General features: G+C 69.9%; 57 protein-coding genes (1 of these 57 only partly in view). 32 read left to right on the forward strand and 25 right to left on the reverse strand.

Annotated features, from left to right (window positions below):
- Positions 1-150: 150 nt before the first annotated feature.
- From ACIO3S_RS24020 to ACIO3S_RS24040, 5 genes are all read right to left on the reverse strand, one after another.
- A complete protein-coding gene (locus tag ACIO3S_RS24020) occupies positions 151-1,158 on the reverse strand; it encodes an ABC transporter substrate-binding protein (protein WP_400468180.1) in 1,008 nt (335 codons plus the stop codon).
- 35 nt (positions 1,159-1,193) lie between these two features.
- Entirely contained in the window at positions 1,194-2,051 is an 858-nt protein-coding gene (locus tag ACIO3S_RS24025) for an ABC transporter permease (protein WP_400468181.1), read from the reverse strand.
- The gene (locus ACIO3S_RS24030; RefSeq protein WP_400468466.1) at positions 2,048-2,824 is read right to left on the reverse strand and encodes an ABC transporter ATP-binding protein; all 777 of its coding nucleotides are present in this window, start codon (positions 2,822-2,824) and stop codon (positions 2,048-2,050) included. Before ACIO3S_RS24030 ends, ACIO3S_RS24025 begins: the two co-directional genes overlap by 4 nt.
- A gap of 196 nt (positions 2,825-3,020) precedes the next feature.
- The gene (locus ACIO3S_RS24035) at positions 3,021-3,509 is read right to left on the reverse strand and encodes a DUF456 domain-containing protein (RefSeq protein WP_350844340.1); all 489 of its coding nucleotides are present in this window, start codon (positions 3,507-3,509) and stop codon (positions 3,021-3,023) included.
- An 87-nt stretch (positions 3,510-3,596) separates the two neighbouring features.
- A complete protein-coding gene (locus ACIO3S_RS24040) occupies positions 3,597-3,803 on the reverse strand; it encodes a hypothetical protein (RefSeq protein WP_040756289.1) in 207 nt (68 codons plus the stop codon).
- Between the two features lie 391 nt (positions 3,804-4,194).
- Between ACIO3S_RS24040 and ACIO3S_RS24045 the strand changes: the two genes are divergently transcribed.
- Both ACIO3S_RS24045 and ACIO3S_RS24050 read left to right on the forward strand, forming a co-directional pair.
- Positions 4,195-6,258 (forward strand): type IIA DNA topoisomerase subunit B, encoded by a 2,064-nt coding sequence (locus ACIO3S_RS24045; RefSeq protein ID WP_400468468.1) that lies wholly within the window; start codon positions 4,195-4,197, stop codon positions 6,256-6,258.
- Between the two features lie 4 nt (positions 6,259-6,262).
- Positions 6,263-6,685, forward strand: a complete 423-nt coding sequence (locus ACIO3S_RS24050) for a hypothetical protein (protein ID WP_160024247.1) — start codon at positions 6,263-6,265, stop codon at positions 6,683-6,685.
- 23 nt (positions 6,686-6,708) lie between these two features.
- On the opposite strand, the gene ACIO3S_RS24055 is transcribed toward ACIO3S_RS24050, so the two are convergent.
- A complete protein-coding gene (locus tag ACIO3S_RS24055; protein WP_400468183.1) occupies positions 6,709-7,605 on the reverse strand; it encodes an RNA polymerase sigma-70 factor in 897 nt (298 codons plus the stop codon).
- An 82-nt stretch (positions 7,606-7,687) separates the two neighbouring features.
- Here ACIO3S_RS24055 and ACIO3S_RS24060 point away from each other — a divergent pair, with 82 nt between their 5' ends.
- Both ACIO3S_RS24060 and ACIO3S_RS24065 read left to right on the forward strand, forming a co-directional pair.
- The gene (locus ACIO3S_RS24060; protein ID WP_400468185.1) at positions 7,688-8,635 is read left to right on the forward strand and encodes an NAD-dependent epimerase/dehydratase family protein; all 948 of its coding nucleotides are present in this window, start codon (positions 7,688-7,690) and stop codon (positions 8,633-8,635) included.
- A gap of 39 nt (positions 8,636-8,674) precedes the next feature.
- Positions 8,675-9,127: a PaaI family thioesterase gene (locus ACIO3S_RS24065; protein ID WP_350844346.1), complete on the forward strand. Its 453-nt coding sequence runs from the start codon at positions 8,675-8,677 to the stop codon at positions 9,125-9,127.
- 56 nt (positions 9,128-9,183) lie between these two features.
- Here ACIO3S_RS24065 and tuf read toward each other — a convergent pair whose 3' ends face one another.
- The 5 genes from tuf to ACIO3S_RS24090 all read right to left on the reverse strand — a co-directional run bounded on the left by tuf (position 9,184) and on the right by ACIO3S_RS24090 (position 17,093).
- Entirely contained in the window at positions 9,184-10,371 is a 1,188-nt protein-coding gene (gene tuf / locus ACIO3S_RS24070; RefSeq protein WP_400468187.1) for an elongation factor Tu, read from the reverse strand.
- A gap of 369 nt (positions 10,372-10,740) precedes the next feature.
- The gene (locus ACIO3S_RS24075) at positions 10,741-13,020 is read right to left on the reverse strand and encodes an FdhF/YdeP family oxidoreductase (RefSeq protein WP_400468189.1); all 2,280 of its coding nucleotides are present in this window, start codon (positions 13,018-13,020) and stop codon (positions 10,741-10,743) included.
- A gap of 10 nt (positions 13,021-13,030) precedes the next feature.
- The gene (locus ACIO3S_RS24080; protein ID WP_400468190.1) at positions 13,031-15,640 is read right to left on the reverse strand and encodes an ABC transporter permease; all 2,610 of its coding nucleotides are present in this window, start codon (positions 15,638-15,640) and stop codon (positions 13,031-13,033) included.
- 85 nt (positions 15,641-15,725) lie between these two features.
- Complete coding sequence (locus ACIO3S_RS24085) at positions 15,726-16,511, reverse strand: ABC transporter ATP-binding protein (protein ID WP_400468191.1); 786 nt, start codon at positions 16,509-16,511, stop codon at positions 15,726-15,728.
- 87 nt (positions 16,512-16,598) lie between these two features.
- The gene (locus tag ACIO3S_RS24090) at positions 16,599-17,093 is read right to left on the reverse strand and encodes a beta-class carbonic anhydrase (protein WP_378833742.1); all 495 of its coding nucleotides are present in this window, start codon (positions 17,091-17,093) and stop codon (positions 16,599-16,601) included.
- A 141-nt stretch (positions 17,094-17,234) separates the two neighbouring features.
- On the opposite strand from ACIO3S_RS24090, the gene ACIO3S_RS24095 reads away from it, so the two are divergent.
- Positions 17,235-19,256 (forward strand): M3 family metallopeptidase, encoded by a 2,022-nt coding sequence (locus ACIO3S_RS24095; protein WP_400468193.1) that lies wholly within the window; start codon positions 17,235-17,237, stop codon positions 19,254-19,256.
- A 3-nt stretch (positions 19,257-19,259) separates the two neighbouring features.
- Here the strand turns inward: ACIO3S_RS24095 and ACIO3S_RS24100 are convergent, their stop codons facing one another.
- Both ACIO3S_RS24100 and ACIO3S_RS24105 read right to left on the reverse strand, forming a co-directional pair.
- Positions 19,260-19,457, reverse strand: a complete 198-nt coding sequence (locus tag ACIO3S_RS24100) for a hypothetical protein (RefSeq protein ID WP_160024237.1) — start codon at positions 19,455-19,457, stop codon at positions 19,260-19,262.
- A gap of 72 nt (positions 19,458-19,529) precedes the next feature.
- Positions 19,530-20,105, reverse strand: coding sequence for a hemerythrin domain-containing protein (locus ACIO3S_RS24105; protein WP_400468194.1), 576 nt, complete (start codon positions 20,103-20,105; stop codon positions 19,530-19,532).
- Between the two features lie 106 nt (positions 20,106-20,211).
- Here ACIO3S_RS24105 and ACIO3S_RS24110 point away from each other — a divergent pair, with 106 nt between their 5' ends.
- The 4 genes from ACIO3S_RS24110 (at position 20,212) to ACIO3S_RS24125 (ending at position 22,093) form a co-directional block, all read left to right on the forward strand.
- The gene (locus tag ACIO3S_RS24110) at positions 20,212-20,883 is read left to right on the forward strand and encodes a DNA-binding response regulator (protein ID WP_400468196.1); all 672 of its coding nucleotides are present in this window, start codon (positions 20,212-20,214) and stop codon (positions 20,881-20,883) included.
- 185 nt (positions 20,884-21,068) lie between these two features.
- On the forward strand, positions 21,069-21,590 hold the full coding sequence (locus tag ACIO3S_RS24115; RefSeq protein WP_400468198.1) for a sigma-70 family RNA polymerase sigma factor: 522 nt from the start codon (positions 21,069-21,071) through the stop codon (positions 21,588-21,590).
- A gap of 28 nt (positions 21,591-21,618) precedes the next feature.
- Positions 21,619-21,765 (forward strand): hypothetical protein, encoded by a 147-nt coding sequence (locus ACIO3S_RS24120; protein WP_160024233.1) that lies wholly within the window; start codon positions 21,619-21,621, stop codon positions 21,763-21,765.
- A gap of 1 nt (position 21,766) precedes the next feature.
- Positions 21,767-22,093, forward strand: coding sequence for a plasmid stabilization protein (locus ACIO3S_RS24125; protein WP_400468200.1), 327 nt, complete (start codon positions 21,767-21,769; stop codon positions 22,091-22,093).
- An 80-nt stretch (positions 22,094-22,173) separates the two neighbouring features.
- Here the strand turns inward: ACIO3S_RS24125 and ACIO3S_RS24130 are convergent, their stop codons facing one another.
- The 3 genes from ACIO3S_RS24130 to ACIO3S_RS24140 are packed head-to-tail and all read right to left on the reverse strand — an operon-like array spanning position 22,174 to position 23,517.
- Complete coding sequence (locus ACIO3S_RS24130) at positions 22,174-22,443, reverse strand: hypothetical protein (RefSeq protein WP_400468202.1); 270 nt, start codon at positions 22,441-22,443, stop codon at positions 22,174-22,176.
- Positions 22,440-22,664, reverse strand: coding sequence for a hypothetical protein (locus ACIO3S_RS24135; RefSeq protein WP_400468204.1), 225 nt, complete (start codon positions 22,662-22,664; stop codon positions 22,440-22,442). The genes ACIO3S_RS24130 and ACIO3S_RS24135 overlap by 4 nt, the downstream gene beginning before the upstream one ends.
- Before the next feature lie 58 nt (positions 22,665-22,722).
- The gene (locus ACIO3S_RS24140) at positions 22,723-23,517 is read right to left on the reverse strand and encodes a sigma-70 family RNA polymerase sigma factor (protein WP_350718097.1); all 795 of its coding nucleotides are present in this window, start codon (positions 23,515-23,517) and stop codon (positions 22,723-22,725) included.
- A gap of 182 nt (positions 23,518-23,699) precedes the next feature.
- Here ACIO3S_RS24140 and ACIO3S_RS24145 point away from each other — a divergent pair, with 182 nt between their 5' ends.
- The 6 genes from ACIO3S_RS24145 to ACIO3S_RS24170 all read left to right on the forward strand — a co-directional run bounded on the left by ACIO3S_RS24145 (position 23,700) and on the right by ACIO3S_RS24170 (position 27,800).
- Positions 23,700-24,692 (forward strand): NAD-dependent epimerase/dehydratase family protein, encoded by a 993-nt coding sequence (locus ACIO3S_RS24145; RefSeq protein ID WP_400468206.1) that lies wholly within the window; start codon positions 23,700-23,702, stop codon positions 24,690-24,692.
- A 59-nt stretch (positions 24,693-24,751) separates the two neighbouring features.
- Positions 24,752-25,714 carry a glycosyltransferase gene (locus ACIO3S_RS24150; protein ID WP_400468208.1) on the forward strand — a complete coding sequence of 321 codons (963 nt, stop codon included), beginning with the start codon at positions 24,752-24,754 and terminating at the stop codon, positions 25,712-25,714.
- Positions 25,715-25,838: 124 nt separating this feature from the next.
- On the forward strand, positions 25,839-26,081 hold the full coding sequence (locus ACIO3S_RS24155; protein WP_400468210.1) for a hypothetical protein: 243 nt from the start codon (positions 25,839-25,841) through the stop codon (positions 26,079-26,081).
- A gap of 39 nt (positions 26,082-26,120) precedes the next feature.
- A complete protein-coding gene (locus ACIO3S_RS24160; protein WP_168381108.1) occupies positions 26,121-26,264 on the forward strand; it encodes a GPGG-motif small membrane protein in 144 nt (47 codons plus the stop codon).
- A gap of 85 nt (positions 26,265-26,349) precedes the next feature.
- Positions 26,350-26,598, forward strand: a complete 249-nt coding sequence (locus ACIO3S_RS24165; protein ID WP_400468212.1) for a hypothetical protein — start codon at positions 26,350-26,352, stop codon at positions 26,596-26,598.
- 14 nt (positions 26,599-26,612) lie between these two features.
- Positions 26,613-27,800: a cytochrome P450 gene (locus ACIO3S_RS24170; protein ID WP_400468215.1), complete on the forward strand. Its 1,188-nt coding sequence runs from the start codon at positions 26,613-26,615 to the stop codon at positions 27,798-27,800.
- A gap of 9 nt (positions 27,801-27,809) precedes the next feature.
- Here ACIO3S_RS24170 and ACIO3S_RS24175 read toward each other — a convergent pair whose 3' ends face one another.
- The 4 genes from ACIO3S_RS24175 to ACIO3S_RS24190 form a co-directional block, all read right to left on the reverse strand.
- On the reverse strand, positions 27,810-29,528 hold the full coding sequence (locus ACIO3S_RS24175) for an MFS transporter (RefSeq protein ID WP_400468218.1): 1,719 nt from the start codon (positions 29,526-29,528) through the stop codon (positions 27,810-27,812).
- A complete protein-coding gene (locus tag ACIO3S_RS24180) occupies positions 29,525-30,232 on the reverse strand; it encodes an LppX_LprAFG lipoprotein (protein WP_400468221.1) in 708 nt (235 codons plus the stop codon). Before ACIO3S_RS24180 ends, ACIO3S_RS24175 begins: the two co-directional genes overlap by 4 nt.
- Positions 30,233-30,261: 29 nt before the next feature.
- Entirely contained in the window at positions 30,262-31,482 is a 1,221-nt protein-coding gene (locus tag ACIO3S_RS24185) for an MFS transporter (RefSeq protein ID WP_400468223.1), read from the reverse strand.
- Between the two features lie 122 nt (positions 31,483-31,604).
- The gene (locus ACIO3S_RS24190) at positions 31,605-32,531 is read right to left on the reverse strand and encodes a LysR family transcriptional regulator (protein ID WP_400468226.1); all 927 of its coding nucleotides are present in this window, start codon (positions 32,529-32,531) and stop codon (positions 31,605-31,607) included.
- A 118-nt stretch (positions 32,532-32,649) separates the two neighbouring features.
- Between ACIO3S_RS24190 and ACIO3S_RS24195 the strand changes: the two genes are divergently transcribed.
- From ACIO3S_RS24195 to ACIO3S_RS24220, 6 genes are read left to right on the forward strand one after another with little or no spacing between them, the layout of a single operon-like run.
- Positions 32,650-33,777, forward strand: a complete 1,128-nt coding sequence (locus ACIO3S_RS24195; RefSeq protein ID WP_400468229.1) for an FAD-dependent monooxygenase — start codon at positions 32,650-32,652, stop codon at positions 33,775-33,777.
- Positions 33,778-33,803: 26 nt separating this feature from the next.
- Entirely contained in the window at positions 33,804-34,769 is a 966-nt protein-coding gene (locus ACIO3S_RS24200) for a VOC family protein (protein WP_400468231.1), read from the forward strand.
- A 10-nt stretch (positions 34,770-34,779) separates the two neighbouring features.
- Positions 34,780-35,769, forward strand: coding sequence for a fumarylacetoacetate hydrolase family protein (locus ACIO3S_RS24205; protein WP_400468234.1), 990 nt, complete (start codon positions 34,780-34,782; stop codon positions 35,767-35,769).
- A complete protein-coding gene (locus ACIO3S_RS24210; RefSeq protein ID WP_400468236.1) occupies positions 35,766-36,482 on the forward strand; it encodes an SDR family NAD(P)-dependent oxidoreductase in 717 nt (238 codons plus the stop codon). The genes ACIO3S_RS24205 and ACIO3S_RS24210 overlap by 4 nt, the downstream gene beginning before the upstream one ends.
- Before the next feature lie 27 nt (positions 36,483-36,509).
- Complete coding sequence (locus tag ACIO3S_RS24215; RefSeq protein WP_400468238.1) at positions 36,510-37,682, forward strand: alpha/beta hydrolase family protein; 1,173 nt, start codon at positions 36,510-36,512, stop codon at positions 37,680-37,682.
- On the forward strand, positions 37,679-38,665 hold the full coding sequence (locus ACIO3S_RS24220) for a cyclase family protein (protein WP_400468241.1): 987 nt from the start codon (positions 37,679-37,681) through the stop codon (positions 38,663-38,665). Before ACIO3S_RS24215 ends, ACIO3S_RS24220 begins: the two co-directional genes overlap by 4 nt.
- A 130-nt stretch (positions 38,666-38,795) precedes the next feature.
- On the opposite strand, the gene ACIO3S_RS24225 is transcribed toward ACIO3S_RS24220, so the two are convergent.
- The gene (locus tag ACIO3S_RS24225) at positions 38,796-41,258 is read right to left on the reverse strand and encodes a DNA topoisomerase (ATP-hydrolyzing) subunit A (RefSeq protein ID WP_400468243.1); all 2,463 of its coding nucleotides are present in this window, start codon (positions 41,256-41,258) and stop codon (positions 38,796-38,798) included.
- A gap of 60 nt (positions 41,259-41,318) precedes the next feature.
- The gene (locus ACIO3S_RS24230) at positions 41,319-41,642 is read right to left on the reverse strand and encodes a winged helix-turn-helix transcriptional regulator (RefSeq protein ID WP_400468246.1); all 324 of its coding nucleotides are present in this window, start codon (positions 41,640-41,642) and stop codon (positions 41,319-41,321) included.
- A gap of 41 nt (positions 41,643-41,683) precedes the next feature.
- On the opposite strand from ACIO3S_RS24230, the gene ACIO3S_RS24235 reads away from it, so the two are divergent.
- The 4 genes from ACIO3S_RS24235 to ACIO3S_RS24250 all read left to right on the forward strand — a co-directional run bounded on the left by ACIO3S_RS24235 (position 41,684) and on the right by ACIO3S_RS24250 (position 44,523).
- Complete coding sequence (locus ACIO3S_RS24235) at positions 41,684-42,259, forward strand: carboxymuconolactone decarboxylase family protein (RefSeq protein WP_400468248.1); 576 nt, start codon at positions 41,684-41,686, stop codon at positions 42,257-42,259.
- On the forward strand, positions 42,256-42,549 hold the full coding sequence (locus ACIO3S_RS24240) for an antibiotic biosynthesis monooxygenase family protein (RefSeq protein WP_400468250.1): 294 nt from the start codon (positions 42,256-42,258) through the stop codon (positions 42,547-42,549). The genes ACIO3S_RS24235 and ACIO3S_RS24240 overlap by 4 nt, the downstream gene beginning before the upstream one ends.
- Before the next feature lie 113 nt (positions 42,550-42,662).
- The gene (locus ACIO3S_RS24245) at positions 42,663-42,890 is read left to right on the forward strand and encodes a type II toxin-antitoxin system VapB family antitoxin (protein WP_400468253.1); all 228 of its coding nucleotides are present in this window, start codon (positions 42,663-42,665) and stop codon (positions 42,888-42,890) included.
- A gap of 301 nt (positions 42,891-43,191) precedes the next feature.
- The gene (locus ACIO3S_RS24250) at positions 43,192-44,523 is read left to right on the forward strand and encodes a hypothetical protein (RefSeq protein ID WP_400468256.1); all 1,332 of its coding nucleotides are present in this window, start codon (positions 43,192-43,194) and stop codon (positions 44,521-44,523) included.
- A 32-nt stretch (positions 44,524-44,555) separates the two neighbouring features.
- Here ACIO3S_RS24250 and ACIO3S_RS24255 read toward each other — a convergent pair whose 3' ends face one another.
- On the reverse strand, positions 44,556-44,870 hold the full coding sequence (locus ACIO3S_RS24255) for an ArsR/SmtB family transcription factor (RefSeq protein ID WP_400468258.1): 315 nt from the start codon (positions 44,868-44,870) through the stop codon (positions 44,556-44,558).
- A gap of 71 nt (positions 44,871-44,941) precedes the next feature.
- On the opposite strand from ACIO3S_RS24255, the gene ACIO3S_RS24260 reads away from it, so the two are divergent.
- The 7 genes from ACIO3S_RS24260 (at position 44,942) to ACIO3S_RS24290 (ending at position 52,407) form a co-directional block, all read left to right on the forward strand.
- Positions 44,942-45,844 (forward strand): TIGR03620 family F420-dependent LLM class oxidoreductase, encoded by a 903-nt coding sequence (locus tag ACIO3S_RS24260; protein WP_400468260.1) that lies wholly within the window; start codon positions 44,942-44,944, stop codon positions 45,842-45,844.
- A gap of 26 nt (positions 45,845-45,870) precedes the next feature.
- Positions 45,871-48,573, forward strand: a complete 2,703-nt coding sequence (locus tag ACIO3S_RS24265) for a GNAT family N-acetyltransferase (protein ID WP_400468262.1) — start codon at positions 45,871-45,873, stop codon at positions 48,571-48,573.
- Positions 48,574-48,606: 33 nt separating this feature from the next.
- A complete protein-coding gene (locus tag ACIO3S_RS24270) occupies positions 48,607-49,191 on the forward strand; it encodes a DUF5998 family protein (protein ID WP_400468264.1) in 585 nt (194 codons plus the stop codon).
- Between the two features lie 7 nt (positions 49,192-49,198).
- Positions 49,199-50,323, forward strand: coding sequence for a nucleotide pyrophosphatase/phosphodiesterase family protein (locus ACIO3S_RS24275; RefSeq protein WP_160024206.1), 1,125 nt, complete (start codon positions 49,199-49,201; stop codon positions 50,321-50,323).
- A 150-nt stretch (positions 50,324-50,473) separates the two neighbouring features.
- Positions 50,474-51,100 (forward strand): pyridoxamine 5'-phosphate oxidase family protein, encoded by a 627-nt coding sequence (locus tag ACIO3S_RS24280; RefSeq protein ID WP_400468266.1) that lies wholly within the window; start codon positions 50,474-50,476, stop codon positions 51,098-51,100.
- A gap of 16 nt (positions 51,101-51,116) precedes the next feature.
- The gene (locus ACIO3S_RS24285; protein ID WP_400468268.1) at positions 51,117-51,752 is read left to right on the forward strand and encodes a CGNR zinc finger domain-containing protein; all 636 of its coding nucleotides are present in this window, start codon (positions 51,117-51,119) and stop codon (positions 51,750-51,752) included.
- A 10-nt stretch (positions 51,753-51,762) separates the two neighbouring features.
- Positions 51,763-52,407, forward strand: coding sequence for a thymidine kinase (locus ACIO3S_RS24290; protein WP_141794014.1), 645 nt, complete (start codon positions 51,763-51,765; stop codon positions 52,405-52,407).
- Here the strand turns inward: ACIO3S_RS24290 and ACIO3S_RS24295 are convergent.
- Together ACIO3S_RS24295 and sepH are read right to left on the reverse strand one after the other, a co-directional pair.
- Positions 52,404-54,092: an alkaline phosphatase D family protein gene (locus ACIO3S_RS24295; RefSeq protein ID WP_400468270.1), complete on the reverse strand. Its 1,689-nt coding sequence runs from the start codon at positions 54,090-54,092 to the stop codon at positions 52,404-52,406. The two genes, ACIO3S_RS24290 and ACIO3S_RS24295, sit on opposite strands and share 4 nt — an antisense overlap.
- A 158-nt stretch (positions 54,093-54,250) precedes the next feature.
- Positions 54,251-54,921, reverse strand: partial view of a septation protein SepH gene (gene sepH, locus ACIO3S_RS24300; protein ID WP_400468272.1) — the 3' portion only. 490 nt of this gene lie beyond the right edge of the window; 671 of the gene's 1,161 nt are visible here — the last part of the coding sequence; the start codon falls outside the window, past its right edge — the gene reads right to left on this strand; its stop codon occupies positions 54,251-54,253.

The raw sequence follows: 54,921 nt of genomic DNA on the forward strand, positions 1-54,921 counted from the left end.
ACCCTCCCCGGCCCGCCGTGGGCGCCGACCCCCCCCCCCGCCGCCCCGCCCCCCCCCCCCAGGGGGGGCGGGGGCCCCCCCCCCCCCCCCCCCCCCCCCCCCACAACTGCATTCTCGGCGCGCCAGAACTACCGATTCGGCGGGGAGCGGTCAGCTGGCGTCGGCGTTGAACTCGTTGTCGACGTAGATGTCCTCGGCGGCCGGGGCCTTCTTGATCATCTCGACCGACTCCATGAAGTCGGCGAACTCGCCGAAGCCGGTGGGGGTCAGGGACCAGGTGACGTCGGGATCGGTGATCTGAGTCTTGACCTCGGCTGCGGTGAGCTCGCCCTCGGACTCGGCGGAGAGGAGCTCGGCGGCTCGGGCCGGGTCGTCGCTCAGCAGGGCGTTGGACTCCTTCAGGGCCGCGTAGAAGGCCTTGGTGAAGTCGGGGTTGGCGTCGAGGAAGTCGGGCTTGGCGTAGATCGCGTTGAAGGTGGTGCGACCGAAGAGGTCGTAGCTCTTCAGGATCGGGTGGGCGCCGGCCTCGGCTTCCTGGGCGACGAACGGCGGGGCGGTGAGGTGGCCGGCGATCTGGCCGGAGACGAGCGCCTGGAGGCCGTCGGGGTGGCCCATGCCGACGATGTTCTTGTCCAGGGCGTGCGGGTCGCCGAGCTGCTCGCCGGCGGCCTTGCGCAGCGGCAGCGACTGGATCGAGTCGGGCGCCGGCATGGCGATCTTGGCGTCCTTCGGCAGGTCCTTCAGCGACTTGATCGCGGGGTCGGTGACCATGAGCTGGAGGTTCATCTGGTTCATCGCGGCGACCGTCTTCCAGCCGACGCCGGCGTCGACCCCGACCAGGAACGGCGAGGCGCCCATCGAGGCGACCTGGACGTCGCCGGCGATGACCGCGTCGCGCAGCGCACCGCCGGAGTCGAGCTCCTGCCACGTGATCTCGGTGTCGGGCAGCGCCTTCTCGAGAGTCTTCTGCTCCTTGATGATCAGCAGGGTCGCGTACCCCAGGCCGGGCTGGTAGCCGATCGTGATCGTGTCGGCCGGTCCGTCGTCCGCGCCGGCGCCGCAGGCGGCGAGTACGCCGGTGAGCAGGGTGGCGGCGAAGACCGCGGCCAGGCTGCGGATGCCGTGACGCGATCCTCGGCGGGAACCTCGATAGGACATGGTGGAGCTCCTTGACGTGGGGTTGGCGGAGAGTGTTAGGCGGTCTTCATGCCCCAGCGCACGACGGTGCGGCGCTCGAGCCAGCTGAAGACGAGGTCGAAGAGGATCCCGATCAGCGCGATCGTGACCAGGCCGGCGAAGGCGTCGGCGATGTGCAGGTAGGTCTTGGCGTTGTTGATGAAGTAGCCCAGGCCGCCGCCCTCGCCCGCGACGCCGAAGACCAGCTCGGCGGCGATGATGGTGCGCCAACCGAACGCCCAGGCGCTCTTCAGACCGGAGACGGCGTGCGGGAGGGCGGCGGGGACGAGGACGTACCAGACCAGGCGTACGCCGCGTAGCCCGATGTTGCGCCCGACCGCGGCCACCGTGGGGTTGGCGGTGCGGAAGCCCTGGCTGACGTTGATCGCGATCGGCCAGATCACCGCGTTGGCGATCACCACGATCAGAGCCGTGGTGTTGATGCCGAACCACAGCATCGCCAGCGGCAGGATCGCGACGGCCGGGAGCGGGTTGAGCATCGAGGTGAGCAGGACCAGAAGGTCCTCGCCGATCGTCGTCCAGGTGGCGAGCGTGGTCAGCACGGCGGCGGCCACGATCCCGATGGCGAGCGCTTGGCCGAGGATGCGCAGGGTCAGCACGGTCGAGTCGACCAGCGCTCCGCTGCGTACGCCCTCGACCATCGCCTGGGCGACGTCGAGCGGCCCGACGAGCACGAGCGGGCTGACCCCGCCGAACCGGACACCGAGGTCCCAGGCGAGCAGCAGGACGAGGAGCAGCAGCCCGCGACGTACGGCGGTGGGGATGTCGCCCCAGCGGGGCAGCCTCCGCTGCAGGACCTCGGGCAGGTCGCCAGCGGTCCGAGAGGCGGTGGGTGGGGGAGCGGTCTGGGTCATGCTGCCGCCTCGCTCTCGCCGGACCCGTCGACTCCGTCGCCGGCGAGCAGGGACCGCAGGCGCGTCTGGGCGGCGACGAAGGCCGGATCGGTGGGGTCGTCGAGGCCGCGTACGTCGAGCGTGTCCACGACGTGTGACGGGGGTGTCGAGAGGACGACGACCTGGTCGCCGACGTAGACCGCCTCGGCGATGCTGTGGGTGACGAAGAGGACGGTGATGCCGGTCTCGGCGGCCACCTGCTTGAGCTCGCGCTGCAGGCGATCACGGGTCTGGGCGTCGAGGGCGCCGAACGGCTCGTCCATGAGGAGTACGTCGGGCTCGAGCGCCAGCGCGCGGGCGATCGCGACCCGCTGCTTCATCCCGCCCGAGAGCTGGTGCGGATAACGCGCCGCCGCCTGGTCGAGCCCCATCGTCGTCAGCCAGCGGTCGGCCCGCTCCCTCGCCTGCTCGCGGGTGCGTCCGTTGGCGCGCAGCGGGAACTCCAGGTTGCCTCGTACGGTCCGCCACGGGAAGAGCTGGTCGAACTCCTGGAAGACGACCGCTCGGTCCGGGCCGGGCGTGGCGACCGAGGTGCGGCCGGAGACGGTGATCGTGCCCGACCAGGGACGTAGGAACCCGGCCGCGGCCTTCAGGATGGTCGACTTCCCGCAGCCCGACGGACCGAGCAGCATCGTCGTCGATCCGCGTGGCACGGAGAACGAGACCCCGCCGACGGCGAGGTGCGGCTCGCCGTCGACGAGATAGCCGAGGCGTACATCGCTGACCTCGAGCATGGACACGGAAGGCCTCCAGGGATGTGGTCGTCAGAGTCGACTTAGAAAACTAAGTAACTCGACTATAGCGACCTGGAGAAGTGCCCGCCGGAGTGGCCCAGGGGTCGGACTTCTCGGGTGTTTCCTGCACTTCTCGGGCATTGCAACACCTGAGAAGTGCAGGGATACCCGGTTAACCGGGTATCCCGACCGGGGCCTACGGCGTGATGACGACCCCCACGACCCAGGTGATGGTGGCGAAGGTGGCGGCGGTGGCGTCGATCAGGATGAACAGGCCCATCGCCTTCAGGGCGGTCCAGGTGGAGGTCCAGGCGGCACCTGGGTCACCGCCGTGACGACGGAGCTCGGCGAGGAAGACGCCGACGGGGAAGCCGACGAAGATGCCGACGACGGGGATCACGAAGAAGCCGATGATGGCCAGGACCGCGCCGACGATCTGGGTGGACAGCGGCATCCCGGAGTCCTTGAGGCGCTTGCCGGGGATGGCGTACTTGGTGATCAGCCCGATGGCGATGAAGGCGGCCGAGATGCCGAAGATCACCCACCCGGTGGACTCTCCCAGCCAGATGGCCCAGCCGAGGATCGCGGCGGCGACGAGCAGCGCTCCGCCGGGGAGGACAGGGACGATGATGCCGGCAATGCCGAAGGCGATGACCAGCGCGACGAGAACTTCGACGAGACTCACGGAGCGAACCCTAGCCCCGTGGCGCCCCGCAGACGCCGAAGGCCCGGACCGTCGTGGTCCGGGCCTTCGGGGAGTCGGTGGGTGGGGTCAGTTCTTCTCGGTGAGCTTGTGGGTCTCGTCGGTGATCGAGCTCGCGATCTCCTTGAGCTTCTCACCGTGCTCGCGGGCGTGGTGGGCGCAGAACAGCAGTTCGCCGCCGGAGTGGAGCTCCGCGCGTACGTAGGCCTGCGCTCCGCACCGGTCGCAACGGTCCTCGGACGTGAGCGGCGAGCTGGTGGCAACGGCAGTGGTCACATCGGCCTCATTTCTGAATCATGATTGCGCCGGGATAACGTACGTGAGTCCTGGAAGATTCCCTAGATCGCTAGCGTTTCCTCGCGAACTCTTACCGCCGCCGCACCTCTAATCCTTGCAGTTGTCGCTCCGGGTTGGGGATCCGGGTCGGACCTACCCCGCGGGACATCGCTGTCCGTGACAGACATTCTTACCTGTCGACTGACCATTTCGTGCATCGAAACCCGCAAGTTCCACGTAACGGACCGATCACGACGTACGTGTGCCGCCCGATGGCGCGTGGGCCGGTTGCCGCGTGCCTGCGTGAGACCCGGGCGTGTCGCGCGGTAGATTTCATCCAAGAAACACCCCCACGCAGTACCCCGGGAACCACGCAGTTACGCAGGAGCCGATCATCTCTGACAACACCTACAACGCCGCGCACCTCCTCGTCCTCGAGGGCTTGGAGGCGGTGCGCAAGCGTCCCGGTATGTACATCGGCTCGACCGATACCCGCGGCCTCATGCACTGCCTGTGGGAGATCATCGACAACGGCGTCGACGAGGCGCTGGCAGGTGTCGCCGGCCACGTCGAGGTGACGATGCACCCCGACGGCTCGGTCGAGGTCTACGACGACGGCCGTGGCATCCCGACCGACAAGGAGCCCCGCACCGGGCTTCCGGGCGTCGAGGTGGTCGCGACCAAGCTGCACGCGGGCGGCAAGTTCGGTGGTGGCTCCTACAACGCGACCGGCGGTCTGCACGGTGTCGGCCTCTCGGTCGTCAACGCGCTCTCGAGTCGCATGGACATCGACGTGGACCGCTCGCCGGCCCAGCAGGGGATGTCGTTCCGCCGGGGTGTGCCCGGGGTGTTCGACGGCGACGGCCCGACGGCCGCCTTCACACCGCAGAGCGGCCTGACCCGCAAGGGGAAGCGAGTCGCCAAGGGCAAGACCGGCACCAGAGTCAGGTTCTGGCCCGACCGGCAGATCTTCACCAAGGACGCCCGCTTCGAGCTCGAGGGCCTGCTCGGCCGGGCCCGGCAGACCAGCTTCATCGTGCCCGGGCTCGAGCTGGTCATCCGCGACCAGTCCGGCGAGGACCCGGTCGAGGAGAAGTTCCGCCACGACGGCGGCATCGCCGAGTTCGTCGACTTCCTGGCCAAGGACGAGCCGGTCAGCGGCGTACTCCGTCTGCAGGGTTCGGACACCTTCACCGAGACCGTTCCGATGCTCGACGACGCCGGCCACATGACGCCGCAGGACGTCGAGCGCGAGCTCGGCGTCGACATCGCGGTGCGATGGGGCAGCGGCTACGACACCGAGATCCGCTCCTTCGTCAACGTGATCGCGACCCCGAAGGGCGGCACCCACGTCAGTGGCTTCGAAAACGCGCTGACCAAGACGTTCAACGACGCCATGCGTGCCACCAAGGTGCTCAAGGTCAACGACAAGGACATCGTCAAGGAAGACATCCTCGAGGGTCTGACCGCGGTGGTGACGGTGCGTCTGGCCGAGCCGCAGTTCGAGGGCCAGACGAAGGAGATCCTCGGCACTCCGGCCGCCCGCAGCGTGGTGCGCAAGGTCGTCGCCGCGGAGATGAAGACGTTCCTCACCGAGTCGCGCGGGGCGCAGAAGCAGCAGGCCAAGCTGGTGATGGAAAAGGTGTACGCCGCCTCCAAGACCCGGCTCTCGCTGCGTCAGCAGAAGGAGAACCAGCGGCGCAAGAACGCGCTGGAGTCCTCTGCGCTGCCGTCCAAGCTCGCCGACTGCCGCACCACCGACGACCGGGCCGAGCTGTTCATCGTCGAGGGTGACTCCGCGCTCGGCACCGCGAAGGTGGCCCGCAACTCGGAGTTCCAGGCGCTGCTGCCGATCCGCGGCAAGATCCTCAACGTCCAGAAGGCCTCGGTCGGCGACATGCTGAAGAACACCGAGTGCTCCTCGATCATCCAGGTGGTCGGGACCGGCACAGGTCGCAGCTTCGACCTGGACGCGGCGCGCTACGGCAAGATCATCTTCATGGCCGACGCCGACTCCGACGGCGCCCACATCCGTACGCTGCTCGCGACCCTGTTCTTCAAGTACATGCCCGAGCTGATCGCCGCGGGCAAGGTCTACACCGCGGTCCCGCCGCTGCACCGGATCGAGATCTCCAACCCCAAGAAGGGGATGGAGAAGTACATCTACACCTACTCCGACCCGGAGCTGCAGCGGAAGCTCGCCGAGCTGAAGAAGAAGAACGTCACCTGGAAGGACCCGGTGCAGCGCTACAAGGGTCTGGGTGAGATGGACGCCGACCAGCTGGCCGAGACCACCATGGACCCGCGCCACCGGACGCTTCGCCGGCTGACGCTGGACGATGCCGACGAGGCCGCGGCGGTCTTCGACCTGCTGATGGGATCCGAGGTCGCTCCGCGCAAGGAGTTCATCGTCGCCGGAGGCGGTCAGCTCTCCGAGACCGACCTCGACTTCTAGGGCCGTGACCTCAGCGATGGACCAGAAGGCAGCCCGGACAGCGGCGACCAAGGCGTTCAAGACGGGCGGCATGCCGCTGCGCAAGGGCCATCACCGGCTCGGCGACCCCAAGAGCGACGACATCGTCTGGTACGTCGACCTGCGCGCTCAGGGCGCCGGGCCGAGCGCGCCGCTGCGCTACGAGATCGGCTGCTGGGTCGCGGCCCTGGGCCACCCGGAGCCGGAGGGCGGTCCGGTCGACTGCCCGCTGCTGCTCGACCGGCCGGTCGCGGCCACCACACCCGCCGAGATCGGCGAGGAGGTCGACGAGCTGGTGACACTCGTCGCCGATCTCGACTCGGTCACCGCGCTCCGCGACGCGCTGGCGGAGGGGACGCTGGGGCGGCCGCTGGTCGACCAGTCGTTGCGTACGTTTCTGGATGGGTAGGGCCCTGGGCGGCTGACGCTCGGTCAGCGCTCGGCCAGCAGGGCGAAGAGGTCGCCGACCTCACCCAGGTGACCGAGCTTGTCGGGGTTGAGGACGTTGTGCATGCGTACGATCCGGCCGCCGTCGACGTCGAGGGCGATGACCCCGAGCAGGGCGCCGTCGGCACCGCGGGTGAGCATCGCCGGCTGACCGTTGGCGTGCGAGAGCTCCAGACGTACACCGAAGCGCTCCCCCTGACGCATGAGCCCGAGCAGGAAGCGGGTGACGGCGACGGCACCCAGCATCGGCCTCTGGATGGCCGGAGCCCGGCCGCCGCCGTCGGCGACGAACACGACGTCGTCGGCGAGGAGGCGTTCCAGGCCGGCGATGTCGCTCGCGGAGAGTGCGGCGACGAACTGCGAGGCGAGCTGGTCGCGGCGCTCGCGGGAGGGGTCGAACCGCGGCGTGCCGTCGGCGATCCGTTTGCGGGCACGGGTGAAGATCTGGCGGCAGTTGGTCGCGCTCTTGTCGACGACGGGGGCGATGTCCTCGTAGTCGTAGCCCAGCACCTCACGCAGCACGAACACCGCGCGCTCGACCGGCGTGAGGGACTCCAGCAGGACCAGGAACGCGGTGCTGACGGTCTCGTCGAGCTCGAGGCGGTGGCTCGGGTCCTCGTCGGACACGAGGATCGGCTCGGGCAGCCACGGCCCGACGTACTGCTCACGGCGGTGGCGGGCCGAGCGCAGGGTGTCGATGGCGATCCGGGTGGTCACCGTGGTGGCGTACGCATCGAGGTTGTCGACCTCCTCGGTGCTGCGATGCATCCGCAGGAACGCCTCCTGCACGATGTCCTCCGCCTCGGCGACGCTGCCGAGCATGCGATAGGCGATCGAGAACATCAGCGGGCGGAGCCCGTCATGGGCGGTTGCGAGGTCCACGAACGCAGGACCTTACGCCAGCTGTCACACGAGCGCAGGTTGTTTCGTCGGTGGGGACAACAACGACGAAAGGAACAGGAAAATGCGTATCTTCATCGCAGGCGGAACCGGTGCAGTCGGCGTCAGGATGGTGCCGCTCCTGGTGGCCGCCGGACACGAGGTCTTCGGCTCGACCCGGCACGACGCGGGGTGCGAGGTGCTGGCAGGCATGGGTGCGACCGGGATCGTGATGGACCCGCTGGACGCGCAGAGCGTTCACGATGCCGTCGCCAAGGCCGAGCCCGAGGTCGTCGTGCACCAGCTCACCGCGCTGGGCGGCCTGAGCGGCAACCTGAAGAAGTGGGACCAGGACTTCGCGATGACCAACCGGTTGCGTACCGAGGGCACCGACCACCTGCTGGCGGCGTCCCGGGCGGCCGGGGTGCGGCGGTTCATCGCGCAGAGCTTCGGTGGCGGCTGGACCTACGAGCGAACCGGCGGCTGGGTCAAGGACGAGAGCACCCCGATGATCGCCGACCCCGGCAAGGAGGCGCGAGGCGCCCTGGCGGCGATCCGTCACCTGGAGGAGGCAGTGACCGCGGCGTCCGACCTCGAGGGGCTGGTGCTGCGCTACGGCAACTTCTACGGCCCCGGCAACGCCGCCTCGCGTGAGGGCGCGATCGGCGAGCTGCTGCGCGCGGGCAAGATGCCGGTGGTGGGTGGCGGCACCGGGGTGTGGTCGTTCGTCCACATCGACGACGTGGGCGCGGCGACCGCCGCGGCGGTCGAGCGCGGTGCGCCGGGCATCTACAACATCGTCGACGACGAGCCCGCTCCGGTGAACCAGTGGATGCCGTTGCTGGCCGAGCAGGTCGGCGGCCGGAACCCGATGCGCCTGCCGGCCTGGCTGGCTCGGCCGCTGATCGGTGAGTTCGGGGTCGCGCTGATGACCTCGGTGCGCGGCTCCTCGAACGCCAAGGCGAAGCGGGAGCTCGGCTGGACGCCGTCGTACGCCACCTGGCGCGAGGGCTTCCGGACCGGGATCGGCTGAGCCGGGTAGCGATCTCGTGGTTATGGTGGCGCGGTGAAGATGATCGCGTTGCAGGACGAGTGGTGGCCGACGATGACCTGCTTCGGGTGCGGGCCGGCCAACGCCGAGGGGCTCCGGCTGAAGAGCTATCCGCAGCTGGACGGGAGCGTGACCGCGACCTTCCAGCCGTGGCCGCAGCACGACAACGGCGGCGGGTTCCTCAACGGCGGGATCATCGCGACCCTGCTCGACTGCCACAGCGCCGCCGCGGTGCACCAGGAGGCCTTCCTCAACGGCTGGATGCCCGCCGAGGGGGAGTCGCTGGCCTACGTCACGGCCGGGATCGACGTACGCTACCGGCGGCCGGCTCCCCTCCGGGAGCCGGTCACGCTGATCGCGTCGACCAAGGACGCCAGCGAGGACCAGATCACCTCGCTGGTCCGGCTGGAATGGGACGGGAAGGTCCGCGCCGAGGGCGAGGCGCTGTGGAAGCGGTGGCGCCCCCGCGACTGAGAAATGGGAGACGGCCCCCACCAGGTGAGGGCCGTCCCATTCTCTCGTCGAGCAGCTCAGTCGAGAAGCTCGGTCACGGTGCCGGCGGCGACGGTGTGACCGCCCTCGCGGACCGCGAACCCGAGGCCGACGTTCATCGCGATCGGCTTCTCCAGCTCCACCCCCAGCTCGATCGTGTCGCCGGGCATGACCAGGGCGATCTCACCCAGGTCGATCCCGCCGGGCACGTCCGTGGTCCGGAAGTAGAACTGCGGCCGGTAGTCCGCGGCGAACGGCGTGTGCCGGCCACCCTCGGCGGTGGACAGCGCGTGCAGGTTCGCCCGGAACTTCCGGTGCGGCCGTACGCTGCCCGGCAGCGCCACCACCTGGCCGCGACGGACCTCGTCGCGCTTGACGCCACGCAGCAGCACCGCCGCGTTGTCGCCCGCGTCCGCGGACTCCAGCGACTTGCCGAACGTCTCGAGCCCGATCGCCGTGCTGGTGATCGTCGCGCCGAGGCCCACGACCTCGACCGCGTCGCCGACCTTCAGCGTCCCGCGCTCGACGGCACCGGTGACCACCGTCCCGCGGCCGGTGATGGTGACGACGTTCTCGATCGGCATCAGGAACGGCTCGCCGAGCTCGCGCTCCGGCACCGGCACGTAGCCGTCGATCGCGTCGAGCAGGTCACCGATCGCGGCGGTCCACTCCGGGTCGCCCTCCAGCGCCTTCAGTCCGGAGACCCGGACGACAGGTACGTCGTCGCCGGGGAACCCGTACTCGGAGAGGAGGTCGCGGACCTCCAGCTCGACCAGGTCGAGCAGCTCCGGGTCGTCGACGGTGTCGGCCTTGTTGAGCGCCACCACCAGGTACGGCACGCCCACCCGGCGCGCGAGCAGCACGTGCTCCCGCGTCTGCGGCATGGCGCCGTCCTGTGCGGAGACGACCAGGATCGCGGCGTCCACCTGGGCGGCGCCGGTGATCATGTTCTTCACGTAGTCGGCGTGCCCGGGCATGTCGACGTGCGCGTAGTGCCGGGTCGCGGTCTCGTACTCGACGTGCGAGATGTTGATCGTGATCCCGCGCTGCAGCTCCTCCGGAGCACGGTCGATGCCGTCGAAGGCGATGAAGCGGTTCACGCTCGGGTCGCGCTCCGCGAGCACCTTGGTGATCGCGGCGGTCAGGGTGGTCTTGCCGTGGTCGACGTGACCCATCGTCCCGATGTTGAGGTGCGGCTTGGTCCGCACGAACTGGCCCTTGGCCATGAGAGTTCCTTTGTGTGTCAGAAGATTTCGGGGTGAGCCAGGACCCTCCGGCAAGCCCTCACGGCGCTGTCACCGCGATGAGGGGGCCGGTGCGGGCCACCCTCCTCCGCGGGTCCTGCAGAGCAGGAGGAGGGTCAGCTTCGCGCGCCGGTGCAATCGACTGAGGGTGCCCACGTGGGAGCGCCCGTCAGGCTCTTGCCTGACAGGTGGTGCTCTGAAACCACGCGGAACATGCTCATCACGATAGGGATCAACACCGGCCCCGGCAAAGTAATTCCGACGCCCCACAACCTGTCGAGTCGGCGCGTTATGACGCGCCGACTCGACAGGGACTGTGGTCAGGATGAGCCGACTCGGCCGGATTTCAGGTCAGGATGAGCCGGCTCGGCGAGGGTCGAGGCGGACCACGACCGACTTCGACGTCGGGGTGCGGCTACCGTCGGCGTAGGAGTCGAGCGGGATGAGGACGTTCGTCTCCGGGAAGTACGCCGCGGCGGAGCCGCGAGGGGTGGCGTAGGCGACGACGCGGAAGCCCTCGGCCCGGCGCTCGCCGTCGGTCCAGACCGAGACGATGTCGACGGTGCCGCCATCCGCGATGCCGAGCTCGCGGAGGTCCTCGGGGTTGACGAAGACGACGTGGCGCCCGCCCTTGATGCCGCGGTAGCGGTCGTTGTAGCCGTAGACCGTGGTGTTGAACTGGTCGTGGGAGCGCAGCGTCTGGAGCAGCAGGTGGCCCGGGGGAGCCGAGACCGCGGTCAGCGGGTTGGCGGTGATCCGGGCCCGACCGGTCGTGGTGTTGAAGGTGCGCGAGTCGCGGGGGCCGTTGGGCAGGGCGAAGCCGCCGGGTGCCTTCAGCCGGCTCTCGAAGTCCTCGAACCCGGGGATCACCGCGGAGATGTGCCAGCGGATCCGGGAGTAGTCCGCGCCCATCGTGGCCCAGTCGACGCCCTGATCCGAGCCGAAGAGCGCCTCGCCGATGGCGCAGACGATGCAGACCTCGCTGCGCAGCTCCTTCGAGCCCGGAAGCAGCCGGCCGTAGGAGGCGTGGACCATGCCCATCGAGTCCTCGACGGTGACGTACTGCTCGCGGCCTCCGGTCTCGTCGCGCTCGGTGCGGCCCAGGCAGGGCAGGATCAGGCCCTCGCGGCCGTGGTGGAGGTGGCTGCGGTTGAGCTTGGTCGAGATCTGGACGGTGAGGCCGACGTTGGCCAGCGCGGCCGTGGTGACGGCGGTGTCGGGGGTCGCGGCGGCGAAGTTGCCTCCGAGGGCGAGGAAGACGTCGACGGCGCCGTCGCGCATCGCCTCGATGGCGGCGACCACGTCGAAGCCGTCCTCACGGGGCGGCGTGATGCCGAACTCGGCACCGACCGCGTCGAGGAACCACGCCGGCGGCTTCTCCCAGATGCCCATCGTGCGGTCGCCCTGCACGTTGGAGTGGCCGCGGACCGGGCAGGCGCCCGCGCCGGGCTTGCCGATGTTGCCGCGCAGCAGCAGGAACGAGGCGATCTCGCGGATCGTGGCGACCGAGTTCTTGTGCTGGGTCAGGCCCATCGCCCAGCACACGATGACGCGCTCGCGGGACTCGACCAGGTCGGTCAGGGACTCGATCTCCTCGCGGGAGATGCCGCTGAGCCGGGTGATCTCGTCCCACTCCATGGCTGCCCACGCCTGCGCCGCGACCTCGAAGCCGTCGGTGTGCTCCTCGATGAAGGGGTGCGCGATGGCGTCGCGCTCGACGAGCAGCTTGTTGATCCCGGCGAACAGCGCCAGGTCGCCGTTGACCTGCACGGGGATGTGGACGTCGGCGAGCTGGGTGCCGACGCCGGTGACGCCGCGTACGGTCTGGGGGTTGCGGAACCGCCCCAGCCCAGCCTCGCGCAGCGGGTTGATCGAGACGACCTTGGCGCCGTTCTCCTTGGCGGACTCGAGCGCGGTCAGCATCCGGGGGTGGTTGGTGCCGGGGTTCTGGCCGACCACGAAGATCAGGTCGGAGTGTTCGGCGAGGTCGTCGTAGGTGACCGTGCCCTTGCCGATGCCGATGACCTCGCCGAGCGCGGTGCCGCTGGACTCGTGGCACATGTTGGAGCAGTCGGGCAGGTTGTTGGTGCCGAGCTGGCGGGCGAGCAGCTGGTAGACGAACGCGGCCTCGTTGGACGCCCGGCCGGAGGTGTAGAAGACCGAACGGTCCGGGTCGGCCGCGCGCATCCGGTCGGCGATCAGCGAGATCGCGTCGGACCAGGTGATGGGGGAGTAGTGGGTCTCGCCGGGGGCGACGTACATCGGCTCGGTCAGCCGGCCCTGCGACTCCAGCCAGTGGTCGTCGCGCTCGTTGAGCGACGCGATCGAGTTGGCCGCGAAGAAGGCGCGGTCGACCCGCTTGCGGGTCGCCTCCCATGCCACTGCCTTGGCACCGTTCTCGCAGAACTCCGCCGCCTTGCGGTGGTCGGGGTCCGGCCAGGCGCACGAGGGGCAGTCGAAGCCGCCGACCTGGTTGACCTTGAGCAGCGTCTGCAGGCTGCGCTTGGGGCCCATCTCGCGCAGTGCGTACTCCATCGAGTGGGCCACCCCGGGGAGTCCGACCGCGGCCGTCTCCGGCTCCTTGATGCGGAGGGTGGGTTCGGGCAGGTCTACGGAGTGCTCGGTGCTCACCCGAGGCACACTACTCCGAGGCGATCGCCTTGAGGACGTCTTCCCTCCCGGCGCGGATGGCCGGGAGGAGCGCGGCGAGGACGCCGACGACCACGGCGATCGCCATGAAGATGGCCAACTGGTCGAGCGGCACCCACAGGCTGGTGAGGTCGTCGCGGAGCGCGTCGCGCAGCAGCACCCCGAAGAGCACCCCGAGGGCGAGCCCGAGGACCGCGCCGAGGACCGCGATCGTCACCGACTCCAGGGTGATCATCCGGCGCAGCTGGCCGCGGGAAAGACCGATGGCGCGCAGCAGCCCGATCTCGCGGGTGCGCTCGATGACGCTGAGGCCGAGGGTGTTGACGATGCCGATCACGGCGATCACGATCGCCAGCGCGAGCAGTCCGTAGATCATGTAGAGCAGCTGGTTGACCTGCCCCTTGATCGACTCGGCGAACTCGTCCTTGTCCTGCACCGCGACCACCGGACGGTCCTCGACGAGCTTGTCGAGACGGTCGTGGACGACGGCCTGGTCGGCTCCGGGGGCGAGCATGATGCTCAGCGAGGCGTCCTCGCGCGGCACCTTGGCCGCGACCAGGTCCTCGATGCGCACCGTGATGTCGCCGGTGACCTGGGTCCGGGCGATGATCCCGCTGATCTGCGGGTGCTGCTGGCGGCCGCTGACGAAGGTGAGGTCGATGCGGTCACCGAGCTGCCACTTGTGCTCCTTCGCGGCCTCGTCGGTGACCAGCACCTGGCCGGGCTTGACGTCCTCGCTGCCCTCGAGCACGTCGAGGTCATAGACCTGTGACAGGTGCTCGTCGACGCCGAAGAGGAACTGGACGTCGTTCTTCTTCGGGTTCTGCAGATCCACCTTGCCGACGACGGCCTGGGCGATCTGGGAACGGGAGACGGTCGCGACGCCCTCCACCTTCTCCATCTCATCGCCGATCGAGGTCGGGAACGGGGTGAACGTCGGGCTCTGCACGACCAGGTCGGGCTTGAACTGCTCCTCGACCACATCGGAGATCGAGGCGTTCATCGAGGCGGCGAGCACGCCGATCAGGGAGACCAGCGCCAGGCCGATCATCAGCGCCGACGCGGTGGCGCCGGTGCGCCGTGGGTCGCGCATCGCGTTCTGGCCGGCCAGCTTGCCGGTCATCCCGAAGACAGCCCCCGAGACCGTACGCAGCGCCGCCAGCACCGGGCGGCCCAGGAACGCGCTGATCCAGGCGACCGAGAGGATCGAGATCCCGGCCCCGACGCCCACCCACAGCGCCGGGCTGGTCGGCACGTCGAAGCCGCCGGGGAGAGTGATCTCCGGGACGCCGACCCGCGGCACCGCGGCGATCGCGAGCCCGGCGGCCAGCAGGACGAGCCCCACCGACGTACGCAGGACGGTGGATCTGGCCGGAGGCTGGGTGTCCTCGCGCATCGCTGCCACCGGCGGGACCTTCCCGGCCCGGCGGGAGGGGAGCAGGGCCGCGGCGAGCGTGACGCAGACGCCCACGGCGTAGGAGATCCAGATGGTGCGCGGGGTGAGGACGAGGACGTCGGAGGCGATCTCCAGACCCGCTTGACGGAAGACGGCGGCCAGGGCGTGGGCCAGCCCCCAGCCGGCGAGAACGCCGATGGTGGCCGCGATCAGCGACATCACCAGCGCCTCGAAGAGCACCGAGGTGGTGACCTGGCGGCGGGAGGCCCCCAGAGCGCGGAGCAGCGCCAGCTGGCGGGAGCGCTGCGCGATCAGGATGGAGAAGGTGTTGACGATGATGAAGGCCCCGACGATGACCGCGATCACCGCGAAGACGATCAGGAAGACCGAGATCACGTCGAGGAACTCGCCGATCGCGTCCTCGGACTCCTCGACCATCTTGTCGCCCGTGACGGCCTCGAACCCCTTCGGGACCACCGTCTCTGCGGCCTCGACGAGCTCCTTCTGGGAGACGCCGGGGGCGGCGGTCAACGAGATCCCGGAGTAGACGTCCTTGCCGTCGGTGAACAGGCTCTGGGCGCCGGCCGTGCTGAAGATCAGCAGCTGCGCGCCCGCAGTGCCACCGCCGTTGAAGGAGGCGGTGCCGGTGAGGGTGACCTTGCGGCGGGTCTCGCCCTGGGGTGCGATCAGGGTGACGGAGTCGCCCACCTGGTAACCGGCCTTCTCCGCGGTCGCCTCGTCGAGGACGAGCTCCTTGTCCCCGGTCGGCCAGCTCCCGCGGATCAGCTCAAGCGACGGCTCGCCGAGCAGGTTGGGGGTTCCGGTGTGGTTGAACGCCAGTGTCGGCGCACCCGAGCTGCTGACCAGCTTGTCGTCGGTGTCGAGCACATAGAGCCCCGCGCCCTGGACGACGCCGTCGGCGCGGGCGACCTCCGGCAGCGTACGCAGCTTCTCGACGGCCGCCGGCTCCAGCGTGGCCGCGCCGCCACTGCCGGGGCGGCTGGCCTCGGCCGAGCTGGCGCTGTTGGTCGGGCGTACCTGGCCGTCGGGCGTGGAGCCGTTGATGATCCCGGAGAAGGTGCGGTCGAGCCCGTGCGAGAAGGTGAGTACGCCGGCCAGGAACGCCACGCCCAGGACGATCGCGAGCGTCGACATGAGCAGGCGCACCTTGTGCGCGGCGAGGTTGCGCAGCGTCAGCCGGAGCACGTCGCCACCTTCGTTGCGCAAGCGCCGGTGTACGGACGTGGCGGCCTGCCGACTGTTCGGTTCACTCGCTGACGCTCGTTCACTCTCAGGCGCCTTCGCTGATCGGAGCCAGGCCCATCGCCCGCGCCTGCAGGTCGGCCATGTGGGCCAGGATCTCCTCGCGGCTCGGCTTGGCCAGCTCGTCGACGATGCGGCCGTCGGCCAGGAAGATCACCCGGTCGCAGTAGGAGGCGGCGACCGGGTCGTGGGAGACCATGACGATGGTCTGGCCCAGGTCGTCGACGCTGTGGCGCAGGAAGTCGAGCACCTGGGCGGCCGAGGTGGAGTCGAGGTTGCCGGTCGGCTCGTCGGCGAAGACGATGTCGGGCTTGGAGACCAGCGCCCGGGCACAGGCGACCCGCTGCTGCTGTCCGCCGGAGAGCTCGCTCGGCTTGTGCGAGAGCCGTGGTCGCAGGTCGACAGTGTCGATGACCTGGTCGAACCACCCCGGGTCGGGCTTCTTCCGGGCCAAGGAGAGCGGCAGCAGGATGTTCTCCTGCGCGGTCAGCGTCGGGACCAGGTTGAACGCCTGGAAGACGAACCCGATCTTGTCGCGCCGCAGCGAGGTGAGGCGGCGGTCGCGCATCTTGCCGAGCTTGCGACCGCCGACGATCACCTCGCCCGTCGTGGGTTTGTCGAGCGCCGCCAGGCAGTGCATCAGCGTCGACTTGCCCGAGCCTGATGGACCCATGATCGCGGTGAACTGCCCCGCATAGAGGTCCAGGCTCACGCCGTCGAGCGCGCGGACCTCTGCGGCGCCCTTGCCGTAGGTCTTGTGCAGGTCGATCGCCTGGGCGGCGATCTCACGCTGTGCCGGTTCTGTGAGGCTCACGCCTCAACTCTGGCTCACCCATGGTGAGCGCGCATCGGGGTTTCTACCGATTTCGTAGATCTCGACCCGCTTCGCGGGTTCGCAGGCTCAGATCTTCTGGTTGAGCAGACCCGTGTCGACGTCGTAGATGAACCCGCCGACCTTGACGTCCTCGGGGACGAACGGGTGAGAGCGCACCTTGGCGACGTCCTCGGCGAGCGCGCGGACCTGGTCGTCGACGACGTGCAGGTGGAGCCAGGAGGCGTCCTGGCCGGCGGACTCGGCGAGCTTGGCGCGCAGCTCGGCCTCGGTGTTGGAGGCGACGGCACAGCGGGTGTGGGGCACGATCAGGATGCGCTTGACGTTGAGGAGGTGCACGCCGAGCACCAGCGCCTCCATCGCCTGCGGGGTCACCCGGCCACCGGGGTTGCGGAAGATCTTGGCGTCCCCGAGGCTCAGTCCCAGCATGGCCAGCGGCTCGATGCGGGAGTCCATGCAGGTCACGATCGCTACTCCGGCGTGGGCGACGCCGTCGAAGCCGCCGGTGTCGAACGTGTCGGCGTAGGTCTGGTTCGCGGCGAGCAGGTCATCGAAATCGGCCATGACGTCAAGGTAGCCGATATCCGCGGGCCGTCCGCGCGCTGTTTCAGATAGCGTGCGCGCCATGAGTGAGCGCCAGCGAACGACAATCAGCCGAATGCCGCCAGTTTCGTATTCTTCGCTCTCCTCAACGGAGCTGGCGGCATGATTGATGCCCTACTCGAGCCCAGTGATCTGCCCCACCGCCTGCCGCGTTTCGCGGACATCGCGATCGAGGACTACGGCCCGGCGATCGAGCAGGGGATGGCCGAGCAGCTGGCCGCGCTGGCCGCGATCACGGCCTCGGCCGAGGAGCCGACGTTCGAGAACACCCTGGTCGCCCTGGAGCGGTCCGGGGAACGGCTGGACCGGGTCCTGCGGATCTTCTTCTCGCTGCTCTCCGCGGACTCCGACGACGATCTGGACGAGCTCCATGCTGCGTACGCTCCGCGGCTGGCGGCCCACCACGACGCGCTGCTCCTCGACGATGCGCTCTTCGCCCGGGTGAACGCGGTCTACGAGAAGCGGGCCGAGCTGCAGGGCGAGGACCGCTATCTGGTCGAGCGCTACCACCGCGACTTCGTGCTCGCCGGCGCTGCGCTGGGGCCTGCAGAGAAGGCACGCCTGCGGGAGCTCAACCAGGAGATCTCCGGGCTGGAGGCGGCGTTCGGGCAGGCGGCGCAGGCCGACTCCAACGACCTCGCCGTGGTCGTCGACACCGTCGAGGAGCTCGCCGGGCTGACCCCGGGGGAGATCTCCGCGGCCGCGGCGGCCGCCGAGGGCAGGGGACTGGCGGGCAAGTTCCTGATCACGCTGACCCTGTTCACCGCCCACCCCTACCTGTCGGTGCTGGAGAACCGGGAGCTGCGCCAGCGGCTGTTCGAGGCCCAGCTCGCCCGCGGCTCGCGCGGCAACGCCAACGACACCCGCGGCATCGCGCTCGACGCGCTGCGGCTGCGGGCGGAGAAGGCGCAGCTGCTCGGATTCGACAGCTACGCCGGTCTGGTGACCGCCGACAACACCGCCGGCACCCCGAAGGCCGTCCGCGACATGCTGGAGCGGCTGGCGGCGCCGGCGGCTCGCAACGCCCGGGCCGAGCAGTCCGCTCTCGAGGCATCGGCAGGCGGACCGATCGAGGCCTGGGACTGGCCCTACTACGCGGAGAAGGTCCGGGTCTCGGAGTACGACGTCGACCTGGCCGTCCTGCGGCCGTGGTTCGAGGCCGACCGGGTGCTGCGCGACGGCGTCTTCTTCGGCGCCGGCCGGCTCTACGGGCTGACCTTCGAGGAGCGGCCCGACCTGCAGGGCTACCATCCCGAGGTACGCGTCTTCGAGGTCTCCCGCGACGGCGAGCCGATCGGCCTCTTCCTGCTCGACCTCTACACCCGGGACTCGAAGAAGGGCGGCGCGTGGATGAACTCCTACGTCACCGCCAACACGCTGCTGGGTGAGCCGTCGGCGGTCGTGACCAACAACCTCAACGTGCCCAAGCCGGCGCCGGGGGAGCCGACGCTGCTCACGTTCGACCAGGTCAACACGCTCTTCCACGAGTTCGGGCACGCGCTCCACGGGCTGCTGGCGCGGGCGACCTACCCGCGGTTCGCGGCGACGTCGGTCTACCGCGACTTCGTCGAGTACCCGTCCCAGGTCAACGAGATGTGGATGCTCTGGCCCGAGGTGCTCGCCAACTACGCCGTACATCACGAGACCGGTGAGCCGATCCCGGCCGACGTTCTCGGCAAGCTCGAGGCGTCCGCCACGTTCAACGAGGGGTTCGCGACCTCCGAGTACCTGGCCGCCGCGCTCATCGACCTCGCCTGGCACGAGCTCGGTCCGGCCGACGTACCGACCTCGCCGGAGGCTGTCGAGGAGTTCGAGGCGGCCGCGCTCTCGGCGGTCGGCTTGGACAACCCGGCGGTGCGGCCGCGCTACTACACGGCGTACTTCAAGCACATCTTCGGCGGCTACGCCTCGGCCTACTACTCCTACATCTGGTCCGAGGTCCTCGACGCCGACACGGTCGCGTGGTTCAAGGAGAACGGTGGCCTGACGAGGGAGAACGGCGAGGCGTACGTCCGTTACGTGATCGGCATCGGCGGCACTCGGGACCCGCTGGAGTCCTATGCGGAGTGGCGCGGCCGGCCGGCCCCGATCGCTCCGTTGCTGGAGCGCCGGGGCCTGGCCTGAGGGTCAGCGGTCCCGCGGATCCGCGGGACCTGCCCAGCTGGACTGCGGGTCGCTGGCGGGAAAGGTCTCTTCCTCGGTCTCGTCCTGGCGATCGCGCTCGGCGCCTTCCTCCTCGACCCGATCCGGGGTGGGGAAGGGGATCGGGGACTCGGTGCTCTCGTCAGCGCCGGTCACCGGGTCCTTGGTTTCCTTCTCGACCATGATCTCTGCTCCCATCTGAAGACTTCGATGCTGTTGTCGATGCCGTTCAGCATCCACTGTGCCACGGCCACGTCAGGATCGGCTCAGCGCGTCCTTGACGCGGTCCGCGATGGAGTGGAACGGCATGGTGGCCAGCTGCTTGGGCACCGATCCGGCGGAGCCGGGGTGGGGGTGGGTCGGTGCGACGAGCTCGGTCGCGGTCAGGCGCTTGCCCATCATGTGGCGAGCCGTCTCGTCGATCGTGCTGAGAAGCAGCGGGAACTCGACACGCTCCTCCTCCTCGGCGTGCTGCTCGACCGCGATCTGGAAGATCGGGAAGGTCTCGTCGAACTCGGGGCTGTCGACGCCGACCTCCTCGAGCCGGGCCAGCATCTCGGTGGCTTCCTTCTCATCGGCGTTGAGCGCCTCGGCGAGCGTCTCGCCGCCATGGGTCGAGGTGACCGTGTGGACGACGATCTGCTCGGCGGTCTCGTGCACCGCGAGCAGGAACCGGAGGTCGTCGAACGCCTGGCGCTTGGCCGGGCCCTCGGAGTTCCCCACCGTGGCGCAGAGCTGCCGGATGCCGGCGTGCTGCTGCAGCAGGATCCTGACCACGTCGCCTTCGGGTAGCTCGGAGGCCTTCTTGAGGTCTTCGGTGACGTGCGACATGGGCTGCTCCTGTCTCGGGTTCTGTGGACATAAGCCCAGGTACCCACGGCGTGTTCTGCCCATACACCTGTCCAATCGACCACCGATCTGAGAAGGTTCAGATGTGATGAGGGTGGGAGTTGTGCGGGTCGCGGTGGTCAGCCCGCAGGAGGTTGTCATGCGGGGGCTCGTCAGCATGCTCACGGACTTTCCCGACCGGGTGGTCGTGACCGCTCTTCCGTCGGTACGCAGCCGGGCGCCGGGCGTCGACGTGATCCTCTACGACACCCTCGGTCTGCATCTGGCCGACGGCTCCGACCTGACGCATCTGCTGCACGAGACGAACGCCAAGGTGCTGATCTTCAGCCGCGACATGCGCCCCGACCTGCGGGTCAAGGCATTCTCGCTCGGTGCCCCCTCCTGGGTGTCGATGAGCGTGCACGCCGGTGAGCTCGTACGTGCCATCGAGCTCACCGCCGCCGGCGAGCCGCTGGGCGAGCGTGAGGACCGGCTCGGCGTCGTCGCCGGGCTCACCACACGCGAGGTTGAGGTGCTCGCCCTGATCACCCAGGGACTGTCCAACAAGGACATCGCCGACAAGCTCGTCGTGAGCGTGAACACGCTCAAGAGTCATATCCGGCAGGCCTACCGCAAGATCGAGGTCACCACCCGCAGCCAGGCGGTCAGTTGGGCGATCACCCATGGGTTCGCTCCGCCCGACGAGAATTCCGTGGAGTCGGGCGCATCCGTGGGGGCCAGGATGGTTACCGATGTCGTATCGACAGAGCAGTCTGGGTGACTTCGGTCTGCTGCGGCATGCTGTGACACCACGATGCGCTGTCGGTGCCGCGGTCTCGGCAACGGACCCGGGACCGCGGTTCTAACCCTCAGGGGTGAGTGTGCTGTGGGGGTTGAGCTCACCCCTGAGGGTCATTTCTCTCCTGAGCAGGTGTCTTTCGCGTGTCCGCGCGAAAGACTCGGGTCATGGATACGACACAGGATGCATCGCCGCTGCTCCCTCCTCAGCAGGAGGATCTGGTCGTACGCCACCTCCCGGTGGCACGCTCGCTTGCCGCCCGCTACTCGGGCCGGGGCATCGATGCCGACGACCTGCGCCAGGCCGCACACATGGGGCTGGTGAAGGCTGCTCGCCGCTATGACCCCGCCGAGGGCGAGTTTCTGAGCTATGCCGTGCCGATGGCCAAGGGCGAGATCCGCCACTGCTTCCGCGAGCTGGCCCGCTGCGTACGTCCGCAAGGTGCAGACGACGAGCTGATCGAGCAGATGGGGGAGGCCGACCCCGGCTTCGACCGCGCCGAGGCGCGAGTCGTGGTCGCGGAGGCGATCGGCGATCTCCGCGAGACGGACCTGATGATCCTCCGGCTGCGCTTCGTCGACGGTCTTTCTCAGGCCGAGATCGGCGAGCGGATCGGTGCCACCCAGGCGCAGGTCTCCCGCGCCCTGGCCCGGATCCTCCGCCGGATGCGGGTCGCCGTCGCCGCGTAACCGACGCATCGAGGGGGTACCGGAAGGTATGACTACCCAAGCCGTCATCTTCACCGTGATCGGGGTGATCGTCGTCCTGGTCGGCGTTGCCGCCTGGCTCTACGACGCCCGCCGGAACAAGCGCGTCGCCGATGACGAGGAGCGCTTCGATCAGCCGAGAAAGAGGAGGAGCTGAGATGCCGCAACGTGCCTGGAGCAAGAAGCGAGAACGACAGTACGAGCATATCAAGGACGGTCTGCTCGAGCGCGGTGAGAACGAGGACACCGCCGAGGAGATCGCGGCTCGTACGGTGAACAAGGAGCGTGCCCGCGGGGGAGAGTCCCGCGAACGCAGCCGCACCTCGACCAAGGACATCTCCTCAGGCCGCCGCGGTGGCTTGCGCAGCCACCGCGGCTCCGGCGGGCGAACCAAGGCCCAGCTGTACGAAGAGGCCAAGGACAAGAACGTCAAGGGGCGTTCGAAGATGAGCAAGGCCGAGCTCGAGAAGGCGGTTGGGCGCTAGTTCCGTTCTACGGAGACCTGTGGGCCGCCGACCCGTGATCGGGTCGGCGCCCCACAGCTATGTGCTGAGCCTGCAACCATTTATGGATGCGGCCGAGAGACGTACGCCGTCGAGGTCCGCTCGAAGACCCCGTCGGCGTTGTCCGGAGGCGGGGTCGTGGGAGCTCGGTGGTAGCCGGGCCGCCCGATCGGGAAGGTCTCGGACATGATGCCGATCCGGTCACGGGCCAGACCCAGGGTGATGCCGGCTCCGTCACGTACCTTCTCGTACGTGGCGGCGGGGTAGCGGCCGACGACGTAGCCGGCTACCCCACCCAAGGCGAAGGTGAAGAGGTTGCGTTTCGTCCTCACTTCTTCTTGCCTCCCTTGAACTTTCGCAGCAGTGCCTCGGTGCCCTTCTTGCGGATGACGGTGGTGGCGACGGTGATCGCGATCGGGGCCGCGAAGGCGGCGACAGCCGTGAGCCGCTTGCCCCAGGACGACTCCTGCCACTTGGTCTTGGGCGTCGTGCCGTTCCACAGCGAGCGCTGAGCGTTCTTGGATCGCTCGCCGGTGATCGTTGAGTACGTCATGCCAGATCTCCTTGTGTCGGGGTCGGCTTTCGTGTCCCGTACCCGTCGTGGGTGCGGGTCATGCGGCGAGTCCTACGCCTTCGAGCTGCGCACGGAGCTCGTCGATGATCCGGGTCAGGATCCGGGAGACCTGGGTCTGGGTGACGCCGATGGCCTCGCCGATCTCTGCCTGGCTACGGTCCTCGATGAAGCGCAGCCTCACCACGAGCTGGTCACGCGGGCACAGCACGTGAATCGCCTGCTCCAGGGCCAGACGGGTCTCGCAGTCGGCGAGTCCGCCGTCGACTCCGGGCAGCATGTCGCCGATGGTCGCCTCGGCCGAGGACTGGGCCTCGCCGGGGCGCAGCGGGGCGTCCAGCGAGGACGGGGTGAAGCAACCGCGGGCATCGAGCGCCTCGCGTACCTTCTGCTCCGGCACGTGGGCGATCTCGGCCAGCTCGGAGGTGGGCAGGTTTCCCCGCTCCGACCCGATCCGCAGCAGCGTGCTCTGCAGCTCCTGGATGGGTCGCGGCGGCCGTACCGTCCAGCCGTGGTCACGGAACCAGCGCTTCACCTCACCGCGGATCGTGGGTACGGCATAGGTGAGGAAGTCGTCGGCACGATCGGGGTGGAAGCTCTTCGCGGCCCGGACCAGGGCGATGTACGCCACCTGCTCCAGGTCCGCACGGGGGATGCCACGGCCGGTGTAGCGGTGGGCGATCGAGCGGGCGACCGCGGCGTTGAGGAGGATCACCTCCTCGAGGATCCGGTCCTGCTCCTCACCTTCCGCGGTGTGTGCCTTCGCCAACAGCTCTGAGGTCAGACGCTGTCGCTCGGCCCGGGGTAGGTCTGTCTCGAAAGTTGTCGTCGTCATGTGTAGGTAGTGCCCGACTCGACCGTCTCCCAACGGCTTCTGCGCAAGGTTCACCCCGGCGGGTGTGGGCCGTAGGGGTCCGCAACCACCCCTGGGGGTGGTAAACGGGACGGCCAGGCTGGGATGGATGGCTGCGGGTACCAGTGCAGGTGAAACGGACACACGCCCTGGGAGGAACACCGATGAACGCCTGGGAAGAGTCATTGCGCGGCGCCCGGGTGGTGGTCACCGGCGGGGCCGGGTTCGTCGGCTCGTGGGTGAGCGAGCGGCTCCTGGACGCCGGGGCGCAGGTGTGGATCGTCGACAACCTGCTCACCGGCTCAGCCGACAAGATCGAGCATCTCTTCGGCCGCCCGGGGTTCGCGATCACCATCGCCGACGCCAGCCACTCGATCCCCGACCCGGGTGGCGTCGACCTGGTGATGCACCTGGCCTGCCCGGCCTCTCCGGTGCACTACGAGCGGCTGCCTCTCGAGACGCTACGAGCGGCGAGCGCGGGTACGGTCAACGCACTCGAGCTGGCCGCCCGCCACAACGCCAGGTTCGTGCTCACCTCCACCTCCGAGGTCTACGGGGAGCCCGAGGAGCACCCCCAGCGCGAGGAGGACTGGGGCCACGTCAACCCGATCGGCGTACGCAGCGTCTACTACGAGGGCCAGCGGTTCGCGGAGGCGACCACGATGGCCTATGCCCGCGAGCGAGGTGTCGACGTCGCAGTGGCGCGCCTCTTCAGCACCTACGGCCCGCGGATGAGCGTCGATGACGGCCGGGTCGTGCCGGCCTTCCTCGGCCAGGCCCTGAGCGGGGCTCCGCTGACGGTCGCGGGTGACGGCTCGCAGACGCGGTCCCTGTGCTGGGTCGAGGACACCGTCGAGGGACTGCTGCGGCTCGCCTGCGCCGACGTGGCGGGACCGGTCAACATCGGCAACGACCACGAGATCACGATGCTCGAGCTGGCCCGGATGATCATCGAGCTGACCGGGTCCGAGTCGCGGATCCACCACGTGGCGCTGCCGACGGACGACCCGCACGTACGCCGCCCGGACCTGACCCGCGCGCGGCTGCTCCTCGGCTGGGAGCCGGAGATGCCGCTCGAGGAGGGGCTCAAGCGAACGGCGCGATGGCGTGAGGAGACGAGCCCGACGGCGGCAGCAGAGGCAGAGCCGGTGCGCTGACCTCGGAACTTGTCCTGATTCGCCGCATCACCACAGGGCCTCCCGGGCACCGAGAGGGAATGAGAATCCTGATCTGGCACGTGCACAGCACCTGGACGAGGGCGTTCGTGCACGGTCGCCACGACTATCTCCTCCCGACCACGCCCGACCGCGGCCCCGACGGTCTCGGCCGCGCCAGCACGTCGGACTGGCCGTCGGCAGCCCGCGAGGTGAGCAGTGAGGCCCTGGCGGACGAGGAGGTCGACGTCGTCGTCCTGCAGCGGCCGCACGAGGTCGAGCTGGCCGAGCGGTGGCTCGGCGGTCGACGCCCCGGTCGGGACCTGCCCGCCGTCTACGTGGAGCACAACACCCCCGTCGGCGCGGTCCCCGACACTCGTCACCCGATGGCGGGCAGCGGTGTCCCGATCGTCCACGTCACCGGGTTCAACGACCTCCTCTGGGACTGCTCCGGCACCCCGACCACCGTGATCGAGCACGGCATCGTCGACCCGGGCCGCCGCTACACCGGGGACATCGAGCGCGCCGGAGTGGTCGTCAACGATCCCGTACGCCGAGGCCGCTCGGTCGGCGCCGACCTGATCCCGGCGCTGGCCGAGGGCGTCGGCGCCGACGTCTTCGGCCAGCGCGTCGAGCGCCTGCCGTCCTACGACGGGCTGCGGACGTACGAGGACCTGTCGCAGCAGGATCTGCACGATCACCTCCCGCGACGTCGCGTCTACGTCCACCTCAACCGCTGGACCTCGCTGGGGCTCTCGCTGATCGAGGCGATGCACCTCGGTATGCCGGTCGTCGCCCTGGCGACGACCGAGACCCCGCTCGCGGTGCCGCACGAGGCCGGGTTCGTCACCACCCGCCGCGACGAGATCGTCCCGGCCGTACGCCACCTGATGAAGGATCCCGACGTCGCCGAGGAGGCCGGGCTCATCGGGCGCCGGCACGCGAGAAGGCGCTACGGCCTGGAGCGGTTCCTCGAGGAGTGGGACGACGTGCTCCGGTGGGTCGCCACCGACAGCGCTCGGTGAGACCGCGTCCGAGATCGCCCGGACGCGAGGCGATCTTCCGTTTCCGGACGGAGGGTTTGCGGGGCGCGCGAGTTGGGTACCGGGCGGAGTGTAGGAACGAGAGACCTCATGAGGAGTGATCCGCATGACCACGAAGAGCGTTGAGACTGGAGTCGTCACGGGTACCCCTGACAAGGACTACAACCTCATCTGGTTCACCGAGGCATGCCTGAACAACGCGCTGCGTCTGGACACCTACATCGAGGACGCGCGCCGCTCGAAGGACACCGAATTGGAAGACCTGTTCGTTCGCGCGCAGGCCAACTCCGTGCAGGGTGCCGAGGAGGCGAAGGCCCTGCTCCGTAGCCGCTTGGACGACAAGGTCTGAGCATCCCCCGCAACAACTACACACCGAGGTGAGATCCACATGGCACTAATTCTCTGGCTGATCGCGGCAGTCCTGGTTATCGGCGGCATCCTGGCCCTGGTACGCGGCCAGATCCTATGGGGAGCAGTCCTCATCATCGTCGGCCTGTTGGTCGGCCCTGGTGGGGTCAGCATCTTCACCTAGACACCATGCGGCCCGGGCCCTCGAGGGCCCGGGCCGCGTGGCGTCCGGCGTGAAGTCCGGTACGAAGCAAGGAAAGGACCGAACCATGGGTAAGTGCGTCACGTGCGGCAACGACTACGACGAGAGCTTCGAGGTGACGATGGCCTCGGGTGAGCACCACGTCTTCGACTCGATCGAGTGTGCTGTGGCGGTGATCGCGCCCGTGTGCGTCAACTGCGGCACCCGCATCCTCGGGCACGGGGTGCAGAACGAGCAGCACATGTTCTGCTGCGCCCACTGTGCCCATTCGGTCGGCGTGACGGGTGTGAGCGACCGGGTCACCAGCGGCTCCTGACGGGAGGCGACCGGATGTCCCGCGATCTCGCCGCGGACCTGCTCCGGCACGGCTACCACGCGATCCCCGACGCTCGGCGGCGGGCCGGCGATCCGCCGGTCTGCCCCGTCAAGCTCCTCGGGGACGATGCCGTCGTCGTGAGCGGTCCTGCCTCCGTACGCCGCTTCTACGACCCCCAGTTCATCCGCCGCTCCGATGCGGTGCCCGCACCCCTGGCCACCCTGCTCTTCGGCCGTGGCGCCGTCCACGGACTCGACGGTGAAGAGCACCAGCACCGCAAGGGGCAGTTCCTCGGCCTGCTCGACGATGCCGCTGCCTCGACGCTCGAGGATCTGGTACGCCACCACCTCAGCACATCGATTCGGGAACGCCACGGGGAGACGGTGAGCGTGTTTCACCTGCTGTCCGAGGTCTACGCCCGCGCGGTCCTGGCATGGGCCGGCATCTCGGTGCGCCACCCCGACAAGGTCGGGCGTCGGCTGGCCGGGATCGTCGACGGGTTCGGGATCTCCGGACCCTCCTATGCGACGGCGTGGGCGGCCCGGCTGTGGGCCAACCGCTGGGCCCGGGCGCTCATCCGGGAGGCGCGGTCGGCCACGACCCCGCCCACCACGCCGGTGGAGACCATCGCCACCTGGCGGGACCCGGAGGGCGAGCTGCTGCCGGTTCCGGTGGCGGCGGTGGAGCTGCTCAACGTACTGCGGCCCGCGGTCGCCGTGGCCTACCTCGGCACCTTCGCCGTCCAGACCCTCGACGACGAACCGCAGCTGCGCCCGACGCTCGCCGAGGATCCCGCGCGACGCCACGCCTTCACCCAGGAGGTACGCCGCGTCTTCCCGTTCGTCCCGGCGCTCGCCGGCATCGCGCGCCAGCACGGCGACTGGGACGGCCAGATCGTCCCGCAGGGGAAGCGGGTCGTCCTCGACGTCCCCGGGACCAACCTGGACCCGGCCTCGTGGTCCGCGCCGTACACGTTCTCGACCGAGCGGTTCCTCGGCCGAGAGGTCGACGAGTTCGAGCTGGTCCCGCAGGGCGGGGGAGACCCCGCCGAGGGACACCGGTGCCCCGGTGAGCCGTCGACGATCGCGATGATCTCGGCAACCGCCGAGGTCTTCGCCGCCGCTCCCTGGAACGTGGTCGAGCGCGGAAGCACCTATCCGCGGATCCCCGCCCGCGAGCGGCTCCGCGTCCGGATCGGTTAGCTCAGGCCCCTACAGAGCGGTGACGGTCTCGGTGGGAGAGAGTGCCCGGGTGGGCGCGCCTCGCAGGAGCACCACGGAGAGCAGGGCGGCGATCCCGGCGCAGACCGCGGCGCCGGCGAAGACGGTGTGCTCCTGTGCGATGGCGGCGCCGATGAGCAGGTCCTGATACTCCTCGCACATGCCGCCGCCGGTGCACACCGACGACAGCGACGGCAGGTCGGCCTGGGCGGCGTAGTAGCTGCGCAGGCCGATCGTGGTCAGCGCCGAGATGCCGACCAGCATCCCGACCATGCGAGCCACGACCGTGAACGAGGTGGTCAGGCCGTGCATCGACTGCTCGGTCGTGGCCAGGATCGCCGCGTTGACCGGCGCCAGGGCGAGGCCGAAGCCGAGGCCACCGGCGACGAGCACGACGGTCGCCGACAGCGAGCGCAGCGCGTCAGCGTCCCAGCGTGCCATGAACACGAACGCCACCGCGGCCAGCAGCATCCCGCCGCCGGCGATCACGCCCGCCGGCAGCCGCCGGGTGAGGAAACCGCCGGCGACGGCACCCACCGGCAGGGCGACCAGGAACTCGAGCAGCACCAGGGCAGCCTTCAGCTGGCTGTCGCCGTAGATCGTGGTGCGGGCGAAGAGCGGTACGTCGATGAGCGCTGCCACGAGTGCGGCGCCGACGAAGAACGAGATCAGCACCGAGCCCCACGCGGGCGTGCGGGCGAACGCGCCCCGGGGCACGATCGGGTCCTGCGCCCGGCGCAGGTGGAAGACGAATCCGAGCAGTGCCAGCCCGCCGGCGACCAGGTACCAGGTGCCCTGCTCGGAGAAGACCGCCACCTCGGGGTCGGCGGTCGCGAAGGCCAGGATCACCCCGGCCAGCGCGAACGAGAGCAGAAGCGCCCCGAGAAGGTCGACCTCGGCGGCGATCCGGCCGAGCACGCGGCGTACGCCCGGCCGCAGGCCGCACTTCACCAAGAACCCGACGGTGGCGATGATCGTGACCAGGCCCAGCGGGGTCAGCCAGCGCGTGGATCCGGCCGCGGGCACGTAGAGCGCGCCCCAGGTCAGGTCTTGGACCAGGGCGGTCGGCTCGACCGCCAGCAGCACGAACGCGGCGCCGGCGACCACCAACAGCAGCATTGCGATCAGGTCCGGTCGCCGTGGACGATCCCGGACGGAGTCCGCGCGGCCCAGCTTCCGGATCGCCACTGCGAGTACGACGCCGACCACGAGGTTGAGCCCGAAGATCGCGCGCCAGTCCGCGACGGCGAGGACGGCCGCGCCGATGAGCGGCCCGAGCACGGAGCCGAGCTCCTGGACCGCCGAGACCAGCCCGAGCGGAACCCCGCGGCGCTCGGCCGGGTAGAGCGCCGCGACGAGAGCGAGGGTCGCCGGGACGAGTGCGCCACCGCCCAGCCCCTGGAAGAACCGGCCGACCACCATCGCGGCCAGGTCCCACGACAGGGCCGTCAGGAACGAGCCGAACGCGAAGACGACCAGCCCGCCGACGAGCACCGGCAGGTGCCCGAGCAGGTCGGCGAGGCGTCCGATCAGCGGCAGCACGGCCACATAGCCCAGCAGGAACCCCGAGATCAGCGGCGCGGCCCGCTGCAGCTCCTCGATCGAGAGCCCGACGCCCGCCATCATGTCCGGCAGCGCCAGCACCACGACGTAGGTGTCCGCGGCGGCGAACGCCACCGCGATCGCGGCGAGCCACAGAACGGCTCTCACGGCTTGGCGATCTCCTTCTCGACGCCGTACTCGGTCACGTCGATCGTGTAGGAGTACGCCGCCTCGCCCTCACCGCTGAAGTTGCCCTTGATGGTGGCCTCGGTGAGCTCGTCGGAGTCGTTGATGATGTAGGTGACGTCGAAGTCGCCGGTCGCACCGGCGAGGATCTTCTGGACCGCGGTGTCCGGGAGTGTGCCGGTGTAGGTCGAGAGGATCTCGTCGTTGTCGGCGCCGCCGCGTACCGACTTGCCGATCTTCACGTCCTCGGTCGCGGCGAGCAGCGAGGAGATGCCCGTCTCCGGAGCGATCAGCGCGGCCGGGTCGGGCACGCCGTAGTCAGCCGGGTCGAGCTCCTGGAACGCGGTCGTGAACGGCAGCTTCGCGTAGACGACGCCGTCGACCGAGACCACCTCGACCTGCGCCTCAGAACCCATCACCGGCACCGTCAGCTTGCCCTGGAACGCGGGCTCGCGGGTCAGCGTCCCGGTCGCCGCCTTCAGCGTCGTGATGCCCTCGGGCAGGTCGTCGGAGGCGATCGAGAAGTTGATCCCGCTCGTCTCGTCGAGGTGCTTCTGCGCCGCTGCGAGCACCTGTTTCGGCGTACGCCCATTGGCCGGGTCCTCGTCGCCGCACGAGGTCATCACGAGAAGCGCGGCCAGAAGGGCGACGAGAGCGAAGGCGAGGCGTGGCAGGCTCAGGGGCATGCGGGTCAGAATGCCACGCCCCGCAACCCTCAGGGAGCCCAGGTCGCCTCCTCGGCGATGCGGCGGCCGTTCTCCACGGCGTTCGTGAGGACGCGGCGGGTGAGGAGGGCGAGGAGGACGGCGACGGCGCCGACGAGGACGACGGCGGCGCCGAGGCCGCCGAGGGCACCAGTGAAGGCGAGGACCAGGAGGGGGCAGACGAACTCGCCGAGGAAGAGGGCGGCGGTCCACAGGCCCGTACCGCGACCGCGCTGCTCGAAGGTGAGGCCGGACTGGGCCCAGACGAGCAGGGTGGGCAGCATCAGGCCGGTGCCCGCCGAGGCGATGACCGCGCCGAGCACGATGACGGGCACCACCGAGGTGGCACCGAGCACGACCAGCCCGATCCCGGCCAGCCCGAAGGAGATCGGCAGCAGCGTGGCGGTGCCGCGGCCGGACACCCGGCCGAAGGCGTACGCACCACCGGCGGTGGCGAGGGAGGCGAGCGCTGTGAACGCGCCGATCGCCGGGACGGCGGTGATGCCGGCCGCGTCGAGCAGGTAGGGGAGCTCCACGATCGGGGTGTAGAAGACGATGCCGCCCACGACCGTGATCGCGCAGGGCAGCGCCAGGGCGCGAGCGGGCAGCGGCGGGAGCGGGGCACGCTCCCCGGTGGAGGTGGTCTCGCCGGCGGGTTGCCAGACGAGCGCCGCGGCGAGGACGAGGAAGAGCAGGCTGGAGGCGTAGAGCCAGAACGGGGTGCGCCAGTCCTGGGCGCCCAGCGCCCCGCCGAGCGCGAAGAACACCGTGGCCGACAGCGACGCGAAGACGGTCTGCATGCCGAGCCAGCGGTCGCGCTCGGTGCCGCTGAAGTAGTCCGCGATCAGCGTCGTGCAGCAGGTCATGATCGCCGCCTCGGCGACGCCGACCCCCGCGCGGCTGAGGACGATCGCGCCCAGCCCGTCCAACCACAGCGGCGCGGTGCCGAAGACGGTGTAGACCGCCAGGCCGGTGAGCAGCAGCCGCTTGCGCCCGAACGTGTCCACGATACGGCCCGCGAACGGCGCCAGCAGCGCGATCATCAGAGCCGGGACGGTGAGGGAGAGCGGGACCAGCGCGGTCGCGGCACCGCTGTGGCCGAAGTGGTCCTGCATCCGGGGCAGGACGGGAGCGAGCAGTACGGCGCCGAGGACGGGCAGGCAGCTCATGAACATCAGCAGGAAGCCCTGCGTGCGTCCGGCTTGCCGGACGGGCGTGAGGGTGTCGGACATGGGGTCTCCATGGATCAGGCCGAGATCGTGTGACAGCAGTCACAGCATCGTGGGAGATCCAGGAGGTATTGCGGAAGCCAAACCTGCTTCTGCCGGGTATCAGCCTCGTCGATACCCGATGGTCAGTCCGGCTCCTCCAGTCGCGCGGCGGCACGCGTCATCATCCGGCGCAGCCAGCCGTGCGCCGGGTCCGCGCGATGGGCGGGGTGCCACCAGAACGCCTCTTTCAGCGGGACCACGTCCCACGGGCAGTCGAGGATGCGTACGCCGGCGGCGCCCGCCAGCCGGGTGGCGAGCTGGCGCTGCAGGAGGGCGACGCGCGGGGTCCCGGCGACCAGGAACGGCACCGGGAGGAAGCTCTCGGTCACCACATGGACGTCGGGCTCGACCCCGATCATGCTGAGCTGGCGTACGGCTGGGGTGAAGGCGGTCGGGGCGTGGTGGGTGACGACCCAGGGCATCTCTGCGAGCTCCTCCATGGTGATCGTCTCGCCGACGGCGTCGTTGTCGGCGGACACGACCAGCACCCAGCTGTCGGTGTGGAGCTCGACCGCGGGTTGGTCCTGCAGGAAGCCGTGGGGGAGGACCAGCCCGTCCACGTGCCGCAGCGACTCCGGCGCCTGGTCGACGTCGTCGTGGGTCTGCATCTGGAACCGGAGGCGTACGCCGGGGGCCTCGCGGGCCAGCTCGGTGGCGAGATGGTCGCCGAGGACGGTGGTGGAGTAGTCGGAGGCGACCACGGTGAACTCGCGGGTCGAGGTCGCCGGGTCGAAGCCCGGCTCGGCCTCGAAGACGCGGCGTACGCCGGCCAGGGCTGTCGTGGTGGTCCCGCGCAGCTGGGTGGCCAGGGGAGTGAGGTCGTAGCGGTTGCCGGTGCGGACGAGGAGGTCGTCGCCGAAGTGACGCCTCAGGCGCCGCAGTGCGGCCGAGACCGCGGGCTGGCTCAGTCCGAGCCGCGCCGCCGCGCGGGTGACGTTGCGCTCCTCGAGCAGTGCGTCCAGGGAGAGCAGCAGGTTGAGATCGAGGTTGCGGAGCGGATCGGTCGCCATGGTGTCTGACTATAAACGCCGTGTATAGGCGGGATAGGAAGTCTGCTCTTCCCGAATAGTTGCGTGCGGTTCAGAGTGGTGCTCGTCACTCCACCATCTCGCACATCAGGGAGATCTCATGCCCGCCATCAGCTCGGTTCTCGTCATCGGTGCCGGAACCGCCGGGACGGCGACCGCCATCCTGCTCGCCGAGCGGGGCGTCTCCGTCGACCTCGTCGACGCCAAGCCGGACCTCTCCGCCCTCGGCTCCGGGATCACCCTGCAGGGCAACGCGCTGCGGGTGCTGCGCGACCTCGGTGTGTGGGAGCAGGTGCGCGCCGAGGGCTACGGGTACGACACCCTCGGGCTGCGCGCGCCGGACCCGGCCGGCACGCTGCTCGTCGAGCTCGAGGACCACCGCACCGGTGGTCCGGATCTGCCGGCGACGATGGGGATGTACCGGCCCGCCCTGGCCCGGATCCTCCTCGACCGCGCCGTCGCGGCCGGCGCCAAGGTGCGCTTCGGGATCGCACCGTCCGGCATCGAGCAGGACGAGACGGGCGCCGACGTCACCTTCGCGGACGGGTCGCACGGGCGCTACGACCTCGTCGTCGGCGCCGACGGCGTGCGGTCGTGGACACGTCGGGCGATCGGCATCGAGGTCGAGCCCGAGTCGGTGGGCATGGGCATCTGGCGAGCGTTCACGCGTCGACCGGCCGAGGTCACCCGCACCGACCTCTTCTACGGCGGACCGTCCTACATCGCGGGCTACTGCCCGACCTCGGACGAGAGCCTCTACGCCTACGTCGTGGAGCCGGCCCAGGACCGGAGCGGGCTGTCGGCCGAGGAGGGACTGGCGGTGATGCGCGAGTTGGCCGAGGCGTACCACGGGCCGTGGGACCAGATCCGCGCGTCCCTGACCGACGCCGAGCGGGTCAACTACACCCACTTCGAGAGCCACGTCGTCGACGGCCCCTGGAACCGGGGCCGGGTCGTCGTCATCGGCGACGCCGCGCACAGCTGCCCGCCGACCCTCGCCCAGGGCGCCGCCCAGGCGCTCGAGGACGCCGCCGTGCTCGCCGAGCTGCTCACCGCTGCCGACGACCTGGCCGCCGTCTGGCCCGCGCTCACCGAGCGCCGGCTGCCCCGTGCGCGGGCCGTCGTCGAGGCCTCGCTCCAGCTCTGCACCTGGCTGAAGGCGCGCGAGCGCGGTGACGTACCCGGGCTGATGGCCCGCGTCGCCGCCCTCGTCACCCAGCCCGCCTGACCACCCCATCTCACGAGGAGAACACCGTGACCGAGACCATCATCGAGACCCCGCCAGCCGAGCGGCTGATCACCCACCTGCGCCACGTCGACCTGGCCGTGCCCGACTACGAGCGGCAGCTGGAGTTCTACACGAACACCTGGAAGCTCAAGGCCGAGGCGACCGACAGCGGGCTGGCGTTCCTGGCTGCGGAGGGCTCCCCGGAGCACTACTCCGTGCGTCTGCGCCGCGCCGACGACAAGCGCCTGGACCTGATCGCGTTCGGTGCGGCCAGCCCGGCCGATGTGGACGCGATGGCCGAGCGGCTCGGCCGTGCCGGGGTGAAGCTCGTCAGCGAGCCGGGCCCGGTGCTGACGCCGGGCGGCGGCTACGGCTTCCGCTTCTTCGACAACGACGGACGTACGGTCGAGGTCTCCTGCGACGTCGCCGTGCGGCAGCACCGCAGGATCGAGGAGGGCGAGGCGGTCCCGGTCAAGCTCTCCCACGTCGTCATCAACTCGCCCAACCCCGAGCAGACCGTGGCGTTCTACCAGCGCCACCTCGGCTTCGCGCTCTCCGACACCCTGATGCACCCGCGGCTGGGCTCGATGATGTGGTTCCTGCGTACGAACCGGTTCCACCACAGCCTCGCGATCGCCCGCGGGCCGCACGTCGCGCTGCACCACGCCTCCTTCGAGATGCGCGGCCTGGACGAGTACATGCGCGGCACCGGGCGGCTGCTGCGGGCAGGCGTGGAGAAGATCTGGGGGCCGGGGCGGCACCTGGCCGGCAACAACACCTTCAGCTACTTCCTGGACCCGCACGGCAACACCGTCGAGTACACCACCGAGCTCGAGGAGCTCGTCGAGGACAACTGGCACCCGCATCTGTACGACTTCAGCGACCCGGAGGTCTCCGACCAGTGGGGCACCGCCAACCCGATGGACGAGCTGATCGCCGGCAAGTCCTTCAACGACCCGGACAAGGGCGTCTTCGTCGCCCCGCCGGTCTGAGGAGGACTCGATGAAGCTCGCCACCTATCTCGACCGCGGCCTGCGGGTGCCGCGGGTCGGCCTGGTCACCGAGGACGGACTGCACCCGTTCGCCGTCCGGCACTCGATGCGTACGCTCATCACCGGCGGGCGCGAGGTGCTCGACCGTGCCGCCGACCATGCCCGGGCGGCGGAGGCCATCGACCTCGCCGAGGTCGAGCTGCTGGCGCCGCTGGAGCCGGCCTCGGTGCGCGACTTCGTCGCCTTCGAGGAGCACGTCGAGGGCGTACGCCGCTCGGTCGACGGCGCCGTCGGCGTCCCCGACGCCTGGTATGACGCCCCGGCCTTCTACTTCACCAACCCGCACGCGATCCTCGGGCCGGGCGCGGAAGTCCCGTTCCCCGCGGCCTGCGCGGCCCGCGACTTCGAGCTCGAGGTCGCCGCCATCGTCGGGGCCGAAGGCCGGTCCGTCGCGCCCGAGGAGGCCGGGGCGTACGTCTTCGGCTACACGATCCTCAACGACTGGTCCGCGCGTGACCTGCAGGGCCGCGAGATGCAGGTCGGTCTCGGACCGGCCAAGGGCAAGGACTTCGCCACCACGCTCGGGCCCTGGATCGTGACGGCCGACGAGCTGGAGCCCTACCGCGACGAGGACGGCTTCCTCGATCTGCTGTGCACGGTGTCGGTCAACGGCACCGAGGTCGGCCGCGACCGGCTCTCGAACGTCGGCTGGACCTTCGAGACGATGATCGCGTACGCCTCCCGCGACTCCCGCGTCGTCGCCGGCGACGTCCTCGGCTCGGGCACCGTCGGCAACGGCGGGTGCCTGGCCGAGCTCTGGGGCCGGCATGGCTCGCAGGAGCCGAAGCCGCTCCAGCCCGGTGACGTGGTCACCCTCGAGGTCGAGGGGATCGGCACCCTCACCAACACCGTCGCGGCCGCGCCGCCCGCCCCCGAGCTGCCGCCGGTGCGCCGCCGCGGCGGTGACGAGCGCGCGGCTGTTCGCGAGGGCTCGCGATGAGCTCGCTGGCCGGACGTACGGTCGTCGTCACCGGGGCCGCCTCGGGGATCGGGGCGGCGGTCGTGGCCGCCGTGGCCGCGGCGGGCGGGACGGTGGTGGGCCTGGACCGCGAGCCCGGTCCCGGTGTGCGGATCTTCGACGTCCGCGACGAAGACGCATGGACCCGGCTGGGGGACCAGCTCGCCGGGCCCGTACACGGGTTGGTGAGCTGTGCCGGGGTGACGCGACGTGCGCGGGTCGGAGCGGCGAGTGTCGCCGACATGCGAGACACCCACGACGTCAACGTGATCGGACCGCTGCTCGGGATCCAGGCGCTGGCGCCGCTGATGCCGGCCGGCGGGTCGATCGTCACGATCGGATCGCTTGCCGCGATGCAGGGGCACTATCCGGTGGCCTACACGACCAGCAAGTGGGCCGTCCGTGGACTCACGCACGCCGCGGCGCTCGAGCTGGGCGAGCGCAGGATCCGCGTCAACGCGGTGCACCCCGGCTTCATCGAGACCGCCATGACCGCCTCCGCCTCGCCCGCCTTCCGTGACGCCTCCGTAGCCGCGACCCCGCTCGGCCGGGTCGGCACGCCTGACGAGGTGGCGTCGGTGGTGGTCTTCCTGCTCGGTGACGGCGCGGCGTACGTCACCGGCGCCGAGATCCCCGTCGACGGCGGGATCGCCTCGCACGCCGGCGCCAAGGCCGTCTCCGACGCGCTGCGCTGAGAATCATCCATCAGAAGAGGACAAGAGATGTTCGAGTACTTTCCCGGCAACTACGTGTGGAACCTGGGTGTGGTCGCCACGCTCAACTCCGGCGGCCTGATCGACGAGGTCGACCGTGCCTGCCGGCCGCTCAAGGAGCTGGCCGCGCAGGGCTCCGACGTGGGCACGACCGAGTTCATGGCCGCCTGGCGCAGTGTCGCCGACCAGCTCGAGGAGCAGGCGGGCGAGGCCGAGAAGGCCGGCCACCGGCGTACGGCCGGGCAGAAGCTCTTCCGGGCCTCCGTCTACGTCTCCCAGGCCGAGCGGATGCAGAGCGCGAAGGACCCGGACCGCAACGCCGAGTACCAGCGCAGTGTCGACCTGCTGGTCCGCTCCTTCGAGCTCCTCGACCAGCCGACGGTGAAGGTCGCGATCCCGTACGTCGAGGACGGCCGCGAGACCACCCTGCCCGCCTACTTCCACCCGGCTCATCGGGACGGGACGCCGGCGCCCGTGATGATCGTGTGGAACGGTCTGGACTCGACCAAGGAGATGATGGTCGGCGCCGGCGTCCACACCGAGCTCGCAGCTCGCGGTATCTCGACGCTGATGGTCGACTGCGGCGGCGCCGGTGAGGCGCTGCGTCTCGACGGCCTCACCGCGCGCGTCGACACCGAGGCCTGGGCCGCGGCCTGCGTCGACTGGCTCGAGACGCGCTCGGACGTGCGCGCGGACCGGATCGGGCTCGTGGGCTGGTCGCTGGGCGGCTACTACGCGCCTCGCGCCGCGGCGTACGAGAAGCGGCTGGCGCTGTGCGTGGCCTGGGGCGCCAACCACGACTGGGGTGCGGTGCAGAAGCGCCGGCTGCAGCGTGAGGGTGAGAACCCGGTGCCGCACTACTGGGACCACGTGCTGTGGGTGTGGGGGCAGCCCGACATCGACACGTTCATCGGTTTCGCCGAGGACGTGAACCTCGACGGCGTGGTCGAGGAGATCACCGTGCCGTTCCTCATCGCCCACGGGGAGAACGACCGCCAGATCCCGCTCTCCTACGCGCATCGCTCCTACGACCAGGCGGTCAACAGCCCCAAGCGCGAGCTGCGGATCTTCACGCCGGAGGAGGGCGCCACCGAGCACATCGGCCTGGACCACTTCCCGCACGTCATCGGCTTCATCGCCGACTGGGTCTCCGACACCTTCGCCGAGCTGGACGCCTCATGACCCGCCTGGATCGAAGCGACCCGGAGGGCGAGATCGCGAAGACGGTCGCCCGGGTCTCCAACTGGGGACGCTGGGGCGAGGACGACGTCCGCGGGACGATGAACTTCCTCACCGACGCCAAGCGGGTCTCGGCTGCGGGGCTGGTGCGGACCGGGCGGTCCTACTCGCTCTCGCTGCCCTTCGACATGGACGGGCCGCAGAACGGCTGGCGGCGGCGTACGAATCCGGTGCACACCATGCTCGACACCGGCACCGACGCGGTGGCCGGCATCCAGGGGTTCCCGCACGGGATCGGCGGCGCCGACGACGTGATCGCGATGCCGCTGCAGTGCTCGACCCAGTGGGACGGGCTCGGGCACATCTTCGACCACGGGCGGGCCTGGAACGGCCGCCCGGCGGAGTCGGTGGTCACGTCGTTGGGCGACGGTGTCACCGGGATCGAGACCGTCGCTGACGTGGTCTGCGGCCGCGGGGTGCTGCTCGACGTCGGCCGCGCGATCGGGACAGACGGAGAGCTCCCCGACGGCTTCGCCATCACCGAGGAGCACCTGGAGCGCACCATCGCTGCCCAGGGCGCCAGCGCGGCCGTGGGTCGCGGCGACATCGTCGTCGTACGCACCGGGCAGCTCTCCCGCGCCCGCCGGGGCGTCGCCGCAGGTGAGGGCTGGGGCGGCTACGCCGGGGGACCAGCCCCCGGCCTCTCCTTCACCACCGCCGACTGGCTGCACCGCACCGAGATCGCCGCGATCGCCACCGACACCTGGGGCTTCGAGGTGCGGCCCAACGAGTTCGACGAGGCCTTCCAGCCGCTGCACCAGGTCGCGATCCCACACCTGGGCCTCTTCCTGGGCGAGATGTGGGACCTGGACGGACTCGCCTCAGCGTGCGCGGCGGATGGTCGCTACGACTTCCTGCTCACCGCGGCACCGCTGCGGGTCACCGGAGCCGTCGGGGCACCGGTGAACCCCATCGCGCTGCGCTGACAACCGCTGGTCGAGCCGTGAGCGCCAGCGAGCGTGTCGAGACCAACACGGTCCCCTCGAGCGCCGAGGGGACCGTGTTGGTCTCGACACGGATTCGTTCGTTCCTCACGAATCCGGCTCGACCAGCGAGTTAGCGGTTGGCGACCGGGCCGGCGACGGCGTCGATCGGCTGCTCCAGCGGGACCCCGGAGCCGTCGCGGCGCGGGTCGACCTCGGGCAGGTCGATGGGCGCCCCGGAGGCCGCGGCGGCCATCGCAGGAGCGGCGCCGACCCAGGCGAAGACGATCGAGTCCTCGCCCTTGAGGTAGCGGTGCGCACGTACGCCGCCGGTGGCCCGGCCCTTGGCCGGGTACTCGCTGAACGGCGTGGTCTTCACCGAGCCCGTCTCGGTCCCGGGCAGAGCGCTCGACGAACCGGCGACGGTCACGACCGCGGCACCTTCGGGGGCGTCGGGGGAGACGACGCCGAAGAAGACGACCTTGGACCCGTGGGCCATCCGGACGCCGGCCATCCCGCCGGCACTGCGGCCCTGAGGACGGACGACGTCCGCCGGGAAGTGCAGGAGCTGAGCGTCGGAGGTGACGAAGACCAACGACTCGGTGCCGGTGCGCAGCTGGGCGGCGCCGACCACCTCGTCGCCGTCGCCGAGCTTGATGACCTCCCACTCGTCCTTGTTGAGCAGCACCTCGGGGTTGACCCGCTTGACGACACCGAGCTTGGTGCCGAGCGCGATGCCGGGGCCGTCGGTGGCCAGCGTCGTGAGCGCCAGAGCGCGCTCGTCCGACTCCAGCGAGAGCAGCGCGGACAGCGGCAGGCCGCCGGAGAGGTTCGGGTCGCCGTGGGTCGGCGGCAGCGCCGGCAGGTCGAGCACCCCGAGACGTACGAGACGGCCGCGGGAGGTGAGCACGCCGATCTGGCCGCGCGCGGTCGCCGGGACCACCGAGACGATCACGTCGTGGTTGGCGCGGCCCGAGCCGGTCGAGAAGGGCTCGGCATCCGAGGAGCGGGCCAGGAGACCGGTCGAGGAGAGCAGCGCGAAGCACGGGTCGTCGGCGACCTCGAGGCTCATCGCCTCGAGCGCGGGGGTGCCGGCGGAGGCGAGCAGCACGGTGCGCCGCGGCGTACCGAACGTCTTGGAGACCTCGCCGAGCTCGTCGGAGACGACCTTCCGCAGCATCTCGTCGTCGCCGAGGATCGAGTCGAGGTACTCGATCGTCGAGCGCAGGTCGTCGCGCTCCTTCTCCAGCTCGATCTTGGAGAACTTCGTCAGCCGGCGCAGCGCCATGTCGAGGATGTACTCCGCCTGCGGCTGGCTCAGGTCGAAGACCGACATCAGCCGCTCCTTGGCCTCGCCGGCGTTGTCGGAGGAGCGGATCAGCTGGATGACCTCGTCGATGTCCAGGATCGCGATCAGCAGCCCGTCGACCAGATGGAGACGGTCGGCGGCCCGGTCGCGGCGGAACTGGCTGCGGCGGCGGACGACGTCGTAGCGGTGTCCCAGGAAGACCTCGAGCAGCTCCTTGAGGCCGAGCGTGCGCGGCTGCCCGTCGACGAGCGCGACGTTGTTGATCCCGAAGGAGTCCTCCAGCGGCGTCATCTTGTAGAGCTGCTCGAGGACGGCCTCGGGCACGAACCCGTTCTTGACCTCGATCACCAGCCGGGTGCCGTGCTCGCGGTCGGTGAGGTCCTTGAGGTCGGCGATGCCCTGGATCTTCTTGGACTGCACCAGGACCTTGACGCGCTCGATGATCTTCTCGGTGCCGATGTTGAACGGCAGCTCGGTGATCACGATGCCCTTGCGGCGCCCGAACGGCTCGATCCGCGTGGTGGCGCGGATCTTGAAGGAGCCGCGGCCGGTCTCGTACGCATCCCGGATCCCGTCCAGGCCGACGATGGTGCCGCCGGTGGGGAGGTCGGGGCCGGGGATGAACTTCATCAGCGTGTCGAGCTCGGCGCCGGGGTGCTTGATCAGGTGGCGCGCGGCAGCGATGACCTCGACCAGGTTGTGCGGAGCCATGTTGGTGGCCATGCCGACCGCGATGCCGGTGGCGCCGTTGACCAGCAGGTTGGGGATCGCGGCGGGGAGCACGCTCGGCTCCATCTCCCGCGAGTCGTAGTTGGGCCGGAAGTCGACCGTGTCTTCCTTGATGTCATCGGTCATCGCCTGCGCCGCCGGGCCCATCCGGGCCTCGGTGTAACGCATCGCGGCAGCCGGGTCGTCACCGCCGGGGGAGCCGAAGTTGCCGTGCCCGTCGATCATCGGCAGCCGCATCGCCCACGGCTGCGCCATCCGGACCAGGGCGTCGTAGATCGCGCCGTCGCCGTGCGGGTGCAGCTTGCCCATCACCTCACCGACGATGCGGGCACACTTCACGTGGCCGCGGTCTGGACGTACGCCCATGTCGTTCATCGTGTAGAGGATCCGGCGCTGCACGGGCTTGAGACCGTCGCGGGCGTCGGGCAGTGCCCGGGAGTAGATGACGGAGTAGGAGTACTCCAGGAATGAGGACCGCATCTCGTCCCCGATGTCGGTGTCGAGGATGTGCTCCTCGAAGTCGTCGGGGACGTCCTGCTTGGTCTTGCCGCGTGCCATAAGGGGCATTGTCTCGAATCCCTGTGCGAGTCCGCCACCGGGCTCGCCGTAAGAGCGCGGTCAGTGGTCTGCCGACCACTCCTTCGCCCAGGCGTCGAGGGGTGTCATCAGGTCGAGCAGGCTCCTGCCGTGGGCGGTGAGGTCGTAGCCGCCGTCGTGGGTGACCAGACCGGCCTCGGCCAGCTCCTGGAGACGGGCGGTCAGCACGCTGGAGGAGATGTCGCCTGCGGCGTGCTGCAGCTCGCGGAAGGTCATCGCCCGGCCGTCGCTGAGCTCCCACAGGACCCGGAGCGCCCAGCGGCGGCCGAGCAGGTCGAGGAGCACCATGATCGGCCGACCCGTCCGGGAACCGCGGACCGGCCGGCCCGGCATCGGTGTCGTCATAATTGCTTTCCTTTCCGAAGCACCGAGGCTAGCATCCGAGCATGCCTCTGAAATCGAAGCAACCCCGGGTCGCTCCCGTCAGTCCGCCCTACGACGAGGAGACCCAGGCCGCCCTGGACCTTCTCGGTCCGCCGATCCAGCTCTTCCGGGTGATGGCGAGGCGTCCTGGCCTGGCCCACGGAGTGGCCGGCTGGGGCCGCCACTACTTCTCCCGGCGCTCGGCGCTGACCCTGCGCCAGCGCGAGCTGGTCATCGACCGCACCACGGCGCTCTGCGGCGCCGACTACGAGTGGGGCGTCCATGTCGCCCACTTCGCCGAGAAGGCCGAGCTCGATCCCGCGCAGCTCGCCTCGCTCGCCCACGGGCCCCCCGAAGACCCCTGCTGGGTGGCGGCCGACCGAGCGGTGCTGCGGGCGGTGGACGAGCTGTATGCGGACGCCGACATCAGCGACACGACCTGGTCCGCGCTGGTCGACGCGGCCGGCGAGGACGCCGCGGTCGAGCTCACCCTGCTGGCCGGCTGGTACCACGCGATCTCGTTCGCCGTACGCGCCCTCCGGCTGCCTCTCGAGCCCGGCACCGAGCCGCTGGACGCCATCGCAGGAGGCCGTCGGTGAGCATCGCGCAGACACCCGAGCCGCCGTACACGGCCGTCATCTTCAACTCGCTGCGCACGCCGACCGGCGAGGGCTGCGCCGAGACCGCCGCTCGGATGGAGGAGCTCGCCGCCGACCAGCCGGGGTACCTGGGCATCGAGTCGGCCCGGGACGGCCTCGGCATCACCGTCTCGTACTGGACCGACGAGCAGGCCGCCCGGTCATGGAAGACGCTCGCCGGCACCGTCGTGCGCAACAGACCGGTCGCAGCCTCTGGTACGAGGACTACCAGGTGCGCGTCGCCACCGTGACCCGCGCCTACGGTATGGGTGGCCGCTAGCCGGACCGGCCTCTCGTCGCCCATCGGGCGCGTACTCTGGATGGACCAGGACATCAACCGCTGATGCACATGGAGGTGCTGACGATGGCTGTCACCCAGATCGAGCTCGACGACGAACTGCTCGAGGAGATCCAGCGGATCTCCGGCACGACCACGCCCCAGGAGGCGGTGGAGTTCGCCGTGCGCGAACTCGTCATCCGCAACCACGAGGGCGACGCTCCCAAGCACGCCCAGAAGCTGGCGCGGAACTGGGACTATGACGGCTGGCGGGTGCTCAACGAGCGCGACCGCGCCAACGCCGTACGTCACTGATCAGCGGCCGCCGCGCCGACCGGGTTGCTTGTTCGGCTGGTGTGGTCTCGCTGCCGCGGTGTTTGGCCGCCGACCCTTTCGGGCGGGTCCGATCGAGAAAATCTGGCTGGCTGTCGGGTCGACGGCCAGCCCTGTCGGGCGTCGGATTGGGTTGGGAGCCGGCACTCACGGCGCCTGCACATCGGTCGCGAAACCGGTGGCGCAACGCGCCAAACTGGGCCGTCTAAGATGGCGTGAATACGCCATCTGACCTGCGGAAATACCGTCCACAACAGGGCCTGGACTTGGTAAAATACGAGGCATGGAAGCACTCCTCGACCCCGACGACACCACCAGCGATCTGCTGGCTGTGGTGCGTACGTCGCGGGCGGTCGCGGAGCAGGCTGACCGGGATGTGTTGATCGCTGCGGCACGGTTCGCGGCGCTGCATTCGGTCCGGGACCGTGAGGAGTCGGCGCGGTTGGACGGGGACAGGTTCGGGGACCGGATGCTGCCCCTGGCCGGACCCGGGGCACCGCTGGTCTCCGAGGCTGCCGCGGTCGAGTTCGCCGCTGTTCTGGGGCGCTCGACCCAGGTAGGGAAGAGGTTCCTTGGGGACGCGGTCGAGCTGCGCTACCGCCTCAAGCATGTGTGGGCGCGGATCCTCGACGGGTCCCTGCTGGCCTGGCGGGCTCGTCGGATCGCCGACCTGACCCGGAACCTGGCTGCCGATGCCGCTGCGTGGGTCGACCAGCAGATCGGACCGTATGCGCACCAGGTCGGGGTCCGGCAGCTGGAGCGGATGATCACCCAGGCCGCCGCCCTATTCGAACCCGATGTGGCTGCTGCGGTGGCCGAGTCGGATGCGGTCGAGCACCGGTCGGTCACCATCACCACCACCGACCTGCCCTTCACCCCGACCGGTGCCGAGCAAGGCCGGGCCGTGCTCGCGCTCGGCTACCTCGACGGGGTCCTCGACGCCGCCGACGCCCTGGATCTGGAGCAGGCGGTCGCGGCGATCGCGCACGGTCTCCTCGACCAGGACGACTACGCCGACGCGAGTCTCGATGTGCGGCGTGCAGCAGCGCTCGGGGTGCTCGGGCGGGCGTACAACTCCGGTTCCCTCGACGGTGTCCCCGGCGTGGCCCGGGTGGTCGAGCTCGTCGTCCACACCGACACCCGCGACCTGGCCGGCACCGGGCTGGTGCGTCTTGAGAACACCCGGGGCCTGGTCGCCCTTGAACGGCTCGAGCAGTGGGCCACCACGCCGGGCACCGTGATCAAACCGGTCGTCGTGGTCGACCTGGCCGAAGACATCGAAGCCACCGGCTACACCCCGACCGCCCGGCAACGCCGCCAGGCCGAGCTGCTCCACGCCAAGTGCTCGTTCCCGTACTGCGAGGCACGTGCCGAGCATTGCGACCTCGACCACCGCGTGGCGTACGCAGACGGCGGCCCGACCAGCAGCCGGAATCTGACTCCGTTGTGTCGGCGCCATCACCGGATGAAGACCCACCACGGCTGGCGCTACCACCGGATCCGGACAGGCGCCTACCGATGGCGCAGCCCCCACGGCTACAAGTACATCGTCAGTCCCGCCGGCACCATCGATGTCAGCAAGGACCTCGACCCGCCGCTCGTACGAGCTGCCTGACCAGTCGGTCGGGACGGTCGGACACGTCGAGATCAGGTGGCCGACGTGTTGTCGAGCACCAGATCGAGCAGCCCGGGGAACCGACGGTCGAACTCGTCGCGCATCAGCCTGTTCATCCGCCGGTTGCCCTCGTCGCGCTGCTCGAGGAGACCGGCCTCGACGAGTGACTTGAAGTGATGGGTCAGTGTCGACTTCCCCACCGGGAGGTCGAACTGACCGCACGCGATCGTCCACGGCTCGGCCGCGGCCAGCTGCCGGAGGATCGAGCGGCGCACAGGGTCGCCGACCGCGTCGAGGGCGCCCTGGAGCGCCGCGTCGGTCGCCGGGGTGCGGAAGTCGGTTGACATGTTCGATCTCCGTCGTACAAGGTTGGCGTGTTCGATCACTGTCGAACATAACCTATCGGAGGGGTTCTGGCATGCCTGACCAGCAGAAGGTGGACGAGCTCAAGAGGCGGCTGACGCCGTACGGGGTGTGGACCGGTGCGCAGCAGTGGACCGACCTCGGCCGGGCGCGGGAGGTCGCGGCCGAGGTGGAGAGCCTGGGCTACGGCGCGATCTGGGTCGGAGTCTCCTCGCTGCCGTTCGAGGTGCATGAGGCGCTGCTCGCGGGCACCACCGACCTGCTCGTGGTCACCGGCATCGTGAGCATCTGGGACAACCCCGCCGCGGAGGTGGCGGCACGTCATCGAGAGCTCAACGCGACGTACGGCGACCGGTTCGTGCTCGGTCTCGGCAACAGTCATGCGCAGCGGGTCGGCGAGCAGACGTACGTCAAGCCGTACAGCCGCACCGTGGCCTACCTCGACGATCTCGACGCTGCGGGCACGGTCCCCGAGGAGGGACGGCTCCTGGCCGCTCTTCGCCCGCGCATGCTCGATCTCGCCGGCAACCGCACCGCCGGCGCGCACCCGTACCTGATGCCGCCGGAACACACCGCGCACGCACGGGCCGCTCTCGGCGCCGGCCCCTTGCTGGCTGCCGAGCAGAAGGTGGTCCTCGAAACCGATCCGGCACGCGCTCGGGCGATCGCCCGGCAGCGCCTGTCGATGTACCTCGGCCTGCCCAACTACACCGGCGCCCTGCAGGACTACGGCCTCGAGCCTGAAGACTTCGAGGGCGAGGGCAGCGACCGCTGGGTGGACCTCGGCGCCGCCTGGGGCGACGAGGACGCGGTGCGGGGGCGCCTGCAGGCGCATCACGACGCCGGCGCGGACCACGTGCTGGTCCAGGTGCTCACCGAGGACAGCTCCTCCGACCTGCCGCTTGCCGAGTGGCGCACGCTTGCGAGCACTCTTCAGCTTCGCGCCCGCTGTAGTTGACTGGCCTCTCCCGCTAGATTTCTCTCGTGACCGCGCAGCAGACCCCGCCGTACCCCTCCCACTGGGAGGCGGACGTGCTGCTGCGCGACGGTCGGACGGCCCACATCAGGCCGATCCGGTCGGCGGACAAGGACCTGCTGGTCGACTTCTACGACCACCGGGTCAGCGACGAGTCGAAGTACTACCGCTTCTTCTCGCCGATGCCGCACCTGTCCGCCCGCGACGTCGCGCGCTTCACCGAGGTCGACCACAAGGACCGGGTGGCGTTCATCCTGACCCTCCGGGGCCGGATGATCGCGGTGGGGCGCTACGACGTGGTCAAGCCCGGCGAGGCCGAGGTCGCCTTCCTCGTCGAGGACGACTACCAGGGCCGGGGGATCGCGCAGATCCTGCTCGAGCACCTCGCCCAGGCCGGGCGTGAGCGCGGGGTCACCAAGTTCACCGCCGACGTGCTCCCCGACAACGCGCGGATGATCCAGACCTTCCGCGACGCCGGCTACAAGGTCGCCAGCGTCTACGAGGACGGGGTCATCTCGCTGCAGTTCGGGATCGATGTCACCGACACCGCGGTCGGCCGCCTCGCCCTGCGCGAGCACGAGGCCGAGTCTGCCTCGATCCACCGCTTCTTCAACCCGCGCTCGGTCGCGGTCATCGGCGCCAGCCGGCGGCAGGAGACCGTCGGCCAGGCGCTGGTCCGCAACCTGGTGATCGGTGACTTCACCGGCCGGGTCTACATGGTCAACCCCAGCTCCACCGCGGTCAGCGGCATGCCGGCGTACAAGAGCGTCCAGGACATCCCCGACGACGTCGACGTGGCGATCGTCGCGGTGCCCGCCGACGCCGTCCAGGACGTCGTGCTCGACTGTGCGGCCAAGGGCGTGCACGGGCTCGTGGTCATCTCTAGCGGCTTCGCCGAGACCGGCGAGGAGGGCCGCCAGCGGCAGCGGCGGCTGGTGAACCTGTCCCGCTCCTACGGGCTGCGGCTGATCGGGCCCAACGCGCTCGGCGTCATCAACACCGACCCGCAGGTCAAGATCAACGCCAGCCTCGCCCCGACGATGCCGCCGCGCGGCCGCGCGGGCTTCTTCTGCCAGTCGGGTGCGCTCGGCTCCGCGATCCTGGAGAAGGTCAACAACCGAGGCCTGGGCCTGTCGACCTTCGTCAGCGCCGGAAACCGCGCCGACGTCTCCGGCAACGACCTCCTGCAGTACTGGGAGGAGGACGTCTCGACCGAGGTCGTGATGATGTACCTGGAGTCGATCGGTAACCCGCGGAAGTTCTCCCGCATCGCCCGCCGCGTCTCGCTGCGCAAGCCGATCGTCGCGGTCCGCTCGGGTCGCACCACCCAGGGTGTGCCGATGGGTCACGCGGTCCGCAAGATCAGCGCCCCGCCGGCGGCCGTCGACGCGATGTTCCGCCAGGCCGGGATCATCCAGGTCGACACCCTCGACGAGATGTTCGACGTCGCCCAGCTCCTCGCCCACCAGCCGCTCCCGCGCGGCCGGCGGGTGGCCATCGTCGGCAACTCCGACGCCCTGGGCCTGCTGGCCGCCGACGCCGCCGTCTCGGCGGGTCTGCAGGTCAACAAGCAGGTCCCGCTGCCCACCGAGCCGAGCGCCGAGGACTTCGAGGACGCGCTCGACGCGGCCATCGACGACCCCGAGGTCGACGCGGTGATCTCGGTCTACATCCCGCCGCTCAACGTCTCCGGCGAGGAGATCGCCAACGTGCTCGCCGCGGTGGGGGAGCAGTCCGACAAGCCGCTGGTCACCAGCTTCCTGGGCGCCGAGGGTGTCCCCGAGCTGCTCCGCGTCCCCGACGTCGCCGGCTCGACCGCCGGTCGCGGCTCGGTGCCGTCCTACTCCTCGGTGGAGTCGGCCGTACGCGCCCTGGCCAAGGTCGTGGAGTACGCCGTGTGGCTGCGCTCCGCCGACGGCGAGACCCCGTGGCTCAGCACCGACGAGTGCGACCCGCGCACGGCGCGCAAGATCGTCACCGACGTGCTCGCCGCGCGCCCCGCCGGGGGTGACCTGAGCCGCGAGGACCTCGGCATGGTGCTGGCCGCCTACGGCATCAAGCTGTGGAACACCCACAGCGTCAGCACCCTCGAGGAGGCGATCTCCGCGGGGGAGGACCTCGGCTGGGGTGTCGTCCTCAAGGCGACCGTCGAGAGCGTCCGGGAGCGGCCCGACCAGGCCCACGTCGTACGAAACATCGACGACGTCGACGAGATGACCGAGGCCTGGGACCTGATCACCAGCCGGATCCCGCCCGAGACCGGCGGGTTCACCGTGCAGCGCACCGCGCCTCCGGGCGTCCCGGTCGCGATCCGCTCCATGGAGGACCCGCTGTTCGGCCCCGTGGTCTCCTTCGGCATCGCCGGCCCCATCACCGAGCTGGTGGCCGACAAGGCCTACCGGATCCCGCCGCTGTCCGAGCGCGATGCCGCCTCGATGGTGCGCGAGATCAAGGCAGCGCCGATGCTCTTCGGCTACCGCGGCGGCGACATGGTCGACGTCGACGAGATCGAGCGGCTCGTCCTCAGGGTCGCCCAGCTGCAGAACGACCTGCCCCAGATCTCCTCCCTCGACCTCTCGCTGGTCCTCGTCGGGCTCGAGGGATCCGCCGTCCTCACCGCCGGCGCCAGGGTCGACCTGGTCGCCGATCCGCGCTCCGACTGGTTCGTACGCCGCCTCAACCCCGCGGTGGGCGACACACTGCCCGGCTAGGCCACCGTGGGACGCCGTGGAAGGATGGGTGTCATGAGCACCCGCACCGATGATCTCGACCGCGCCGACGACCTGCGCGCCGAGATCGACCGCACCGGCTACTACCCCGAGGTGGTGGCCGACTGCGTCGCCTCCGCAGTGTCCGGAGAGAAGGTGTCCTCCTTCTTCCTGCACCACGAGCCGACGTTCGACCGTGACGAGGTGCGCCGCCACCTCTCCGTGCTGGTGCTGACCCCGACGCGGCTGATCCTGGCCCACACCGACGAGCACGCCGGTGACGACCTGCTGCCCGAGCCCTACACCTCGACCTCGACCGAGGCCGTACGCATCGACTCGGTGAACTCCGTGGTAGTGACCCGGATGATCACCAACCCGACGAAGGGATCGAGCAAGCCGGCCGAGGTGGTCATGACCATCGGCTGGGGCGGCGTCAACCGCGTCGACCTCGAGCCCGCGGGCTGCTCCGACCCCAACTGCGACGCCGACCACGGCTACACCGGCGTGCTCACCCCGGACGACTTCTCGCTGCGCGTCTCGGCCGCCGCCGACGGTCACGACTCGGTCGACCGCCTGCTCTCCTTCGCGGAATCGCTCTCGGCTCGCACCCACAGCCGGTGAGGGGCCGGTGACCGGGTTTCTCGCCCCCGCCTACGGGGAGCGCTCACTGGGTGATGTCCTGCCGGCGGTCGCCGCCGCCATGGACGTCCCGTTGGGCACCTCCGAGGCGAGATCTGGTCTCGAGCTGCCGTCGGCTGCTGCGTACGTCGTCTTCCTCGTCGACGGGATGGGCACCAACCTGCTGCGCCGCTACGCTCACGCGGCGCCGTTCCTGGCCTCGTTGAGCGAGAACCAGAAGGACGGTACGGCCGGGGTCCCGTCGACGACGGCGACTAGCCTGACCTCGTTCGGGACGGGGCTGACGCCCGGCGGACACGGGCTGGTCGGCTACACCTCCCGGATCCCGGGCACCGAGCACCTGCTCAACGCGCTGCAGTGGCGCAAGGACATCGACCCGGTCGAGTGGCAGCCCAACCAGACCGTCTTCCAGCGCCTGAGCGAGGCCGGCGTGCCGGTCACCGTGATCAACAAGCGCGTCTTCGGCGGCTCGGGACTGACCATCGCCGCCCACCGGGGCGCGGAGTTCGTCGGAGCCGACCGGGTCGGCGAGCGGATCGCCTCGGCGGTCGCGCTCTCGCGGGTGCCTGGGTCGCTCACCTACCTCTACGACGGCGACCTGGACTGGACCGGCCACAAGTACGGCGTCGCCTCCTCGCCCTGGCTGCAGCAGCTCTCGATGATCGACGCCGAGGCCGAGCAGCTGCGAGACGCCCTGGACCCGTCCGTACGCCTCCTGGTGCTCGCCGACCACGGCATGGTCGACTCGCCCGCCACCTCCCGCACAGACATCGACGACTTCCCCGAGCTGCGCCACGGGGTCGCCCTGGTCGGCGGCGAGGCCCGTTTCCGGCATCTCTACTGCTCGCGCGGCGCGGTCGACGACGTGGTCGCGACCTGGTCGGAGACGCTGGGAGACAAGGCCGACGTGATGACCCGGGAGACCGCGATCCGGCGCGGCTGGTTCGGGCCGGTCACCCCGTCGGTGCTGCCGCGGCTCGGCGACGTGATCGTCGCCTCCCACGGAGAGCACGCGGTCGTCTCGACGAGCCTGTTCCAGTACGAGACGACCTTGGTCGGGTTGCACGGATCACTGACGCCAGACGAGATGCTGATCCCACTGCTGGTCTCCTAGCCCGTTCCAGGCGCCCCGGCGCGAAAACCTCCGCCGGACGGGAATGTCGGTCGCTGCTAATGGTTAAATTATGTATATCCATTAGCAGCGACACGCTGTTTCCGGACGGAAGGGGTTTGTCATGGGTGAGCACAGAGTCGAGGGCCGGCGATGACCGGGCACTACGGGCAGGTCGCGTTCACGCCGCTGGTGGCAGAGCATCAGTCGATCCACGGGAGCGCCGCGGCGTACGCACGCATGGCTGGGACCGACAACGTGCCGGACCGGATCGGGAGGGGCGAGGCCGCCTTCATCTCGTCGCGGGACAGCTTCTTCCTGGCCACCGTCAGCGAGACCGGGTGGCCCTACGTGCAACACCGCGGAGGGCCGCCCGGGTTCCTGAAGGTGATCGACGAGGCCACGCTGGGGTTCGCCGACTTTCGGGGCAATCGGCAGTACATCACCCGCGGCAACCTCGACCACGACGAGCGGGTCTCCCTGTTCCTGATCGACTACCAGCTGCAGGCCAGGATGAAGATCTTCGGCCGCGCGCGGGTCGTCGAGCTCGAGGACGACCCCGAGCTGGTCGACTCGCTGGCTCCGGTCGGAAGCTCGGCGCGGGTCGAGCGCGGGATCCTGATCGACGTCGAGGCGTACGACTGGAACTGCAAGCAGCACATCCCGCAGCTGGTGCCCCTGGCGGCCGCCAGGCACACCGTCGCGGAGCTGAGAGAACGGATCAGCCAGCTCGAGGCCCAACTGGCCGTCGCGCGTGACCACATAACGACTGAGACCTAGACTGACCATTAGATCGATGACGGAAGAGGTGGCCGTGGAGCTGCAGGTGCCCGTGCTGTATCCGACCCAACCCCGGGCCGTACGCCTCATGAACACGATCTGGGCCGAGCGGACCACCGTCCGTGACTCGCTGGAGAGCGTGGCGCATCTCCGCGCCTGGGCAGAGGTGGCGGGTCTCGGGTGCCATCCGGACCTGGACGAGCACGACCATGGCCGGGCTCGGGCGCTGCGGGACGCCCTGCGCCGGCTGGCCGCGGACGTGACCGGCGACAGCCGGCCGCACAGCGTCTCGGAGGGGCTCAGCGCCGAAGCGGCGCTCGCGGTGCTCAACGAGTTCGTGTCCCACTGCGCACCCACCCTGCGCCACGGCCGGCAGGGCGGCTACGCGCGCGGGTGGCGCACCGACGGCTCCGGCCTGCAGCGGGAGCTGAACCTGGTCGCGCTGGAAGGATCTGAGGTGCTGACCCAGCAGGCGCCCCACCAGCTGCGCGCGTGCGGTGGCCCCGGCTGCGTCCTCTACTTCGTGCGCGACCACCCAAGGCGCGAGTGGTGCTCCGAGGGCTGTGGCAACCGGGCACGAGTCGCGCGCCACTATCGGCGGAACAAGTCCAGCCATGAGGGTCCTGCCACGAGCCGGGGCGCGGACCACTAGGCTTCCGTGAGTGGCTGAGCTGACCTTCTGGACCGGGACGATGGACGCAGGGAAGTCGACCCTCGCGCTGCAGACCAACCACAATCACGCCGCTCGCGGCAGGGTGGGGCTGATCTTCACCGCCCACGACCGCTCCGGCGAGGCGGTGGTCACCTCGCGGCTGGGGCTGACCCACGACGCGATCGAGGTCACCGACGACTTCGACTTCTGGCGCCACGCCGTCGACTCGCTGACCCACGGCGCCCGGATCGACTACATGATCTGTGACGAGGCGCAGTTCTACACGCCCGAGCAGATCGAGGCGCTCGCCAAGATCACCGACGAGCTGCAGATCGACGTCTTCTGCTTCGGCATCCTCACCGACTTCCGCACCCGGCTCTTCCCGGGCGCTGCTCGTCTGGTCGAGCTCGCCGACCGTACGGAGGTGCTGCAGGTCGAGGCGCTGTGCTGGTGCGGCAAGCGGGCGACCCACAACGCCCGCGTCGAGGACGGCGTCATGGTCACCGAGGGCGACCAGGTCGTCGTCGGCGACACCGACGAGGCCCCCAGTGCGGTCTCCTACGAAGTCCTCTGCCGCCAGCACCACCGCCGCCGGCTGACCGCGGCCCGGGCCCAGTCGGTCTCCCTGGTGCCCGAGCCGCTGCCGTTCGGCTAGCGCTTGCCGTTGAGCGTCGGCATGGGCACGTCGGCGTACCTCGTCCCGACGGGGGTGCTCTGGGTGTCGAGCTGGACGCCGGGGCGGCCGTTCTCGACGACGTAGGTCGCACGGGTGGAGATCGGGGCGCCCGGGCGCTGGACGTACGGCACGACCCGGAAGTCGCTGGAGAGCTCCTCGGGCGTGACCTTGACGCGTACGTAGCCCCGCTGGCTGTTGAAGAACTTCAGGTGGTCGTTGGCCCGCAGCAGGGACTCGCCGCCGGTGGTCATGTCGGCGCCGTCGCCGCCGCTGGCGATGGAGGTGCCGACGAACTCGCTGCCGACGACGGCCGACTCGGGGTCGTCGTAGTCGGCCAGCAGGTTGCTGGCGTAGTTGTGGTGGCGGTCGCCGGTGATGACGACGAGGTTCTCGATGCCGCTGGTGCGAGCACCCTCGAGGAGCCGGTTGCGGTTGGCGATGTAGCCGTCCCAGGGATCCATGTAGAGCGTCTTGGCGGAAGTCTCGTCGAGGTCGGTCTCCGCCATCGGTGCCTGGTTGGCGAGCACCTGCCAGCGGGCGGTCGACTGCCGCCAGCTGCGCTGGAGCCAGGCCTCCTGCTCGAAGCCCATCATCGAGCGCGACGGGTCGTAGATGTCCGGGGTCAGCTCCGGGCTGGCGGGGTCGCTGCCGTCCGCGTACGCCTGGTCGTCGCGGTACTGCCGGGTGTCGAGCACGTTGAAGTCGACCAGGTCGCCGTAGCGCAGGCTCCGGTAGATCTGCATGTCCGGACCGTCCGGCAGCGAGCTGGCGCGGAACGGCAGGTGCTCGTAGTAGGCCTGGAAGGCAGCCGTACGCCGCGGCATCCACAGCTCGCCCTGGGACTGGCTCCGCTCCTCGGGCGTCTCGTCGGCCCAGTTGTTCTCGACCTCGTGGTCGTCGGGTGCGACCACGAACGCGTGGGACTGGTGGGCGGCCATCAGGTCCGGGTCGGACTTGTAGAGGCCGTACTGCAGGCGGTAGCGGGCCAGGTCGAGCGTCTCCCCGCCGACGGCGGGGGAGACCGGGGTGTTGCGCCAGTTGTTCTCGGGGGTGACGCCGGACTCGTACAGGTAGTCGCCCAGGTGGAAGACGACGTCGACGTCCTCGTCAGCCAGGTGCCGGTAGGCGGTGTAGAAGCCGTGGCTGTAGAGCGCGCAGGAGGCGAAGGCGAAGCTCATCTGCGAGAGCGAGGAGCCGTACGCGGGGGCGGTCCGGGTGTGCCCGGTCTGGCTGACCTCGCCGGCGGCCAGGAAGCGGTACCAGTAGTCGCGGCCGGGACGCAGGCCCCAGACCTCGGGGTGGACCGAGTGGCCGAAGTTCGGGGTGGCGGTGACGGTGCCGGACTTCACGACCTTGCGGAAGCGGGGGTCCTCGGCGACCTGCCAGCGGACCTTGACCGGCTCCTGCGGCATGCCACCGAGACCATCGGCGGCGAGCGGTTCGGGGGCGAGGCGGGTCCAGAGGACGACGGAGTTGGGGAGCGGGTCGCCGGAGGCGACGCCCATGGTGAACGGGTAGCCGGAGAGCGACGTAGCGCCCTTGACGGACACCGCGTCGGCGGGGATCGAGCCGGTGCCGAGCAGCATGGCTGCGGATGCGGCGAAGCCGGTCGTGGCGGTGCTGGAGAGGAGGGAGCGTCGGCTCAGCGAGTCGGGCAGGAGCATCGGGGGGCCTCCGAGAAGGGTGGAAGTGCTTGCCTCCACTCACTTCATCGGGGGCGCGTGAACTGCGCCCGACCCGCTGCCGACTCTGTCGGGTCGGGTCGCCGACGTAACACGGACCGGCCGATGGCCGGTCCGTGAACGGGTTCACACCAGTCGGTTCACTCCGACTTGCCGCCACCGAACATGATCTCGTCCCAGCTCGGGACCGAGGCGCGCTTGCGGCGCGCGGACGACTTCTTGGCCGGCTTCTGCTGAGCCTCGTCGGGCTGCTCGGGCTCGGCAGGAGCCTCGGCGGCCGCGGGCTCGACGACCGTCGGCTCGAGCTCGGGCTCGGCCGGGACCGGCGCCTGCTTGCCGGTCGGGGACTCGTCGCCCAAGAACGCCTCGAGCGGGGTGTCGACATCCACGTGAGCCGTCTTCGCGGTCTTGGCCTCCTTGACCGGCTGGGGAGCCGGGGGAGGAGTGACCGGAGCCGGCGCCTGGACGGGCGCGGCCGGCGCTGCCGGAGCCTGCGCGGCCGGAGCCTGCGCAGGAGGGGTCGAGCTCTGCGCGCGGCGACGCCGCGCGGCGAGCATGTCGTCGGTGATCGGCTCCGGCTCGGGCGCTGCGGCCTCGAGCTTCTCGCCGGTCAGCCAGCGGGCGTCGTCGTTGTCGAGCTCGACGAAGTTGCCCGGGGCGTCGTAGGTCAGCTCGGCGATGCCGGAGCGCTCGGGGGTCTCGTACTCACCGGTGAGCTTCCAGCGTCCGTCGGGGCGCCGGTAGGAGTCCCAGTTGACCGACTCGGGGTCGACGTACATCGTCTGGAAGTGGGCGCTGACCGCCTCGCCCA

This window comes from Nocardioides sp. NPDC087217 (assembly GCF_044744805.1).
Lineage (GTDB): Bacteria > Actinomycetota > Actinomycetes > Propionibacteriales > Nocardioidaceae > Nocardioides.

Coding starts and splice junctions, on each gene's coding strand:
- ACIO3S_RS24185 (WP_400468223.1), bottom strand. CDS start 31,482: ATGTCCGACACCCTCACGCCCGTCCGGCAAGCCGGACGCACGCAGGGC.
- ACIO3S_RS24110 (WP_400468196.1), top strand. CDS start 20,212: ATGAGGGTGGGAGTTGTGCGGGTCGCGGTGGTCAGCCCGCAGGAGGTT.
- ACIO3S_RS24205 (WP_400468234.1), top strand. CDS start 34,780: ATGAAGCTCGCCACCTATCTCGACCGCGGCCTGCGGGTGCCGCGGGTC.
- ACIO3S_RS24190 (WP_400468226.1), bottom strand. CDS start 32,531: ATGGCGACCGATCCGCTCCGCAACCTCGATCTCAACCTGCTGCTCTCC.
- ACIO3S_RS24280 (WP_400468266.1), top strand. CDS start 50,474: ATGACCGGGCACTACGGGCAGGTCGCGTTCACGCCGCTGGTGGCAGAG.
- ACIO3S_RS24245 (WP_400468253.1), top strand. CDS start 42,663: ATGGCTGTCACCCAGATCGAGCTCGACGACGAACTGCTCGAGGAGATC.
- ACIO3S_RS24295 (WP_400468270.1), bottom strand. CDS start 54,092: ATGCTCCTGCCCGACTCGCTGAGCCGACGCTCCCTCCTCTCCAGCACC.
- tuf (WP_400468187.1), bottom strand. CDS start 10,371: ATGGCCAAGGGCCAGTTCGTGCGGACCAAGCCGCACCTCAACATCGGG.
- ACIO3S_RS24270 (WP_400468264.1), top strand. CDS start 48,607: ATGAGCACCCGCACCGATGATCTCGACCGCGCCGACGACCTGCGCGCC.
- ACIO3S_RS24150 (WP_400468208.1), top strand. CDS start 24,752: ATGAGAATCCTGATCTGGCACGTGCACAGCACCTGGACGAGGGCGTTC.
- ACIO3S_RS24145 (WP_400468206.1), top strand. CDS start 23,700: ATGAACGCCTGGGAAGAGTCATTGCGCGGCGCCCGGGTGGTGGTCACC.
- ACIO3S_RS24060 (WP_400468185.1), top strand. CDS start 7,688: ATGCGTATCTTCATCGCAGGCGGAACCGGTGCAGTCGGCGTCAGGATG.
- ACIO3S_RS24170 (WP_400468215.1), top strand. CDS start 26,613: ATGTCCCGCGATCTCGCCGCGGACCTGCTCCGGCACGGCTACCACGCG.
- ACIO3S_RS24120 (WP_160024233.1), top strand. CDS start 21,619: ATGACTACCCAAGCCGTCATCTTCACCGTGATCGGGGTGATCGTCGTC.
- ACIO3S_RS24115 (WP_400468198.1), top strand. CDS start 21,069: ATGGATACGACACAGGATGCATCGCCGCTGCTCCCTCCTCAGCAGGAG.
- ACIO3S_RS24125 (WP_400468200.1), top strand. CDS start 21,767: ATGCCGCAACGTGCCTGGAGCAAGAAGCGAGAACGACAGTACGAGCAT.
- ACIO3S_RS24215 (WP_400468238.1), top strand. CDS start 36,510: ATGTTCGAGTACTTTCCCGGCAACTACGTGTGGAACCTGGGTGTGGTC.
- ACIO3S_RS24095 (WP_400468193.1), top strand. CDS start 17,235: ATGATTGATGCCCTACTCGAGCCCAGTGATCTGCCCCACCGCCTGCCG.
- ACIO3S_RS24225 (WP_400468243.1), bottom strand. CDS start 41,258: ATGGCACGCGGCAAGACCAAGCAGGACGTCCCCGACGACTTCGAGGAG.
- ACIO3S_RS24025 (WP_400468181.1), bottom strand. CDS start 2,051: ATGACCCAGACCGCTCCCCCACCCACCGCCTCTCGGACCGCTGGCGAC.
- ACIO3S_RS24255 (WP_400468258.1), bottom strand. CDS start 44,870: ATGTCAACCGACTTCCGCACCCCGGCGACCGACGCGGCGCTCCAGGGC.
- ACIO3S_RS24135 (WP_400468204.1), bottom strand. CDS start 22,664: ATGACGTACTCAACGATCACCGGCGAGCGATCCAAGAACGCTCAGCGC.
- ACIO3S_RS24105 (WP_400468194.1), bottom strand. CDS start 20,105: ATGTCGCACGTCACCGAAGACCTCAAGAAGGCCTCCGAGCTACCCGAA.
- ACIO3S_RS24030 (WP_400468466.1), bottom strand. CDS start 2,824: ATGCTCGAGGTCAGCGATGTACGCCTCGGCTATCTCGTCGACGGCGAG.
- ACIO3S_RS24180 (WP_400468221.1), bottom strand. CDS start 30,232: ATGCCCCTGAGCCTGCCACGCCTCGCCTTCGCTCTCGTCGCCCTTCTG.
- ACIO3S_RS24230 (WP_400468246.1), bottom strand. CDS start 41,642: ATGACGACACCGATGCCGGGCCGGCCGGTCCGCGGTTCCCGGACGGGT.
- ACIO3S_RS24160 (WP_168381108.1), top strand. CDS start 26,121: ATGGCACTAATTCTCTGGCTGATCGCGGCAGTCCTGGTTATCGGCGGC.
- ACIO3S_RS24155 (WP_400468210.1), top strand. CDS start 25,839: ATGACCACGAAGAGCGTTGAGACTGGAGTCGTCACGGGTACCCCTGAC.
- ACIO3S_RS24090 (WP_378833742.1), bottom strand. CDS start 17,093: ATGGCCGATTTCGATGACCTGCTCGCCGCGAACCAGACCTACGCCGAC.
- ACIO3S_RS24285 (WP_400468268.1), top strand. CDS start 51,117: ATGACGGAAGAGGTGGCCGTGGAGCTGCAGGTGCCCGTGCTGTATCCG.
- ACIO3S_RS24140 (WP_350718097.1), bottom strand. CDS start 23,517: ATGACGACGACAACTTTCGAGACAGACCTACCCCGGGCCGAGCGACAG.
- ACIO3S_RS24235 (WP_400468248.1), top strand. CDS start 41,684: ATGCCTCTGAAATCGAAGCAACCCCGGGTCGCTCCCGTCAGTCCGCCC.
- ACIO3S_RS24220 (WP_400468241.1), top strand. CDS start 37,679: ATGACCCGCCTGGATCGAAGCGACCCGGAGGGCGAGATCGCGAAGACG.
- ACIO3S_RS24065 (WP_350844346.1), top strand. CDS start 8,675: ATGATCGCGTTGCAGGACGAGTGGTGGCCGACGATGACCTGCTTCGGG.
- ACIO3S_RS24100 (WP_160024237.1), bottom strand. CDS start 19,457: ATGGTCGAGAAGGAAACCAAGGACCCGGTGACCGGCGCTGACGAGAGC.
- ACIO3S_RS24210 (WP_400468236.1), top strand. CDS start 35,766: ATGAGCTCGCTGGCCGGACGTACGGTCGTCGTCACCGGGGCCGCCTCG.
- ACIO3S_RS24020 (WP_400468180.1), bottom strand. CDS start 1,158: ATGTCCTATCGAGGTTCCCGCCGAGGATCGCGTCACGGCATCCGCAGC.
- ACIO3S_RS24165 (WP_400468212.1), top strand. CDS start 26,350: ATGGGTAAGTGCGTCACGTGCGGCAACGACTACGACGAGAGCTTCGAG.
- ACIO3S_RS24250 (WP_400468256.1), top strand. CDS start 43,192: ATGGAAGCACTCCTCGACCCCGACGACACCACCAGCGATCTGCTGGCT.
- ACIO3S_RS24195 (WP_400468229.1), top strand. CDS start 32,650: ATGCCCGCCATCAGCTCGGTTCTCGTCATCGGTGCCGGAACCGCCGGG.
- ACIO3S_RS24260 (WP_400468260.1), top strand. CDS start 44,942: ATGCCTGACCAGCAGAAGGTGGACGAGCTCAAGAGGCGGCTGACGCCG.